Annotated in this window: 50 protein-coding genes (1 of these 50 running past the window's edge); 19 read left to right on the top strand and 31 right to left on the bottom strand. The window is 50.1% G+C overall.

The window, feature by feature from the left end; translation table 11 throughout:
- Both mlaE and NOG12_RS07465 read right to left on the bottom strand, forming a co-directional pair.
- Positions 1–524 carry the 5' portion of a lipid asymmetry maintenance ABC transporter permease subunit MlaE gene (gene mlaE, locus NOG12_RS07470; RefSeq protein ID WP_110075980.1) on the bottom strand. 253 nt of this gene lie to the left of the window's left edge, so only the first 524 of its 777 coding nucleotides appear in the window; it begins with the start codon at positions 522–524; its stop codon lies beyond the left edge, outside the window.
- On the bottom strand, positions 514–1353 hold the full coding sequence (locus NOG12_RS07465) for an ATP-binding cassette domain-containing protein (RefSeq protein ID WP_153826449.1): 840 nt from the start codon (positions 1351–1353) through the stop codon (positions 514–516). Before NOG12_RS07465 ends, mlaE begins: the two co-directional genes overlap by 11 nt.
- Positions 1354–1558: 205 nt before the next feature.
- On the opposite strand from NOG12_RS07465, the gene NOG12_RS07460 reads away from it, so the two are divergent.
- Genes NOG12_RS07460 through mgtE form a run of 11 tightly spaced genes read left to right on the top strand, consistent with a single transcriptional unit; the run spans position 1559 to position 9675 of the window.
- The gene (locus NOG12_RS07460) at positions 1559–2554 is read left to right on the top strand and encodes a KpsF/GutQ family sugar-phosphate isomerase (protein WP_110075982.1); all 996 of its coding nucleotides are present in this window, start codon (positions 1559–1561) and stop codon (positions 2552–2554) included.
- Positions 2554–3129, top strand: a complete 576-nt coding sequence (gene kdsC / locus NOG12_RS07455) for a 3-deoxy-manno-octulosonate-8-phosphatase KdsC (protein WP_418055311.1) — start codon at positions 2554–2556, stop codon at positions 3127–3129. Before NOG12_RS07460 ends, kdsC begins: the two co-directional genes overlap by 1 nt.
- On the top strand, positions 3126–3701 hold the full coding sequence (gene lptC / locus NOG12_RS07450; protein ID WP_153826450.1) for an LPS export ABC transporter periplasmic protein LptC: 576 nt from the start codon (positions 3126–3128) through the stop codon (positions 3699–3701). The genes kdsC and lptC overlap by 4 nt, the downstream gene beginning before the upstream one ends.
- Positions 3658–4200 (top strand): lipopolysaccharide transport periplasmic protein LptA, encoded by a 543-nt coding sequence (gene lptA / locus NOG12_RS07445; protein WP_153826451.1) that lies wholly within the window; start codon positions 3658–3660, stop codon positions 4198–4200. The genes lptC and lptA overlap by 44 nt, the downstream gene beginning before the upstream one ends.
- A complete protein-coding gene (lptB, locus tag NOG12_RS07440) occupies positions 4197–4922 on the top strand; it encodes an LPS export ABC transporter ATP-binding protein (protein WP_153826452.1) in 726 nt (241 codons plus the stop codon). The genes lptA and lptB overlap by 4 nt, the downstream gene beginning before the upstream one ends.
- An 8-nt stretch (positions 4923–4930) precedes the next feature.
- Positions 4931–6310, top strand: a complete 1380-nt coding sequence (locus NOG12_RS07435; RefSeq protein WP_313932904.1) for an RNA polymerase factor sigma-54 — start codon at positions 4931–4933, stop codon at positions 6308–6310.
- Positions 6311–6337: 27 nt separating this feature from the next.
- A complete protein-coding gene (gene hpf / locus NOG12_RS07430) occupies positions 6338–6625 on the top strand; it encodes a ribosome hibernation promoting factor (protein WP_110075986.1) in 288 nt (95 codons plus the stop codon).
- Between the two features lie 3 nt (positions 6626–6628).
- The gene (ptsN, locus tag NOG12_RS07425; RefSeq protein WP_110075987.1) at positions 6629–7075 is read left to right on the top strand and encodes a PTS IIA-like nitrogen regulatory protein PtsN; all 447 of its coding nucleotides are present in this window, start codon (positions 6629–6631) and stop codon (positions 7073–7075) included.
- Between the two features lie 29 nt (positions 7076–7104).
- Entirely contained in the window at positions 7105–7971 is an 867-nt protein-coding gene (gene rapZ / locus NOG12_RS07420) for an RNase adapter RapZ (RefSeq protein ID WP_110076029.1), read from the top strand.
- A gap of 26 nt (positions 7972–7997) precedes the next feature.
- Entirely contained in the window at positions 7998–8276 is a 279-nt protein-coding gene (locus NOG12_RS07415) for an HPr family phosphocarrier protein (protein WP_153826455.1), read from the top strand.
- A 37-nt stretch (positions 8277–8313) separates the two neighbouring features.
- On the top strand, positions 8314–9675 hold the full coding sequence (gene mgtE / locus NOG12_RS07410; RefSeq protein WP_110075989.1) for a magnesium transporter: 1362 nt from the start codon (positions 8314–8316) through the stop codon (positions 9673–9675).
- Positions 9676–9681: 6 nt separating this feature from the next.
- On the opposite strand, the gene pmbA is transcribed toward mgtE, so the two are convergent.
- A complete protein-coding gene (pmbA, locus tag NOG12_RS07405; protein ID WP_418055309.1) occupies positions 9682–11028 on the bottom strand; it encodes a metalloprotease PmbA in 1347 nt (448 codons plus the stop codon).
- A gap of 129 nt (positions 11029–11157) precedes the next feature.
- Here pmbA and yjgA point away from each other — a divergent pair, with 129 nt between their 5' ends.
- Positions 11158–11676 carry a ribosome biogenesis factor YjgA gene (gene yjgA / locus NOG12_RS07400; protein ID WP_153826457.1) on the top strand — a complete coding sequence of 173 codons (519 nt, stop codon included), beginning with the start codon at positions 11158–11160 and terminating at the stop codon, positions 11674–11676.
- Here yjgA and tldD read toward each other — a convergent pair.
- The 9 genes from tldD to NOG12_RS07355 form a co-directional block, all read right to left on the bottom strand.
- Positions 11673–13139: a metalloprotease TldD gene (tldD, locus tag NOG12_RS07395; RefSeq protein WP_153826458.1), complete on the bottom strand. Its 1467-nt coding sequence runs from the start codon at positions 13137–13139 to the stop codon at positions 11673–11675. The genes yjgA and tldD overlap by 4 nt on opposite strands.
- Positions 13126–13980, bottom strand: a complete 855-nt coding sequence (locus NOG12_RS07390) for a carbon-nitrogen hydrolase family protein (protein ID WP_110076030.1) — start codon at positions 13978–13980, stop codon at positions 13126–13128. The genes tldD and NOG12_RS07390 overlap by 14 nt, the downstream gene beginning before the upstream one ends.
- Entirely contained in the window at positions 13883–17938 is a 4056-nt protein-coding gene (locus NOG12_RS07385; protein ID WP_313932865.1) for a YhdP family protein, read from the bottom strand. The genes NOG12_RS07390 and NOG12_RS07385 overlap by 98 nt, the downstream gene beginning before the upstream one ends.
- A gap of 4 nt (positions 17939–17942) precedes the next feature.
- A complete protein-coding gene (gene rng, locus NOG12_RS07380; RefSeq protein ID WP_313932864.1) occupies positions 17943–19409 on the bottom strand; it encodes a ribonuclease G in 1467 nt (488 codons plus the stop codon).
- Positions 19410–19420: 11 nt separating this feature from the next.
- The gene (locus NOG12_RS07375) at positions 19421–20146 is read right to left on the bottom strand and encodes a Maf family protein (protein WP_313932863.1); all 726 of its coding nucleotides are present in this window, start codon (positions 20144–20146) and stop codon (positions 19421–19423) included.
- Positions 20133–20615 carry a rod shape-determining protein MreD gene (gene mreD, locus NOG12_RS07370; RefSeq protein ID WP_313932862.1) on the bottom strand — a complete coding sequence of 161 codons (483 nt, stop codon included), beginning with the start codon at positions 20613–20615 and terminating at the stop codon, positions 20133–20135. Before mreD ends, NOG12_RS07375 begins: the two co-directional genes overlap by 14 nt.
- On the bottom strand, positions 20605–21486 hold the full coding sequence (gene mreC, locus NOG12_RS07365; protein WP_313932861.1) for a rod shape-determining protein MreC: 882 nt from the start codon (positions 21484–21486) through the stop codon (positions 20605–20607). Before mreC ends, mreD begins: the two co-directional genes overlap by 11 nt.
- A gap of 8 nt (positions 21487–21494) precedes the next feature.
- On the bottom strand, positions 21495–22538 hold the full coding sequence (locus NOG12_RS07360) for a rod shape-determining protein (protein ID WP_110075997.1): 1044 nt from the start codon (positions 22536–22538) through the stop codon (positions 21495–21497).
- A 128-nt stretch (positions 22539–22666) separates the two neighbouring features.
- Positions 22667–23170, bottom strand: a complete 504-nt coding sequence (locus NOG12_RS07355) for a type IV pilin protein (protein ID WP_313932860.1) — start codon at positions 23168–23170, stop codon at positions 22667–22669.
- 167 nt (positions 23171–23337) lie between these two features.
- On the opposite strand from NOG12_RS07355, the gene NOG12_RS07350 reads away from it, so the two are divergent.
- Genes NOG12_RS07350 through NOG12_RS07335 form a run of 4 tightly spaced genes read left to right on the top strand, consistent with a single transcriptional unit; the run spans position 23338 to position 29389 of the window.
- On the top strand, positions 23338–23895 hold the full coding sequence (locus NOG12_RS07350) for a type IV pilus modification PilV family protein (RefSeq protein ID WP_313932859.1): 558 nt from the start codon (positions 23338–23340) through the stop codon (positions 23893–23895).
- Positions 23895–24773 carry a PilW family protein gene (locus NOG12_RS07345; RefSeq protein ID WP_313932858.1) on the top strand — a complete coding sequence of 293 codons (879 nt, stop codon included), beginning with the start codon at positions 23895–23897 and terminating at the stop codon, positions 24771–24773. Before NOG12_RS07350 ends, NOG12_RS07345 begins: the two co-directional genes overlap by 1 nt.
- Positions 24763–25242, top strand: a complete 480-nt coding sequence (locus NOG12_RS07340; RefSeq protein WP_313932857.1) for a hypothetical protein — start codon at positions 24763–24765, stop codon at positions 25240–25242. Before NOG12_RS07345 ends, NOG12_RS07340 begins: the two co-directional genes overlap by 11 nt.
- Positions 25229–29389, top strand: a complete 4161-nt coding sequence (locus NOG12_RS07335; protein WP_313932856.1) for a DUF6701 domain-containing protein — start codon at positions 25229–25231, stop codon at positions 29387–29389. The genes NOG12_RS07340 and NOG12_RS07335 overlap by 14 nt, the downstream gene beginning before the upstream one ends.
- A gap of 56 nt (positions 29390–29445) precedes the next feature.
- On the opposite strand, the gene NOG12_RS07330 is transcribed toward NOG12_RS07335, so the two are convergent.
- The 15 genes from NOG12_RS07330 to NOG12_RS07260 all read right to left on the bottom strand — a co-directional run bounded on the left by NOG12_RS07330 (position 29446) and on the right by NOG12_RS07260 (position 46538).
- Positions 29446–31362: a Calx-beta domain-containing protein gene (locus NOG12_RS07330; protein ID WP_313932855.1), complete on the bottom strand. Its 1917-nt coding sequence runs from the start codon at positions 31360–31362 to the stop codon at positions 29446–29448.
- A gap of 199 nt (positions 31363–31561) precedes the next feature.
- The gene (locus NOG12_RS07325; protein ID WP_313932854.1) at positions 31562–32107 is read right to left on the bottom strand and encodes a type II secretion system protein; all 546 of its coding nucleotides are present in this window, start codon (positions 32105–32107) and stop codon (positions 31562–31564) included.
- 59 nt (positions 32108–32166) lie between these two features.
- The gene (locus NOG12_RS07320) at positions 32167–32769 is read right to left on the bottom strand and encodes a type II secretion system protein (protein WP_110076005.1); all 603 of its coding nucleotides are present in this window, start codon (positions 32767–32769) and stop codon (positions 32167–32169) included.
- A 106-nt stretch (positions 32770–32875) separates the two neighbouring features.
- Entirely contained in the window at positions 32876–34108 is a 1233-nt protein-coding gene (locus NOG12_RS07315; RefSeq protein ID WP_313932853.1) for a type II secretion system F family protein, read from the bottom strand.
- A complete protein-coding gene (locus tag NOG12_RS07310) occupies positions 34095–35882 on the bottom strand; it encodes a GspE/PulE family protein (protein ID WP_313932852.1) in 1788 nt (595 codons plus the stop codon). Before NOG12_RS07310 ends, NOG12_RS07315 begins: the two co-directional genes overlap by 14 nt.
- Position 35883: 1 nt before the next feature.
- Positions 35884–37047 carry a tetratricopeptide repeat protein gene (locus NOG12_RS07305; RefSeq protein WP_313932851.1) on the bottom strand — a complete coding sequence of 388 codons (1164 nt, stop codon included), beginning with the start codon at positions 37045–37047 and terminating at the stop codon, positions 35884–35886.
- Entirely contained in the window at positions 37044–37961 is a 918-nt protein-coding gene (locus NOG12_RS07300) for an ExeA family protein (protein WP_313932850.1), read from the bottom strand. The genes NOG12_RS07305 and NOG12_RS07300 overlap by 4 nt, the downstream gene beginning before the upstream one ends.
- Positions 37962–37982: 21 nt before the next feature.
- Positions 37983–39665, bottom strand: coding sequence for a pilus (MSHA type) biogenesis protein MshL (gene mshL / locus NOG12_RS07295; protein ID WP_313932849.1), 1683 nt, complete (start codon positions 39663–39665; stop codon positions 37983–37985).
- Positions 39662–40030: a hypothetical protein gene (locus tag NOG12_RS07290; RefSeq protein WP_313932848.1), complete on the bottom strand. Its 369-nt coding sequence runs from the start codon at positions 40028–40030 to the stop codon at positions 39662–39664. The genes mshL and NOG12_RS07290 overlap by 4 nt, the downstream gene beginning before the upstream one ends.
- Positions 40017–40673 carry a hypothetical protein gene (locus NOG12_RS07285; RefSeq protein ID WP_153826476.1) on the bottom strand — a complete coding sequence of 219 codons (657 nt, stop codon included), beginning with the start codon at positions 40671–40673 and terminating at the stop codon, positions 40017–40019. Before NOG12_RS07285 ends, NOG12_RS07290 begins: the two co-directional genes overlap by 14 nt.
- Positions 40670–41377, bottom strand: a complete 708-nt coding sequence (locus NOG12_RS07280) for a hypothetical protein (protein ID WP_313932847.1) — start codon at positions 41375–41377, stop codon at positions 40670–40672. Before NOG12_RS07280 ends, NOG12_RS07285 begins: the two co-directional genes overlap by 4 nt.
- The gene (locus tag NOG12_RS07275; protein WP_110076014.1) at positions 41374–42279 is read right to left on the bottom strand and encodes a type IV pilus biogenesis protein PilM; all 906 of its coding nucleotides are present in this window, start codon (positions 42277–42279) and stop codon (positions 41374–41376) included. Before NOG12_RS07275 ends, NOG12_RS07280 begins: the two co-directional genes overlap by 4 nt.
- A gap of 159 nt (positions 42280–42438) precedes the next feature.
- On the bottom strand, positions 42439–43491 hold the full coding sequence (gene pyrC, locus NOG12_RS07270) for a dihydroorotase (protein ID WP_313932846.1): 1053 nt from the start codon (positions 43489–43491) through the stop codon (positions 42439–42441).
- A 23-nt stretch (positions 43492–43514) separates the two neighbouring features.
- A complete protein-coding gene (locus tag NOG12_RS07265; RefSeq protein ID WP_313932845.1) occupies positions 43515–45833 on the bottom strand; it encodes a sensor domain-containing diguanylate cyclase in 2319 nt (772 codons plus the stop codon).
- Positions 45834–45959: 126 nt separating this feature from the next.
- Complete coding sequence (locus NOG12_RS07260; protein ID WP_110076016.1) at positions 45960–46538, bottom strand: thymidine kinase; 579 nt, start codon at positions 46536–46538, stop codon at positions 45960–45962.
- 145 nt (positions 46539–46683) lie between these two features.
- On the opposite strand from NOG12_RS07260, the gene NOG12_RS07255 reads away from it, so the two are divergent.
- Positions 46684–47913: an adenosine deaminase family protein gene (locus NOG12_RS07255; protein WP_313932844.1), complete on the top strand. Its 1230-nt coding sequence runs from the start codon at positions 46684–46686 to the stop codon at positions 47911–47913.
- Between the two features lie 72 nt (positions 47914–47985).
- Here the strand turns inward: NOG12_RS07255 and NOG12_RS07250 are convergent, their stop codons facing one another.
- From NOG12_RS07250 to NOG12_RS07235, 4 genes are all read right to left on the bottom strand, one after another.
- A complete protein-coding gene (locus NOG12_RS07250) occupies positions 47986–50418 on the bottom strand; it encodes a putative bifunctional diguanylate cyclase/phosphodiesterase (RefSeq protein ID WP_313932843.1) in 2433 nt (810 codons plus the stop codon).
- Positions 50415–51344 carry an ABC transporter substrate-binding protein gene (locus NOG12_RS07245; protein ID WP_313932842.1) on the bottom strand — a complete coding sequence of 310 codons (930 nt, stop codon included), beginning with the start codon at positions 51342–51344 and terminating at the stop codon, positions 50415–50417. Before NOG12_RS07245 ends, NOG12_RS07250 begins: the two co-directional genes overlap by 4 nt.
- Positions 51345–51576: 232 nt before the next feature.
- The gene (gene ssb, locus NOG12_RS07240) at positions 51577–52125 is read right to left on the bottom strand and encodes a single-stranded DNA-binding protein (RefSeq protein WP_110077071.1); all 549 of its coding nucleotides are present in this window, start codon (positions 52123–52125) and stop codon (positions 51577–51579) included.
- A 20-nt stretch (positions 52126–52145) separates the two neighbouring features.
- The gene (locus tag NOG12_RS07235) at positions 52146–53531 is read right to left on the bottom strand and encodes an MFS transporter (RefSeq protein WP_110077072.1); all 1386 of its coding nucleotides are present in this window, start codon (positions 53529–53531) and stop codon (positions 52146–52148) included.
- 108 nt (positions 53532–53639) lie between these two features.
- On the opposite strand from NOG12_RS07235, the gene uvrA reads away from it, so the two are divergent.
- Together uvrA and glsA are read left to right on the top strand one after the other, a co-directional pair.
- Positions 53640–56483 carry an excinuclease ABC subunit UvrA gene (gene uvrA / locus NOG12_RS07230; RefSeq protein WP_313932841.1) on the top strand — a complete coding sequence of 948 codons (2844 nt, stop codon included), beginning with the start codon at positions 53640–53642 and terminating at the stop codon, positions 56481–56483.
- 21 nt (positions 56484–56504) lie between these two features.
- Positions 56505–57461 carry a glutaminase A gene (gene glsA / locus NOG12_RS07225; protein WP_313932840.1) on the top strand — a complete coding sequence of 319 codons (957 nt, stop codon included), beginning with the start codon at positions 56505–56507 and terminating at the stop codon, positions 57459–57461.
- The last annotated feature ends 210 nt before the right edge of the window (positions 57462–57671 follow it).

The following is a 57671-nucleotide window of genomic DNA, read 5'->3' as shown; positions in this document are numbered from 1 at the left end:
CGCACGCCAACCAAGTAGCCGCCATAAATACCCACGGCAGAAAACACCGCAGCTAGAATTGGCATACTGTATAAGCCGGCCCAAAAACGTGGGGCAATCACGCGGCGCAGCGGATCTACGGCCATCATTTCTAAACTGGATAATTGCTCAGTGGCTTTCATTAAGCCAATTTCTGCGGTTAGTGCCGAGCCAGCCCGCCCTGCAAACAGCAAAGCAGTGACTACCGGCCCTAATTCACGCAACAAGGATAGCGCTACCATGGGCCCCAACGACTGTTCGGCGCCAAAATCCACCAAAATGGTATAGCCTTGCAAGCCCAGCACCATGCCGATAAAGAGTCCGCTGACCACAATAATAATCAGCGACATCACTCCAACCGAGTACATTTGCTGCATCAGCAACGGCCAAGATTTGCGTAACTGCGGTTTGCCAACCAAGGCTCGGGTGAGCATGATTAACGCCGCCCCTGCGCCAGCAATACTATTGAGGGTAGCTTGGCCGAGGGCAGCAACTTTATTTAGCATCGCCAGCTCCTAATAATTCGTCGGCCAAGGTCGGTGCACGGTAATGGAAAGGCACCGGACCATCAGCTTCGCCGTGTAAAAATTGATGCACCAAGGCATTATCTGAATTTAATAATTGTTCTGGCGTACCGTGCCCAACCACTTGTTTGTCGGCAATGATGTACACGTAATCGGCAATCGTAAGAACTTCTTCAACATCGTGGGTGACGATGATGCTCGTCAACCCGAGCGACTCGTTCAACTCTTTGATCAGCTTGATTATCACGCCCATCGAAATAGGATCTTGGCCGGCAAAGGGCTCATCATACATGATCAGCTCTGGGTCTAACGCTATTGAACGCGCCAAGGCAGCCCGCCGCGACATACCGCCAGACAACTCCGCTGGCATCAAATGCCGAGCGCCACGCAAACCTACCGCCTCTAATTTTAGCAGCACAATGGTTTCAATCAGTTCCTCTGACAGCCGGCTATGTTCACGTAGCGGAAAGGCAATGTTGTCGTACACTGTCATGTCGCTGAACAAGGCACCGCTTTGAAACAACATGCTCATGCGTTTGCGTAATTGATACAATTCGCTGCGCTTGAGGCTAGGAATGTTTTGCCCGGCAAAGCGAATCTGCCCCTGTTGCGGGCGTAGTTGGCCACCAATTAGGCGCAACAAGGTTGTTTTGCCAATGCCGCTAGGACCCATCACCGCAGTAATCTTACCGCGCGGGATGGCCATCGACAGGCCTTCGTATAAATTGTGAGTACTGTGATTGTAGTGAAAATAGATGTCATCTATCTCAACCAAGTGCTCGGGATTACCCTCGAGAGTAGTGGTTAGCATGCGAAGATAGTCTCCTTTACGTGACCGCCTAGTTTACCCGATTTCGTCAAGAATCCCCACCAAAAAGCTGTAAAATTTGTGACAAATCGTTATCAGTGGTCACATTACGTCTGCAAAGAAGAAAACGATCGGGTATTATTGCGTTATTACATTGTCATCATTAACTTGTCATCTACTTTGGCTGCACTAGCATATGAGGCCCAACATGACCGAACACAACCCGACCACGACCAGCAAACAGACGTTTGCCGCGCTTGGCCAACGAGTCATTGATATCGAAACCGACGCGGTGCGTGGATTAAGCCGTTTTCTTGATGAGAATTTTGCTACTGCTTGCGAGTTACTGTTGGCATGCCAAGGCCGGGCGATTGTGATTGGTATGGGTAAATCGGGCCACATTGGCGGTAAAATTGCCGCAACCTTAGCCTCCACCGGTACTCCCGCCTTTTTTGTGCACCCTGGCGAAGCTAGCCACGGTGACCTCGGCATGATTACCGAGCAGGATGTGGTGATCGCCATTTCTAACTCCGGTGAAACAGCTGAAGTGCTTAGCATTGCGCCATTAATTAAACGGCGCGGCGTCAAGCTCATTTCCATGACAGGTAATCCACGCTCAACCCTAGCCGAGCTCTCTGACGTGCATGTGTGCATCGCAGTTGAACAAGAGGCCTGCCCGTTAGGTTTGGCGCCAACCTCCTCCACTACTGCCACCTTAGTGATGGGCGATGCGTTGGCGGTAGCGCTGCTGCATGCGCGCGGCTTTACTGCCGATGATTTTGCCATGTCGCATCCTGGTGGCAGCTTGGGCCGACGGTTGTTACTGCACATCCATGATGTGATGCACGCGGGTGAGCGCACCCCGCTGGTCAATCAGCATGTAACTATCAGCGCCGCCTTGTTAGAAATGTCACGCAAAGGTCTGGGCATGACAGGTATCACTGACGACCAAGGCCGCTTAGTGGGTATTTTTACCGATGGTGATTTGCGCCGTATTTTAGATCAGCGGATTGATTTGCATACCACCGCGATTGCCCAAGTGATGACGCCAAACCCCATTACCATAAAGCCCGATGTGCTTGCTGCACAGGGATTAAAATTAATGGAAGACCGAAAAATCAACGGGCTATTTGTGGTGGATGAGCAGGGCTTTGCCCAAGGCGCCTTGAACATGCACGATCTGTTAAAAGCAGGAGTCCTCTAATGAGTTTTGGTCACGCAACCCCAGCCATGATTAGTACTTGGTACGGTGATATCGAAAGCCTGCTGATGGATAAATTCGCCCAAATCAAACTGGTCATTTTTGATGTGGATGGCGTGTTTTCAGACGGCCGTATCTATTTAGGCAACCAAGGTGAAGAGCTTAAAGCTTTTCATACCCGCGATGGGTTTGGGGTGAAAGCACTTCTTAACGCCGGCATCAAGGTGGCGGTTATCACCGGACGCCGTTCAGCACTGGTGGAAAACCGCATGCGCGCGCTAGGCGTCAGCGATATTTATCAGGGCCAAGAAGATAAGCTCAGCGCCTACCAGCAGTTGGCGGAGAAATATCAGTTAACGGATCAGGCCATCGCCTGCATGGGTGATGACATACCTGACCTCGCGATGCTGCAGCAGTGTGCAGTGGCCGTAGCGCCTCACGATGCCCATCCCTTTGTGCAGCAACACGCGGTTTATGTGACCTCGCAGCGCGGCGGCTTTGGTGCCGTACGTGAGCTGAGTGATCTGATTTTACTTAGCCAAGGACAATTGCAACTGCACGGTGGAGTCAGTTTATGACCCGTAATCTTGTGGTGATTATCGCCATTATCTTTGCCACCCTAGCGCTGTTGGTGTGGCGTCCTTTTGGAGATCAAGACCTCACCGATGAACCTGCTGGCTATCGCGAGATCAAGCCTGATTTTACCGCCCAGGGCCTGATTGTGCGGGTTTACAGTGAGGATGGTACCTTAGCGCATCGGATTGCTGCAGAAAAAATGACCCATTACAGCCCGATCGGCTTGACCGAGTTAGATCAGCCGACCTACATTGTGCACACTCGTGATGGTGGTCCGGTGTGGCAGGTGGCAGCCGAGGCTGGCTCTTTTTATGGCGACAAAAGCTTGGTGTTAGAACGTAATATTTTAATGCGTAGCTTAACCGCCGAAGATTTTTTAGAACGGGTTGAAACCAGCTACCTAACCATTGATACTTTGGCCGAAACCATGACGACTGAGCAAGCGGTGGTGATGTACGGTCGTGATTTTACTATTCGAGGCGAAGGCATGCATGCTAACTTACGCGCTCAAACTCTGGAACTAACGAAACATGTTGAAACCATTTATACCGGCCGCCACACTAATTCTCAGTAGTCTTGTGCTAACTGCTGCATTATTCTCTAACGCAGCACTTAGCCAAGGCAAAGATGACTTTAATCAGCCCATTCGCATCAATGCTGAGCGCGATTGGGTTGATATTGCTAATAAAATTGTGGTGTTTGAACGTAGCGTCATCATCGAGCAAGGTAGTTTAAAAATCACCGCTGACAAGTTATCAGTAGAGCGTGAAGGTGAGGCCGAAGATGCTGTGTTTATCGCTGAAGGGGCGCCGGCGGTTTATACCCAACAATTGGAAGACGGTAGTGTTATCACCGCCAAGGCCAACCAAATCATTTATGACCAAGCGCAACAGTTACTGACGTTGCGGGGGAATGTTGAAGTTGCGCAAGGAAACAGCGTCAGTCGTGGTGGAGAGATGGTTTATAACTTTGCTACACAGCAAATGACCACGCGTGGTGACAAAGATACCGACCGCGTAACCACCATCTACATGCCGAAACAACAAGACGATAAAAACAACGAGCAACCATGAGCCGATTAGTAGCTGAACATTTAGCCAAATCTTATAAAAAACGCCAAGTTGTTAAAGACGTTAGTTTGACTGTTGAAGCAGGCCAAGTGATTGGCTTGCTGGGCCCTAATGGCGCCGGTAAAACCACGACTTTCTATATGATTGTTGGCTTAGTGAATAACGACAAAGGCCTGATTAAATTAGACGACCGTGATATCTCGTTATTACCTATGCATGAACGCGCTCGCCTTGGGATTGGCTATTTACCCCAAGAATCCTCCATCTTTCGTAAGCTGACGGTGCGCGATAATATTTTGGCGATACTCGAAACCCGCAAAGAACTATCTGCGGCCCAGCGTGAAGATAAACTTGATAGCTTGCTGGAAGAGTTTCACATCAGCCATATCGCCAACAGTCTGGGTATGAGTCTGTCTGGGGGTGAACGACGCCGGGTTGAAATTGCACGGGCGCTGGCGGCTGAGCCTAAGTTTATCCTGTTGGATGAACCCTTTGCTGGGGTTGACCCGATTTCCGTGCTGGACATCAAGAAGATTATCGAACACCTACGCAAGCGTGGCATCGGGGTACTCATTACCGACCACAACGTGCGCGAAACCCTAAGCGTCTGTGAACATGCTTATATTGTTAGCCATGGCGAGCTTATCGCGCAAGGCGATGCCCAAACCATTCTTAATAATCAGCATGTGAAAGACGTGTATTTGGGCGACCAGTTTACGCTGTAGCTATCATGATGAAACAAGGCCTGCAGTTCAAATTTAGTCAACAGCTGAGCATGACCCCACAGCTGCAACAGGCCATCAAACTGTTGCAACTTTCTAGCTTAGAACTACAGCAAGAAGTGCAACAAGCGCTGGATGAGAACCCCTTGCTTGAGGTGGCCGACCAAAGCGCTGAAGGCGAAACCGATTTAGCTGCTGCCGAGGAGAGCTGGGAACCAAGCTATTCGGCTTCTTTAGGCAGTTCTGGCACAGCTTACGATGGTGAAGATACCCTCTATCAAGGCAGTACCAGTGAAAGTTTACAAGAGCACTTGTTATGGCAAATGCGACTATCACATTTTTCTCCCCTTGATGAAGCCATTGCCATGCTGTTGATAGATAGTATTGACGAGCGCGGCTACTTAACGGCTGAATTAGAAGAGCTGTTGCCAGCGATTCGACAACAACACCCCGAGCTCATCCAAGTTGAGCTAGCCGAAGTAGCTGTGGTGCTGAAACGGATTCAACATTTTGATCCGATTGGGGTTGGTGCTCGCAATGTCCGCGAATGTTTATTAATTCAGCTACGGCATCTTCCTAAAGATACTCCCTACCTGAACTTAGCTCTGCAAGCCGTTGACAAGCATTTGCAGTTGCTCGCCCAGCGCGATTATCGCAATCTGGTGCGGCGGTTGCGTATTCAAGAAGCCGATTTATGCCAAGTACTAGCGCTGATTCAGCAGCTACAACCGCACCCAGGGGACGGTTTTGGCGCAGGTGATGACGACTATGTGATTCCTGATGTGCTGGTGCGCAAAAAAAATAATCGCTGGACCGTTGAGCTAAATTCGCAAAGTTTGCCTAAACTAAAGGTGAACGAAGATTATGCGGCGCTGCTGCAAAGTGGTTCGCAATCTGAAGAACAACAGTATATTCGGCAGCATACGCAAGCTGCGAAGTGGTTTATTAAAAGCATTGAAAGCCGTAACGATACCTTACTGAAAGTAGCTGCAACCATAGTGCAACGTCAGCAAGGTTTCTTTGAATATGGCCCTGAGGCGATGAAACCTATGGTTCTTGCTGACGTTGCTAACGCAGTAGAGATGCATGAATCAACTATTTCAAGAATAACCACACAAAAGTATATGCATACACCTAAAGGTGTGTTTGAATTGAAGTACTTCTTCTCTAGCCAATTGGCAACGGATAATGGAGAAGATGCTTCTTCTACCGCGATTAGAGCGGTATTGAAAAAGCTAGTTGCTGCGGAGAACCCCAAGAAGCCTCTCAGTGATAGTAAATTAACTGAACTCATGGCCGAACAGGGTATCCAAGTAGCTAGACGGACAATTGCGAAGTATCGTGAGGCCATGAATATTCCGCCCTCGAGCCAACGCAAACGTCTTATCTGAATCTTGGACAAACAGAAGGAAGATGTTATGCAAATTAATCTGACCGGTCATCATATCGAAATTACTGACGCTCTGCGTGACTATGTCGATACCAAGTTTTCTAAGCTGGAACGTCATTTTGACCACATAAATAACGTCCATGTCATTTTAAATGTTGAAAAGTTAACGCAAAAAGCGGAAGCTACGCTGCATTTGAATGGCGGCGAAATTTTCGCTGATTCAGAGCACACCGATATGTATGCGGCTATTGACGGGCTGATTGATAAACTCGATCGGCAGGTTATTAAACATAAAGAAAAGATGAAACGCCACTAAATCATGGATTTATCCACTCTGTTAAGCCCCGACTGCGCTCGCTGCGCAGTCGCGGGAACAAGCAAAAAGAAAGTGCTTGAAATCATCGGCCAACTGGCCGCTTCGCGTCTCTCGGGCACCACCGGTTTTGACGTCTTCGAAAGTCTTCTCAATCGCGAACGATTAGGTAGTACCGGCATCGGGCTGGGGGTTGCTATTCCCCATGGTCGCTTAGCCTCGGCAACTAAGCCGGTGGCTATTTTGCTGACCCTAGAAGAGCCCATCGATTTTGATGCGATTGATAACCAGCCGGTGGATATTGTATTCGCGTTACTGGTGCCAGAAGACTCGCATGAACAGCATTTACAAACCTTAGCAGCCGTGGCCCAGCGTCTGAACGACAAAACCTGCACCCGCGCTTTACGCGATGCCAGCTCAGACCAAGAACTTTATGAACTGTTTGTAAAATGACCGATAGCAGCCTTAACCCCGCAGATAAAATGCAATTGATCATAGTTACCGGCCGCTCCGGCTCCGGTAAAACGATTGCGCTGCGCGTGTTAGAAGATCTTGGTTACTATTGTGTCGACAACCTCCCGATCACCTTGCTTCCTACGTTAGTGCATGCGGTCATTGAGCAGTACAATAAAGTGGCGGTGAGTGTTGATGTACGTAATATGCCGATTGAAGCCAGTGAGTTAACCGACTCATTGGAGTTTCTGCCTGACCAAATTAAACCTGAAATTCTCTACATTGATTCATCTGAGGCCGTGTTGCTGCGCCGCTTTGCGGAAACCCGCCGCTTACATCCCCTGTCTAAGAATGAGCTGCCGCTAAGTGATGCTCTCCAAGCTGAATTAGCTTTGCTTGAGCCGTTGGCGGAACGAGCAACTTGGCGCATTGATAGTAGCGATTTAAGCGTGCATCAGCTGAGCGAACAAGTGGCCGAGCGCGCCCTGGGTAAGTCAGCGTCACGATTGATTGTGGTTTTCCAATCTTTTGGTTACAAGTATGGTTTACCTAGTGATCTGGACTACGCATTTGATGCCCGAATCCTGCCTAATCCGCATTGGGAGCCCTCGTTAAAGGCCTTGCTCGGTACAGATCCAGCCGTCCAACACTTTTTTCAGCAACAGCCGTTAATGACCAAGTTTATTCATCAGGTAGAAAACTTCTTAGCCACTTGGTTACCCTACTTTCAACGCAGCAACCGTAGCTATCTCACCATTGGCATCGGTTGTACCGGTGGCCAACATCGCTCGGTCTACATTGCCGAGCAGCTAGCTGAACGCTTTCAGGGCCAACCTTTCAAGGTGCAAGTGAAACACCGCGAGGCCCCTCGTCACCGTCCTATCAGCCCGCTTTAGCTTTTAATAGCTAGGAGTTACCCTTTATGCCGACTTGTGTGCGCAAATCAGTCACTATCCGTAACAAACTCGGCTTACACGCACGCGCCGCCACCAAGCTAGCTAAACTCACGCAACAATTTGCCGCCAAGGTGTACATTGTGCAAGAGCAGCAGCAAGTAGATGCCTCCAGTGTGATGTGTTTATTGTTGTTAGCCAGTGGGCAAGGACGGCAAATTGATATCTTAGCTGAAGGTGATGATGCCGAGGCCGCTGTCGCTGCCGTTGCCGAGTTAATCGAATCGCGCTTTGATGAAGAGCAATGATGCGGTAAACTTCTGACATTCACAGGAGTTTTGCAGCATGCTAGTAGAAATCGCCGATAAAGAATTTGCCGAACAGCGCTTACAAGAGGTCACTGAATCTCTTACGCGTGGCATGTACGTGCAAGCTCGGCGCCAGTTGCACAACCTGCCCGCTTGGGATGTTGCCCTGTTACTTGAATCCTCGCCACCTAAAGCGCGGGCCATCATTTGGCAATTGGTTGACGCCGACGAGCACGGCGACATCCTTGAAGAATTATCTGAAGAAGTGCAAAAATCCATCATTCGGCAGATGGCGCCAGAGAAATTGGCCGCCGCCACCGAAGGCATGGATACCGATGACCTCGCCTACGTATTACGTGGCCTACCCGAACAGGTCTATCAAGAAGTATTAAAATCGATGGACGAGCAAGATCGCCATCGTGCCGAGCAAGCTCTGTCATACGCCGAAGAAACCGCCGGTAGTATGATGAATACGGATACCATCACCTTACGCCCAGACGTTACCATTGATGTGGTATTACGTTATTTGCGGTTGAAAGGCGAGCTACCTGAGGCTACCGATAAACTGTACGTGGTAAGCCGCGAAGACAAATTTATTGGTGAAATCGGCATTACCCGCTTACTTACCGTTGATCCTAGCCGTTTAGTGAGCGATGTCATGGACCAAGAGGTACAAGGCATTCCGGCAGATATGGACGAAACTGAAGTAGCCAAACTGTTTGAGCGGCAAGATTGGATCTCGGCCCCGGTCATTGACGAAGACAATCGCTTACTCGGTCGTATTACTATCGATGACGTGGTCGACATCATCCGTGAAGATGCCCAGCACTCGATGTTGAGCATGGCTGGTTTAGATGATGACGAGGATACCTTTGCTCCGGTTTGGACCAGTGCTAAGCGCCGCTCGGTATGGTTAGGTGTCAACCTGATCACAGCGCTGCTGGCGGCCATGGTCAGTTCCTTGTTTGAAGATATTTTAGCGCAAATGGCCATCCTCGCTATCCTTAACACCATTGTGCCAAGTATGGGCGGGATTGCCGGTTCACAAACCCTGACCTTGGTCATTCGAGGGATGGCGCTGGGTCATATAGGTGCCAGTAACCAACGTTGGTTGATTGGTAAGGAACTTGCGATTGGCGCTCTTAACGGGGTGATTTGGGCGTTACTGATTGCGGCCGTGGTGGCGATCTGGAAGCAAGACCTTCTGATTGGCGCCATCATCGCCTTTGCGATGATGGCTAACTTACTCGCGGCTGGCTTGGCCGGGGTGACTGTGCCCTTGATCTTGAAGAAGTTTGATATCGACCCTGCACTAGCCGGCGGGGTGATTCTTACCACCGTCACCGACGTGGTCGGTATTTTTGCTTTCTTAGGCACAGCGACGCTACTACTGAGCTAACGCCGGCTACATGCCGGCGATGCGCATCTGTTCTAGCAACACAGAACCGGTACGAACACCATGGCGAAGGTCAATATCATTGCCGATAGCCACAATGTTAGCCAACATGTCTTTTAGGTTGCCGGCAATGGTAATTTCTTCTACGGGGTACTGAATTTCGCCATGTTCGACCCAGAACCCTGCCGCACCGCGAGAATAGTCACCATTGACAATATTGACCCCTTGGCCCATTAACTCGGTAACCAACAGCCCAGTGCCCATCTGCTTACATAAAGCTGCTAAATCTTGCTCACCATGCTGCACTTGCCAGGTGTGGATACCACCGGCGTGTCCGGTAGGCTGCATGCCTAATTTGCGCGCTGAATAGCTAGTCAGTAAGTAAGTTTCCAAGACGCCGTTGGCAACAATATCGCGCTCCACCGTTGCTAACCCTTCATGGTCAAACGGGCTACTAGCTAACGCGCCGCGTAAATGCGGTTGTTCGGTTATGGTTAACCAGTTAGGCAATACTTGTTTACCTAAATGGTCGGCTAAGAAGCTCGATTTGCGATACAAGCTACCGCCACTAATAGCTGCAACGAAGTGGCCAAACAACGAGTTCGCAACATCAGCTCGGAAGATGACTGGCACCTTCGCGGTTGCTATTTTGCGACCGTCTAAGCGCGCGATAGTAGCGTTCACCGCATCTTCTGCCACTTGTTCTGGAGTCCACAAGCCGTCACGATGGCGTGCCACACTGTAGGCGTAATCGCGCTGCATCTGCTCGCCGCTTTGGGCAATTAAACTGCAGCTTAAGCTATGCCGTGATTGTAGGTAACCGGCTAAAAAGCCGTGGCTATTGCCATAAACACGATAGCCGACGTGGCTGCTGTAACCTGCACCGTCAGAGTTAACAATCCGTTTATCCAGTTGTAAGGCATGCTGCTCGCAGCGTAATGCCTGCTCTAAGGCAAATTCAGCACTTTGGTCGGCGGGGTGGCACAAGTCTAAATCAGGGATAGCGGTTGCCATCAGTTCAGCTGGAGCTAAGCCCGCGTAGGGGTCGGGCGAGGTAAACTGGGCGATGCTATTGGCTTTTTCTACCGCCGCACGAATGGCTGCGGCAGTTAAATCGGTAGTAGATGCTGAACCCTTTTGCTGGCCCCGAAACAAGGTAATACCTAGGGCGCCGTCTTGATTAAATTCTACCGTCTCAACTTCGCCAAGGCGGGTGCCGACATTAATTCCGCGGCTACGGCTTAACGCGCATTCGACCGCACTGGCGCCAAGCTCTTTAGCATATGCCAGTGCCTGCGCTACCGACTGCTCAACTTCTTGCATCTCATTACTTAATTGTTTTACATCTGGGATCAAACTAACTCTCCTCTTGCCCTTCGGCGCATCGCTCCGCAGCGGTTTAGCATGCGGGCGCTTAATTTTCTGGTACACTATCGGTTATTCACTTGAACATAAACACCTACGGTCATGCACAAGGACCCTTTCATGAATCATGATGGTAATTCAAACCACGCTGATGACGATTTTTTAATTAGTAAATCGCAGCTCAAGCGTGATGCCGAAGCCCAACAAGAGCTCGGCTTAAAACTGGTTAATTTGTCTGACGGTAAACTTGCCAAGATCCCCCTTGATGAGGATCTTTTTGATGCCATTAAATTAGCCCAACGCATTCGTAATACACGCGAAGGTTACCGCCGCCAGCTACAACTGATTGGCAAAATGATGCGCAATCGTGATACGGCTGCGATTGAACGCGGCCTGGCTGAACTCGAGCAATCACACGACGAACAAAACGCGTTATTTCATCAATTAGAAAAATACCGCGACCACATTTTAGCTGACGGCGATGCCGCTATTCAGCAGTTTTTAGCCGCTTATCCGCACGCTGATCGGCAGAAATTACGGCAATTTTATCGCCAAGCTAGCAAACAGCAGCAACAAGGCAAAGCCCCTGCTGCCGCGCGCGAGCTGTTCAAATATTTACGTGAGGTGGCCACCGTTTAATCGGTGCCACCCACAGTTAACGCATCCAGTTTCAAGGTAGGCTGACCTACTCCAACGGGCACGCTTTGTCCGTCTTTGCCACACACCCCAACGCCATTATCTAAGGCTAGGTCGTTACCTACCATAGACACCATGCGCATGGCCTCTGGGCCATTACCGATAAGGGTTGCGCCCTTAATAGGTGCGGTAATTTTGCCATCCTCAATCAAATAGGCTTCTGACGCTGAGAACACAAATTTACCTGAGGTGATATCTACTTGGCCGCCAGCAAACTGCGGTGCATAAATCCCTTTTTTGACACTGGCAATGATATCAGCCGGGTCGCTTTCACCACCGAGCATGTAGGTATTGGTCATGCGCGGCATAGGTAAATGAGCATAGCTTTCACGGCGTCCGTTACCGGTTGGCGCAACACCCATCAAGCGGGCGTTCATTTTGTCTTGCATATACCCCTGCAAGCGGCCTTTTTCAATCAACACATTGTAGCCTGCTGGCGTACCTTCATCATCGATAGCTAACGAGCCACGGCGGTGATCTATGGTACCGTCATCGACAATAGTGCACAGCTCAGAGGCGACTAATTCGCCCATCTTGCCGGCGTAAGCCGAGGCGCCTTTACGATTAAAGTCACCTTCGAGGCCATGGCCGACCGCTTCGTGCAGCAACACGCCTGGCCAGCCGGCGCCTAAAACCACCGGGAAGGTTCCTGCCGGCGCAGGACGCGCTTCTAGATTCACCAGTGCTTGGCGCACCGCCTCGTCGGCAAAGGTCTGCCAGCGCGGCTTAGCGCCCGCCAGCGTCTCACTAAAATAGTCATAACCAACCCGCGCTCCACCGCCCGCACTGCCGCGTTCACGGCGGCCATCATGTTCCACCAGCACGGTACAGTTAACCCGACAAAGCGGCCGAATATCCGCTGCGAATGTGCCATCGGTGGCGGCAATCAAGACTTCATCGTAACTCCCGCTGATGCTGGCAATCACTTCTACGACGCGGCTATCTAGGCTACGCGCATAAACATCCAGCTCACGTAACAGCTCAATTTTCGCAGTTTCGTTTAGGGTTTCCAGCGGGTTTAATGGTGCGTAGCGTTGCACATAAGGGCTGGCAGTTAGCACTTTTAGTTGCCCTTGTTCGCCCGCGGCGCTAATCCCACGAGCGGCACTGCTAGCTTGCTGTAAGGCCAGTGGCGAAATATCATCGGCGTAGGCAAATCCGGTTTTGTCACCCTGCACGGCCCGCACACCAAGACCTGTTTCAATATGAAAACTGCCTTCTTTGACAATGCCATCTTCAAGCACCCAAGATTCGTTCACACTGCTTTGCAGGTAAATATCGGCAAAATCAATGGTGCCGGTATACAAGCGTTGCAGAGCTTGCTGCAACTGTTCGCTATCCAGCTGATGCTGAGTTAATAAATTATCGTAAACCCGTGAAAATTCAGGTTGGTTAGGTAACTGCATGAAGACCCTTCTTGGTTTCAGAAAAATGCGTCGCAACCGGAATGTCGCGCCGAATTTTAGTAAGTTCATTAATATCCACCAGCGCGCTGGCATAGCTTACGCTAGTGGCGTCAGATTCTGCTAAGATGCGGCCCCAGCCATCACAAACCAAGGCGTGACCGTATGTTTCACGGCCATTAGCGTGTACCCCAGCTTGGGCTGCCGCAACTAAAAAACATTGTTGCTCGATGGCGCGGGCCCGCGTTAGCACGTGCCAATGGGCTGCGCCTGTCACTTGGGTGAAGGCCGATGGCAGCAACAAGATGTCGGCACCTTGCTCTCGTAGCGCCCGAAAGAGTTCAGGAAAGCGCACATCGTAACACACCGCCAAGCCTAATACGCCAAACTCGGTGGTCACTGTTACCACCTCGCTGCCCGCCTGAGTCCATGCGGATTCGCGGTAGCTGCGGGTGTTATCGGCGACATCGACATCAAACAAATGCATTTTGTTGTAGCGAGCCACACACTCCCCTTGGGGATTAAAGACTAAGCTAGCGGCGCTAAATTTAGCAGCCTTGGCATCATCTACAATAGGTACGGTACCGGCCACTAACCAGATCTGATGTTGGCGTGCCAAATCAGCTAATTGCTGCTGCAACGGTGCTTGGTCAGTTGCAGGCTTGGCAGCTTGATTATCAGAGAGCAGCGGTAGCTCGGCTAACTCGCGCTGGGCTTTGTCGCCGGCGCCGAAACATAAGCAGGCCTCAGGCAGCACCACCAGTTGCGGCCGATGGCTGGGCAGTTGAGCTAGTAGCTGCTGAATTTGTTGCAGGTTTTGTTGTGGCTGTGGCTGACTGTTCAGTTGCAGCGCCGTCAGTTGTACCCGTCGCGGCGCTGGGCTGGCTTGGTTGTTGGCTTGGTTGTTCGCCTGATTGTTCATTAAGCACCTCCTGCGGAATTGGGGCATCGCGGCTGCTCCGCGCAACCTCAGTGATCTCAGGTTGATCGATGGTACCGCTGATTTTATATTCTAAGCGACTAATCACCTTAGCATCGTGCAGCATACGGTCAATCACCAAGGCGGCTAAACCCGAGGGTGGGTTAATCATCCATGCCAAAATCACCGGCAAACTTGAGGTTACTTTAGGCACAAACTGCAGATTATAGTCGAGTTGGCTGTTCACCAAGTTACTGCTACCGCGCACTTCCATATCACCGGCGGCGCCTTCTAGGCGGGTATTATCCGTATTGACCACACCTTGATTAATGCTAAAGTCGCCGGCAAAGCTGGTGTAAAACAGGCCGTTGGCAAACACATCACGAAAATCAAAACGCAGCTTACGCAAAATACTGTCTAAACTAAGTAGCGAGAAGAGCCGCGCGCCGCGATCACTGACTTCGTTAAGATAGCCTTGACTTAATTGCCAGTTCACTTCGCCATTAAGGGTATCGCTGTTGTATTGATAGGGAGCACCTTGCCAGCCTAAGTCAAAAATAAAAGTAGCTCCGCTATCTTTGACCATGCTAGTAATTTCGTATTCCTGTAAAAACCGACCAAAATCATCAGAATCGAGGCGCCCGGTAAAACGGGTTTCAGCTGGTTTATCAGCTGCTGCCAAGCGCCAAAAGCCACTCACCGCGAGCGTATGGTTATTTTGGTCAGAGCGAAACTCCTGTACCGTTAGCTGTTCTGGTTGGGCATCAATCGCAATCGCTACTCGACCTAAATCATAAGGCCCATAACGACAGCGCTCACAGCTGAACTTAATATTGGGAACACTGTTAAAGTTCGCAGGTGCTGATAATTGAGCTAGGCGCTGATCTAAGTCTGCAGCGACTGCGTTAGCGACCACCTCGTCGCTATCAGTATCACTCTCTGTTTTAGCGGCTGGTGCGAGGGCTGCAGGCAAAGCGAGTTCCAAGTAATCGGCATCAATCTGTAACAAGGATTGCGGGCCGCTTTGGACCAGACCAAGATCAGCCGAAGTTTGATCAGCGGTCAGTCGGCCGCGCCATTCGCCATTTTCCGGCCAAGCGACAAAAGCAACCTCGGTAAACTGATGTTCCAACAAGGTTAAATCAGGCGTTACCAACTGAATTAAATCAGGTTTAAGCACACTCACTAGCTCACTGTCACCGGTGCCCGCAGGGAGCTTCTCAGCTAACGCTGTCCAAGCTGCTAACCAACTATCCACCTTAATCGCAGGGGCATTAACATCAATAGTGAAGGTTGGATTAACGCGCACCACGTTAGGGTTAGGGGCCTGACTAAAGTCTTTGCCAAGGCGCATGTAACCGTTGCGCAACTCTGAGCCATCGCCATTCAGCTGTACTTCAGCTAACCAACTGTCATCCAACTCGGCATTAATCAATAGACTTTCGCTACTGCCGGATACCTGCAACTGTAAATCGCTGGCCTGTCCGCTAGGCTTCTTAAGCGGTGCAGGTAAATCAAGTTGTACTTGGCTTAAGTCTGCGCTTTGATTCCAACTGAATGAATAACCGCCGTCTTTAGGTAAACTCAAGTTAAAATCAGCCTGCCAAGCACTGGTACCCATGGCCAGTGGCGCGAACTTATCTAAAGCCCAGTCTCCTTGCGCCTTAACCTGGACAAAATAATCGTCGCTGCGAGACTGACCGCGTAAATCAATTTGATTTGGAAAGCCCTGCCAGGTCAAGCTCAGATCCTCAGCACTGATCTCGTCATTACGATAAGACACAGTGCCATTCACCTGTTCAAACTGTTGTTGCAGGCTAGCTACATACAACTGATTATCGGTTAGAGTGGCAGCTCCCTCGGCAATCACCTGCTGGCCTTCACCAAAAGGAATGGTGAGCTGTAGCGTGCCCTGCATGGCTCCCGTTAGTTGCAACTGGGTAAAGGTAGCCCCTAGAGAATCTGCCAGTGGGCTATCTTCAAACACCGGCTGTAAGTACTTACTATCGCCTTGAATGCTAGCACTTATATCGAGCTGTAAAGGCTTGCCAATAATGTTGGCTATCACCGTATCTACTCGTGGTAACTGAATATCGCCTAGCAAACCTTGTTCAGCGACTATGTGCATGCGCTCATTATGGAATTCCACCACCGCTTCAGCATCATAGACCGGACGCCAATCAGGCTGAAATTGATAGATTAAATCGCTCACTCGGGCGCGAGCCTGAAACACCCCACGCTGATTGATGTAAGGGAAGTCCGCAATAGTGCCACGCCACACCATCGCCAAATCTTGCGCTTGAGCGGCTTGAATGGCGACACTTAAGTAGTCGTGTAGATCATCCCCCATCACCAGCGGCAAATGATTCCGCAGGGTTTCCGCGCTAATGGGGGTGGTATCCAAACTTTCGGCATGGGCATTCACCATCACCGAGTCGGCGGTAGGATGAATCAGTGCCGCCACCGCCAACTGCATGCCTGGCAAGCCCAAATAGCTGTTGGGATAGACCTCAACTTGCCAGTCTGCTTGGCCCCAATCAACGCGGCCATGCATATCGAGAGCGGTTATCGGCCAGGGCCGGTCTGGATGCAAAGCAGCACTTTGAATGACCATGTCTTGCCCGTGTAAATGCCAACTTACTTGTTGGCCGGTGCCATGTAATTCCAATTCAGCATTCTGTAGGCCAGGAATACCTGCAGCTTCTTGCCATGCCAACTGTTGGCCGCGTACATACCAACGCGCCGCTTGGTTAATGTCATGGTCGAAAACGATATCAAGTTCACCGCCAACCTCACGACGACTCATCTCATCGCTCAGTTCAACGCCGCGCGACCCTAACAGGTTGGCCAATTGCAGGAGCGGCGCAAGGGGCATGTTACTGGCGCTTAAACGAGTTCGCGCTGGGGTCTGTTGCCAACTGAAGGTAGGGAGCAGCCACTGCCGTTGATTGTGAGTAATGGTCATAGGGGTACTATTCACTAACCAACCATCAGCTTCTGGTTGTAGTTGCAACTGCCCGCTCGGGATCCGCAAATGATGTTGCTGTTCGCCTACCCGCCACGCCAATTGGTGTTCGCCTAATTCTAATAGACCTTGGGTAAAGCTATTCTGGGCGAAGTTAAGCCACATGGTGAAATTAAACTCAGCTTGCTGAATTTGGGTATCGACAATCTGCTGTTGTAACCAAGGGGTAATGTCTACCTGGTTCGCCGCCACATAAAACTGCCCGGATAACGCCTGTGGATCGTTGCCATGTACATCAATGATTAAATCTAAACTCTGCTCGGATACTCCAGTAAAACTAAGTTCGCCCACCCCCTGGTGGCGCGCGCCGCGGTTCATCCAGCTTAACCGCTGTACTTGAATCGAGCGCTTCACCCCGACTAAGTTCACCAATTCAATCACGCTATCAGACACTTCGACATGATCAAGTTGGGTCAGTAAAAAGCTAAGTAGGGTATCCGGAACATCCAAACTAGCAGCGTTATCTTGTTGGGTATCACGCAGGTCATATTGCAACCGCAGGCCGCTAAAGTTCACCTGCTCAAATTGCAGCGACGCCGAGGTAACACTTTGCCAAAAATTAAATTGCACGCGAGCTTCGTCAACACTCACTTGTGAGTTGAGGTTGGTGGCGGTTTGTAGGCGCACATCATGCAACACCAACTCAGGCCCTGCGCTACTCCAATCGGCACTTAAAGTGCCCACATCTGCTTGCACTTGATACTGGGCAGCTAAGAGTTGCTCAACTTGTTTGGTCACGTCAGGAATTTGCGGTAACAGATAGCGCAAGCCAGTTAGCAGCATCGCAAAAAGCACCAGCGCCGAAGCTAGTGAATAAAGCAGGGTCCGAAATAACCAGCGTGCGGTAAATCTCAACATGGGGCTACATCATCACCACGTCAAACTGCTCTTGGTTGTACATAGGCTCGGTTAAAACCTTAACCTGTTTGCCAATAAACACCTCAAGTTCAGCCAAAGCATGGCTCTCTTCGTTCAGCAGCATGTCGGACACTGCTGCCGAGGCATACACCACGAAATGATCGGCCGCATACGCACGGTTCACCCGCACAATTTCTCGCATCACTTCATAACAGACGGTTTCAACCGTCTTCATTGAGCCACGTCCACTACACACTGGGCATTCGGTGCAGAGCACGTGCTCCAAGCTTTCGCGGGTGCGCTTGCGTGTCATCTCCACCAAGCCTAAGGTGGTGAAGCCGTTAATCGAAGTTTTGGCGCGATCTTTAGCAAGAGCTTGCTCAAGGCTGTGCAATACCCGTCGTCTATGATCTGCGTTTTGCATATCGATAAAATCAATAATGATGATACCGCCTAAGTTACGCAGCCGCAGTTGCCGAGCGATTGCCTGAGTCGCCTCGATGTTGGTATTAAAAATGGTTTCTTCGAGATTGCGATGCCCAACAAAACCACCGGTATTGATATCTATGGTGGTCATAGCTTCCGTTTGGTCAATAATGATAGAGCCACCGCTCTTCAGCTCAACTTTACGCTCGAGTGCGCGTTGCACTTCATTTTCAACATCAAACAAGTCAAAAATAGGACGCTCGCCGCTGTAGTACTCAAGGGCATTGCTGAGCTCAGGAATAAACTCTTGGACAAACTCGCGCAGTACATCGTAAGTAATGCGTGAATCAACCCGAATACGTTCAATTTCATCGCCAACAAAATCACGTAAAATACGGCAAGATAAATTCAAATCTTCGTACACTATACCAATTTTCCGCATGCCTTTGCGGCGCTTTTGAATGGTGTCCCAGAGCCGCCGCAAAAATTTCGCGTCGCGCTGTAAATCGTCATTGGCTGCGCCCTCGGCGGCGGTACGTACAATAAAGCCACCGTCTTCATCGCAATAAGGCTGGGCGGCGGCTTTTAAACGGTTCCGTTCGGCTTCATCTTCAATCCGCTGTGAAATACCAACATGCGGCGATTGTGGCATCAACACCATGTAGCGTGAAGGAATAGTGATGTCGGTGGTTAAGCGCGCGCCTTTCGTACCAAGTGGGTCTTTGACCACTTGCACCAGAATTTGCTGCCCTGGGCGCACTAATTGAGCGATATCTGCGGTGGTGACATTGTTCCGCGATAGCTCTTCTTGATCAATGTGGGTCACGATATCGGACGCATGCAAGAACGCCGCTTTATCTAAGCCAATATCAATGAAAGCGGCCTGCATCCCTGGCAGTACTCGCGATACTTTACCCACATAAATATTACCCACTAAACCACGCTTGGCTTGGCGCTCAATGTGGATTTCTTGCAAAATACCGTTTTCGATCAGCGCCACGCGAGTTTCGGTGGGGGTGACGTTCATTAAAATTTCTGCACTCATGCGTGTTACTCCTACTGCTGACCGCCTGCTTGCTGCGTCTCAACACGCGTTAATAATTCTGCTGTTTCATATAACGGCAGCCCCACCACGGCAAAATAGCTGCCTTGCAAGTGGGTGACGAAGCGCCCTGCTAAGCCTTGAATACCATAACCACCGGCTTTATCTTGCGGTTCACCGCTGGCCCAATAAGCTGCGATCTCACCCTCACTTAAGGGTTTAAAACTCACCTCGGTGGCGACCATGGTAGCCATAGTCACGTCCGTTGTCGGCTCTAGTGGTGCACTCTGAGTCACCGCTACGGCAGTTAAAACCGTATGAGTGGTGTCACTTAGCAACTGCATCATGCGTTGAAAATCGGCAAAATCACGCGGCTTTTCTAACACCTGTTCGTGCGCTTGTGCATAACCAACTACAACCACAGTATCAGAACCTAGCACCAAGCTGTTGGTCGTGGTGTTCGCCGTTGCCTTGGTGCGCCACAAGGTTGCACCGGCTTCGGCTTTACTGATGGCGAGACGCTGTACATAGGCCGCTGCAGATTCACTTGGCGTGCGCTGTTCGGGAACCTGTGGTAACACCACCTGAAACGGCCTCCCCAACAGCTGCAATAACTCAGCGCGCCGCGGCGACCCCGACGCCAACACCAACGGCCTCGCGGCGGGCGTATTAGATACCAAGTTACTGGATACCAGGTTATTGGATACCAAGTTACTGAATACCACGTTATTGGATACCATAGTGCCGCCGATATTTGCGTAGAATCAGATACACCCATGGCCAAGCTATGGCCGACGAAATCACCGGATATAAATAAGACACATGAAACACCGCATCGTTCAGCCAATGCTCTAACTGATACACCAACACCCGCTTGATAAAAATAAGCACCGCAACCACCAAGGCCTGTTGCGTTAGCGAGTAATTTCGAAAGCGCTGAAAATGACGAATCGGCGCATAGGCCATGACCAATAAGGCGCTAGCATAGATTCCAAAGATAGACCCCATCAGGATATCCGTCATCAGCCCGAGAATCAGAACGGTTCCCATCCCTACGCGGTGGGGCAGTGCCATCAACCAATAAATGATCACCAAACTTAACCAATCTGGGCGCCAAGCCTCTAAAAACAGCGGCATCGGCATCACCATCAGTACTAGCCCGATAATATAAGTAATAAACAGCGGTAATAATCCGGCTTTAATCCACATGATCGTTTCCTGCCGTCTCTTCTTCGGTATCGTAAACCGGTTGCTCGGTAGCATCCGCTGGCCATAACAAGAGCAAGGTGCGCACCCTATCAAGTTGGGCATAAGGACGTGCTAACACGCGGGCATATTGTAAGCGCTCGTTGCGGTCGATGGAGATGATCTCAGCTACCGGATAACCTTCCGGATAGATGCCACCCAACCCCGATGACACCAATTTATCGCCTACCTCTAAATCCGTGCTGTGGGGGATAAACTGCAATTCTAACTGCTGCAAATCACCGGTGCCTTTAGCTAAGACGCGGATATCATTACGCTCGGCCCGTAACGAAATAGCATGGCTTTGGTCGGCGATCAGTAGCACCCGCGCCGTACCACGGCCAACGCTCATCACTTGCCCCACCACGCCGCGATTATCCAATACCGGCTGGCCTTCGTAGACGCCATTGGCAAGGCCTTTGTTGATCACCAACTGATGCGAAAATGGGTCCGTTGCTACTGCAACCACTTCAGCAGCCATACGACGACTAGCTTCACGTACATCCGAACCTAGCAATTGGCGTAACCGATCGTTCTCGTTTTCTAGAAAGTTCAGTCGCTGCACTGCCATCTGCAGTTCTTCCAGCTCTTGCTTTAACAGTTTATTTTCATTGCGTAGCATGGTGCGTGTGGTGGCGAGATAGACAATTCTGTCCATCACCTGCTCAGGCAGTACGGCGAGGTATTGAACCGGGGCAATCAAGGTGCTCATAAACGAACGCACCGGCTGCATCGTATTGAGCCGGTGGTCTAAGAACATCAAAGTGAGAGCGCAGCTGAGTGCAAGCACCAGCCGCGTGAGTAGTGTTGGGCCTCGTTCAAATAGCGACTTCATGCGGCCGCTTACTCATAACTGAACAGGTCACCGCCGTGCATATCGATCATCTCTAACGCTTTACCACCACCGCGCGCCACACAAGTTAATGGATCGTCCGCGACAATCACCGGAATCCCGGTTTCTTCCATTAACAGGCGATCAAGGTCACGCAGTAACGCGCCACCGCCGGTAAGCACCATGCCGCGCTCAGAAATATCTGACGCTAGCTCTGGTGGCGATTGCTCTAACGCAACCATCACGGCACTAACAATACCCATCAAAGGCTCTTGTAAGGCTTCAAGAATTTCGTTGCTATTCAGCGTAAATGAGCGAGGTACACCTTCCGCCAGATTACGGCCACGAACTTCTATTTCACGCACTTCGTCACCAGGAAATGCCGAACCAATTTCGTGTTTGATCCGCTCAGCCGTTGCTTCGCCAATCAAAGAGCCGAAGTTACGGCGAATATAATTAACGATGGCTTCGTCAAATTTGTCACCGCCAATGCGTACCGACGACGAATACACCACACCATTTAAAGAGATAATAGCGACTTCAGTGGTACCGCCACCAATATCAACCACCATCGAACCAGTTGGCTCCGAGACCGGTAAGCCAGCGCCAATCGCCGCCGCCATAGGTTCATCAATTAAATGCACTTCACGGGCGCCAGCACCTAACGCTGATTCGCGAATCGCTCGGCGCTCTACTTGAGTGGAGCCACAAGGCACACACACCAATACCCGCGGGCTAGGACGGAAATAATGGCTATCGTGTACTTTTTTAATGAAGTGCTGCAGCATCTTTTCAGTAACAAAAAAGTCAGCGATAACGCCGTCTTTCATTGGCCGAATGGCTTTAATGTTACCAGGAGTACGGCCCAACATTTGTTTTGCTGCAGTACCTACTGCCGCCACACTCTTGGGTCCACCCGAGCGCTCTTGGCGAATCGCTACAACCGAAGGCTCATTCAGTACGATGCCTTCGTCTTTAACGTAAATTAATGTGTTTGCTGTTCCCAAATCGATCGACAGATCGTTTGAGAAAATTCCGCGTAACTTCTTAAACATGAGGGGATGTTCCCTTACTCGTAAATGGGGTGGACTGTAAACTGTGTAACTTTACCAAGCTGCCATGCTGCGGGCAAGCGCCATTGCATGGCTTTTAACCTAGCTTTACTTGCGCTATCAGCCCTTAATTAAGTCGTACATTGCCCTTGGCGAATATAGCCTTGACTCTGAATACAAATATAACGGGAGTTAACCCCTTGAATCTCTAACTCTATTGGTACATTGCCACACCATTCCGGGGTGCTGGCATGCGCTGTCGATACCGGACAGCCCAAACTGTTGAAGCGAATTCCATTGCTCGCATTAGGCACACTTGATACCACGGCTACTGAAAGCGCGCTAGGAATCGCCAAAATGCGCTCCGGTGCCACCAAGGAGCCGCAATCAACTGGGTTTACTGTTGTTGCAGAAAAGTTAACACCATAGCAATCTTGGATGGTATCCTGCATGGCTCGCTGCTGTTGCAAGCGCAACAGACTCATCAGTTGCCCTTGAAGGGTCACTTCTTCCACCCCGGCTTTACCAAAAATACGCGGCCCTGCGGTAGCTGCTAAAATCCCTACCAACACGATAACAATAATTAACTCAACCAGCGTCAAACCCCGTTGCCGCATAGGTCTTAAGCTTGTCATAGATGGTTCACCTTAGTGCTGCTCGTAGCTGACAAATAACGCGCCACGGATTTAACCTAATCTCTAGTATGTAGTGTAAACTAAAAAACCACAGTATGAAGAACAATATATAAACATCGGTATAAAAAACAGGTAATCTAGACCAATCGATACCAACGGGGACCTGCATGCGCACTTTTGGCGTTACTCCACGCACTAATAAAGGTTTTACATTAGTCGAGCTCATTATTGGGATCGTAGTGCTCAGCTTGTCCGTGGTGATGCTTGCGGTGCTGATTTTCCCGCAGGCGCAACGTAGCGCCGAACCCCTATTGCAAACTCGTGCAGCGGGGCTTGGCCAAGCGCTGTTGAACGAGATCATGAGTAAAAGCTTTGATGAAAACAGCGACCGCAGCAGTGGTATCGAACGCTGTAACGTTGAAGCCGCTGCTCCTCCTTGTACGCTACCGGCTAATCTCGGCGACGATGGTGAGGTACGAAGCGATTTCAACGATGTCGACGACTACCACGGTTTAACATCATCAAGCACCAATTTAACCGACGTCTTCGGGGCAGATATCGCTGCTCGCTACAACGGCTTTGATTACGAAATTCAGGTGTCCTATTACGACCCAAACTCGGGTGCCGAGCAGGCCAGTATCACCCGCTATAAACTGATAGCCATAACCATCACCACCAGTTTGGGGCAAAACTTTGAATTCAGCGCCGTGCGGGGAAATTTCTGATGAATAACTGGCGGCACACGTTAAACCCCCTGCCCCGCGCTAACCTCCAGCGTGGCTTTACCTTAATTGAACTGATCGTGGTTATCGTTATTTTAGGTATTCTTGGCGGTTACGTGTTCTCGTACGTTGGTTTTGGGGCGCAAATCTACGTCGATACTACCGCTCGTGAGCAGTTGATGTCGCAATCAAGATTTGCTGTAGAACGCCTCACCCGAGAAATTCGCAATGCCGTGCCACGCAGCGTCCGTGTAGCGGCAGATAATAGCTGCATCGAGTTTATGCCGATTCTTGCTAGCAGCCAATATCTGCAAGTACCCCGACAAGGGCCTAGCGCCAGCGACCCGCTGTTAGTTATCGAGCCGCGAGCGGATCAAGGCGTCAATTTGATCGGCCAATACCTGCTGATTTATGCATCGACACCCAATTTTATCTACAACCCGACGCAAACCGAGCGACGCAAGATTATTGACGCCATCGTCAGCACCGGCGATGATCATGTGGTTGAAATAGCTTACACCGATAGCATCAGTTATTTTACCGGTAGTAGCCCCGCACAGCGTTATTTTATCGCCGGCCAGCCCATCAGTTGGTGCTATCAACAAGCTACTGGCCAGCTCTGGCGCTATACCGGTTATGGACTCAATGCCAATGCGGCAACCCTAGCCCAACTACAACTTGCGCTTACTACCAGTGCCGAAGTGATGGCTGAGAATCTTACTAACGATTTAACCTTAACCACGCCCGAGCGGCCCTTTGTAGTGGACGACGCTACCTTGGTTCGAAATAGTTTAGTGCATCTAGATTTACGTTTTGCCCGCGCAGCTGACACCGAGCGCCTACAACTCTTGCAGGAGGTTCATGTTCCTAATGTGCCATAAACCTCTCCAGTACCACCGTAGTCGTGGCGCCGCCCTGCCGGTGGCGATTTTTATCATCGTGGTGATGGCCTTGCTCGGAGCGGCCATGGTCAGAGTTATTGGCGATGCGACCCAAGGCGTTGTCAGCGATGTGATTGGCGCTCGCGCCAATAACGCAGCTCGCTCCGGCGCTGAGATGTTCTTAGTGGCCTTGTTTGAAAACGAAGGCGTCGTAACCACTGGGCTCTGCGCTAACCGTAGTACCACCAGCTCGTTCGACCCCAGCGATAACGATAGCAGCCCTAACACTTACAACTTTGCTGAAGCGGGCTTACAAAGCTGTACTGCGACTGTCTATTGCGATGTCGCTGAAATCACCAGCCCCGTTGTCGTCAACCATTATCGAATCGTCGCCCAAGGCAGTTGTGATGCCGGCGACATGATTTATTCACGCGAAATCATGCTGGAGGCAAGCAATGCGTCACTTTAACAACCTTGCCCTACTGCTCATTGCGCTAGTCTTGTCGTTAGCGAGCGTGAGTGTTGCTGCAGAAACGTACAACTTAAAGCAAAGTGTGCCGCCAGGCTGCTCTCAGCAAGGGAATAACCCGGTATTTTGTAGCAATGGTTTGAATTTGAACTGGAACGATATTATCGATGCGAGCCAGGTGTTGGTGATTAATGTTACGGGCGATGTGAATTTGCAAAATGCCCAAATCAATGTGGGTAGCAATGCCGCCGTCACTATCAATGCTACGGGCAATATTACTACTGGCTCAGGTTTTGCCATGCAAGGCTCGCTTAATGCCGATGGCAATGTTAGTTTTGGGAGTGGAAACCAATTAGTCGGTAATGTCTCAGCCAGCCAAATTACGACTAATAGCGGCACCTTTGATGGCTCCATGGAGGCCAACCAAATAACGCTTGGTTACAATACAACAGTTACCGGGAACCTTATTGGCGGCACTGTTTCTACCAATGATCTTGTCACTATCGGGGGCTCAGTCTCCGGCACTCAATTAGCTATCGGTGGTGTCAACGTCATTAATGGTAACGTCATGGGCACCACCATTACCACCGCCCAAAATGTCACCGTCGGGGGTTCGATCTCCGGAACCACAGTCACTCTCGGTTCACAGAACTCAGTCACGGGCCCTGTTACTGGCAGTTTATCCGTGTCATTACTGCCATCAGGGAGCCAATACGGTAACAATATCATCTCTAACGGTCCGGTTTTTATTGGTAGCTGGAACCAAGTTAATGGCAACATCAGCGGTACTGATATCACAACTGATAGTCCCGTTAATTTGACCGGTAATATCACCGCCACGGGTATTTTTGATCTAGCCAGCGGCAGCCAAGTTACGGGTAATGTTAACGCGGGGAGCGTTCGCATTCGTGCATCGAACTCAGATGTCACAGGTGATGTTACTTCTGCCGGCAATATTCTCATCGACAGCGGCTCAGGGATCACCGGCAGTGCAGTGAGTGGCGACACCATCGAGTTAACTGACTCTGATGCATACATTACTGAAAATGCGACTGCTACCAATGAAATCATCATTGGTTGGGCTGGAAGTATCGGTGGCGATGCGACAGCCCCGACTATCCAAAACAACAGTGGTAATCCAGACTCCGTTGGTGGTGATGAGTTTTGCGACGACTCCAGTAGCACGGTTAATTCTAGCCACGCTTTCGCTTGTGCCGCAGCCCCACCCGATCCGGGTCCCGGCCCAGGCCCTAGCCCAGGTGACCAATGCGAATTATTTAATGACCTTGCCGATTACGGTATTGTTGGCTCTATTGGGTTTGATGCGGGCAACAATTCTGAAATTAACAATAATGATATCGTAGGTGAAGGTAATACGCCGACGCCTGTTGGCCAAGTTGATACGATAGATTTAGATTTTCCGCCATTAAACCCAGCAGTGTTTCCGACCTTTAGCAGCCCCGGCACCTTTCTAGAAAACGAAACTAACACGCCGCCGGGCACCTATGGCACCATCTTTACTGATAAAAATAACGGTCTTTCATCAACCTCCGGCGGTGGTACCTATTACATAGACACGATCAGTTTTTCAACGAACAATAATACGCTAGAACTTGGCCCTGGTGATTATTTCGTCAAAAACATGATCTTAGGAAACAACTCCAGCATCAATATTTCACCTGCTGGCTTGGTTCGCATCTATGTTTTGAACGGCATTACAGGCGGTAATGATATCTCCTTTAATACCAATGGCTCGGTGGGTAATTTAGTGGTCTATTTGTATGAAGGTGCTGACTTCACCGTAGGTAACTATTGTAATGGTGGCAATAACTGCCCAGAGTTTACCTTTAACGGCCTGATTTACAGCCCTTATGCCACCACAGACATCACCTTTGGCAACAATACTAACTTTCAGGGCGGTGCTTTAACGCCTGGTAAAGTCGAATTTGGTAACAATACCGTGATTACTTACACCCCTGAGGTACAAGCAGCGGTGGTTGATGCGGCGGGTTGTGCACCAGTTGATGCCGAGGTTCATCATTATCGGCTGCTGCATACCACTGAAACCGTTGCTTGCTATGCTGCTGCGGTGCAAGTTCAAGCTTGTGCGGATGCAACCTGTAGCGCAACCTTTGATGATCCGGTGGGCATCACGGTAACCGCCGCGCTAGCCAATAGCAGTTGGCAAGGCGGTGATATCAGTAGCAGCAGCGGCACCAGCGCTAATCTTAATTTTAGCAACGGTAGCGGCCTTGCCGGGTTACGAAACAGCAGCGGTGGTACGGCAGCCTTAACCCTCAGCAATGCGACGCCGACAGCGGTCGAGGCGACCGAATGTTATGACCTATCAGGCACCACAGCCACCTCTTGTGAAGTGACCTTCAATTTGGCAGGGTTAGTTATCGTAGGCGCTACCCCTGATGTGCCCTTGGCTACACAGATTGCCGGGGACGATTTCAATAGCGTCTTGCGTGCGGTGCGCACCAATACCACGACCGGTGCCTGTGAAGCCCGGTTAGAAGGGGCACAAACCGTGAATTTAGGCATGGAATGCTTAAATCCGGGGGCATGCCAAGCAGGTCAATCCTACACCATCAATGGCACCGCCATCGGTCTCAATAACGCCGGCAACGTGACTAATTATGCACCTATTAATGTCACTTTTGACGCCAACGGTAATGCTCCCTTGGTGGCTAATAATTATTCCGATGTGGGCTTGCTTCGGTTACACGCTGAACTCACCTTACCGGAAGCGCCAAGCCCAACGGAGCCGGGTCTGAATGACCCTACTACCACTTTAACCGGGATTAGTATTAACGATTTTGTGGTGAAGCCTCATACCCTAGTAGCGGCGGCTCTTACCGATACAGGTACGCTGTTAAACGCCTCCGGTGCCGCTCCTCAGCCTTTGTTCAAACGCGCGGGCGAGCCTTTCAAGATGGTAGTGCAAGCGCAGAACAGTAACGGTGCGGTGACGCCCAACTTTGGTTTGGAGTCTCCTCAAACCACGGTGGCAGCTGGCTTTGCCTCGATGGCGTTTCCCAACCCAGCCGCACCAGGTAGCGATGCCAGTAAATTAATCAGCGGTACGTTTACTCTTGATACCAATAACGACGGCACTTTTATTAGCAGCAATAGCCGTTGGTTAGAAGCAGGTACCTTTAATGCCCAAGCCGCCGCCATAAACTATCTTGGCACCGGTGATGCCGTGGTACGCCCAGAGGTTGCGGTAGGACGGTTCGCCCCCGCCGAATACCTGATTGATGCCAGCGTATCCATAGCCGATAACGCTTGCTTGGCGGGTGGTTTCACCTACATGAGTGAACCCAGCATAAACGTGACTTACCACGTGCAAGCACTTAATACCTTAGGTAGCGTCACGGCTAACTACGATACTGCGCTATATCAACAGGCTAGTGCGGCCACCGCCGAGCTCAGCGTGCAAAGTGCTAATACTAGCCCTGCCGATAGCACCAGCGACGCCTTTGAGCAACGTCTTAATATCACCACCAACAACACTTGGAACAACGGCGTGTTAGAAGTTAATGACAGCGCTGTTGCTTTTTTACGGCATCCCACCGTTGGCTTAATCGATGGGCCCTTTGCTAGCTTGCGCTTAGGCTTACAGGTGGCAAACGAAGGCCTAGATGTCACACCGTGGGCCAGTAGCCAACCGCTCATAACAACTCAAGTGGGCGACGCAGCGGCTATTCCGGGTGTGTTAAACCTGCGCTACGGCCGTACTGTGTTGGATGATATCTTTGGCCCAGAAGGCGAAGATTTAGATATAGTTCTGCAAAATCAATATTTTAATGGTAGCCAGTTTGTCCTTAACAGCGACGATAGTTGCTTTGTCTATGACGCCGCCAACCTCTCCATTGTTGCCGACCCAGCCAATCTCAACGCAAGCCCCGGTGGCGCCAGCACTGGTACGCTGATTAACGGTGAGGTACCACCAGGAACTTGGTGGTGGCAAGACCCAGGTGCTGTGGGTGAGTTTATCTTTGAGTATGACACCCAGCCGTGGCTCGAATTTGATTGGAATAATGATGCTAGTCTCCCATTAGAAGACCCAACCGCAACAGCCGGCTTTGGTCAGTATCGCGGTAATGATAGGATCATCTTTTGGCTAGAACGCCGTAACTAATCAGCTTAAACAAAAGGCGCCATCAAGGCGCCTTTTTAAGTGCTTTATCCGCATAACTAAGGAGCTTCAATAATCACCGTAATGGTACGCTCTTCGGTGCTGCTACCTAGCTGCATATTGTTGGCTTTGGTAACAACCAAGGTAAATTGGCGTTCTTCAGCGTAACTCGACCCCACCAAGGTAAAGTCGACGATGATCTCATCATCATGCTTAGCAAAGCTGTATTCCGGGAGAATACCGGTAAAGTCTCGATTCTCAATCGCACTGCCTTGGTTAACCGCAAGCTCAATCGACCCCGCTAAAATTGCCGCGCGATCAAAAGGTAACACCAGCTGTACGTCAAATGATGTGCCATCGTCGGGGCGTTGGAAGGTGATGGTTGCTGGTGTTTCTAGCACCGGCAACGCCAGACCACTCGCCCGAATTGAAATACTCATGGAGCGACTCTCGGGAAGTTGAATGCCCTCTGCATCATAGAATTCTAAGGTAAATTCCTTACCTTCGGCACCTAAGCCATCAAACAAAATCTCAATATCGAGGTACAGGTTTTCGTCGCCCTCGGCAAAGGTCACAGCTTGGTCGCTAATCCCAGTATAGTTATGGCCAGCTAACGCAGTACCATCCACACTGCGTACCCGTACGCTACCAGCAGTGGGCGCAGGCATCGACAGTGGTAGCATTAAGCTATAGGTGACCGGACTGGCATTGCTAAAGGGCTCTGGCACTTCTACCACGGACAGTAGCTGCAATTCTGCGGTGGCCGGGGTTGACACCGACACCGGCTGAATCGTTAATTCCAGATCACGGGTATTAGGTAGGGTCACGTTTGTTGCTGAGCTAATCTGCAGATAAAATGACAAAGGTTCCGTCATGCCCAAGGGCGTCCGCATCACAGTGACCGGCACCAACACTTCGGTATCGCCGGCGACAAAGTCAATCTGCTCAGAGAACGCTTGAAAATGCTCACCCGCTAACGCTGTGGCTGATTGCGTGGCTAATCGGAACGAACCTGCTTGGCTCGCAGGCGCAGAAAACGGCAAGAGTAAGTTGAACGTTGCGCTGCCGCTGGTGGGTTCATAGAGGTCAGTGACGCTCGGCCATAAGATGCTCGGCACCCCTCCCGCTGTTTCACCGTTTACATTGATAACAGTAACTGGCACTGTACGCGTGGTTGGCAGCTGTACATTGGTTGCCGTTTCTGCAAGTAACGAAAACTCGAGATCTTCAGTTTGGTTGGCATCGGCCATTAATGTTATCGAGAACACTACTTCGCGCGCTCCCGCAGCCACCGGCAAGATACGATCGAACGCCTCGAAGTTGACGCCTGCTTCAGCGCTACCCTCGACGGTTCTTAGCTTAATCTCACCAGCCACCGGCGACGGCTCGCTTAAGGTGAATACGATCGGATATTCAATGCTGCCACGACCCACTCGCGGTGCCCGTAAACTCAGGTTCTGCGGTAAGCTCAGACTGGCTTGATTCACCGGATCCACCACCTCAGTGGTGGAATAGATGGTGACAGTTTGCGTGGTGCTGCTGCCTAATAGCGCATTAACTGCACCCGTAAGCTGGATCTGAAAGCTGACATCTTCGGTATCACCGTTACCATCGAGAATATCGACGCTGAATTGAGCTGAAGTAGCGCCCTCGGCAAAGGTGACAGCATCATTGAAGGTACTGTAATGAGTACCCGCACGGGCCGTATCGCTGGTGGTTGCGACACTAATACTACCGGCTGCTGGTGCCGGATTAGAAAACTGAATACGCACCTGTAACGCCGTGGTTTGCCCGGCTGCGGGTTGACTCACCTCACTGCTAGCCAGCAAAGACAGGGTTGGATAAGGATTGGCGCTACCACCAGGCTGTTGGTCGGGATGCTCACTACCACAGCCGCTCACCAAGGCAACCATCGCCAGAACAGCAAAGAGCGGCTTTAAAAAGGCACTACCACTGAATTGTTTCGTCCACTGCATACTCATGATCCTTTTGCCATCATATAAATAACAACTTTTTGACTATACATGAATTGCTTACAGCTGGGTACAACAAAAGCTTAGCTATTAGGGTTGAACTTAGCATTATTCATTGTGAGCAACTGCCCACTCGCTAAACGCCAGCCAATAAAAAAGCCAACAAGCAACGCTTGTTGGCTTTTCGCTAGCTTGTTAGTGATTAACAGCCAGAGGTTACTGAGAAGATAGTTGGAGCTGCAGCAGCTACAACAGGAGGACCAGCATCAGCTACAACTGCAGCGCGATAAACAACGTAGCACAAAGGAGCTGCTGTAGCATCGACACCAAAACCTGTGGGAAAGATAAGCAAATCATTTTCTTCAACACCAGCAGCATCGGCTTCAGTGTCAACAGAAGCACCGGCTACTACAACACTAAAATCAGACATATCTAACGCAGCAGTAATTCCAGCTGGGTCTGTTGCTGGGTCTGTTGCTGCCGCGTATTGAGTGTCGGCAGTGAGAGTAACACTGGTACCATATTGGTCGACAACTACAGAAGTCGTACCTGCAGGCGCTAATAAGGCTTTTGCATAAACCAAAGCAGATGCAGCTTTTACGCTACCTTCCATACCTTTCACGGTAGACGCGCGAGCATCTGACGAGAAATTAAAAAACTGCGGAGCTGCTGTTACTGCCAAAATACCTAATACCACGATTACGATGATCAGTTCGATCAAGGTAAAACCTTTTTGTTGTGTTTTCATAAATCACTTCCTTTTAAAAAAAGCGGGACTATCCCCAAAAGTTAAACGTAAATGTAAAATTAGTTGTTACTAAAGATACTCACCCCACCCGTGCGAGGGTTGTATACAAACGCATTACCGACGCTTAGGTAATCAGTTCCGGTAGGAGCTGACGCTAAGTTTTTAATGGTATTTGCTAAATAATACACGCAAATATCATTTACTCCGTTACTTTCTCGTACTACATAGTAACGGTTTTCACCCAACAGGGTAAAACTGGTGGTGGCAGTAGGCGCACCTTGTAAAATTGCTTGCATGATGGTGCGGCAATCTTCGCTTGTTATGTTCAGGTCATGGGCGTCTAAATTGTTGTCGCCACTTACTGGATAACCGGTACTTCCGTCCACGTTTACGGTAATGCCATCCATAATGATTTCTACGCCAGCCCCATCAATATTACCTTTGGGGCGGCCGCGCAGTTCCCATTCCGCACGTACTAGGCCCACAGCGCTGGCAAAGCCACCGGCAACACCTTCAACTGCGGCGTCTTCGGCATCTGCGGTCACGCTGGTGAAGCGTGGTAAGGCAGAGGCGGCTAGTAACCCTAAAATGACGACCACGATAATCAATTCAATCAAGGTAAAGCCATTTTGTTTCAGCGCTAATGCTGGTTTGTTAGCCATCTTCTTATCCTTATAGTCCCTATGCTTACTATTATCAATTGTGCGAGAAATAATCGCAAATATTATAAGTTAAAGTCTTTTGTTTTAAATTTGTTAAATCGCTGCCCTAGCGGTTTTTATAGGCGTTCATCATGTCCCACATCGGGGTAAAAATACCTAGCGCCATAACAGAAATCATCACAGCCACCACAATCAGCATAATAGGCTCGATTTTGGCGGTTAAGCTTTTTAAATCATAATCTACTTCGCGCTCGTAGTAGTCGGCTACTTCGTGCAGCATCTCATCAACGCGACCGGTTTCTTCACCTACTTGAATCATCTGCAATACCAGCGGAGTGAACAGCTCACTGCTACGAGAAACTCGCGAGAGACTTTCACCGCGCTCAATATTACGGCGCATGTCATTGATTTTCTTGCCCATCCAGCGGTTATCCACGGCATCCGCGACTAAGCTTAAGCCCTGGGTGAGAGGGACGCCGGCCTTGAGCATCACCGCAAAACTTCGCGAAAAGCGCGACAACAAGGAGCGGAAGATAATGTCACCCACTAAGGGGATCTTCACTTTAAAATAATCCCACTTCATCTCACCTGACGGGGTTTTCACGTACCGGGTTGCCGCAATCGTGGTTACCGCTATGCCTAACAGCAAGGCTGGCCACCAATTCACAAAAAAGTTGGAGGTGCCGATGAGGATGCGCGTCGACAAGGGTAACTCCACATCAAAACGTGAAAACATATTCGCAAAAGTCGGAATGACGAATATGTTCAAAACAAACATTGCGATCACCAAGGTGATAATAATAAAAGTTGGATAACGCAAAGCGGTTTTAACTTGCTTACGGGTTTCTTGTTCCTTTTGCAGGTACTCAGAGAGCTGCATAAAGGCTTCTTCAAGTTGCCCGGTATTTTCACCCACGTGCACGATGGCAACCAATAAGCGAGGAAACACCTTGGGGTGCGCTGCCATAGCCGAGCTCAGCTGGCGACCGCGCTCTAACTGATCCACCACTTCGTGTAAGACGGCACCGAGGCGCCGACTACTGGTATTCTCGGCGAGCCCTTGAATGGCTCGCAGTAAGGGAATACCGGCCTTGGTTAACGCGTACATCTGGCGGGTAAAAACAATCAGATCATCTGTACTAATCTTACGTTGAAACAATGAATTAGAAGATTTTTTGTCGGCTTTGTCGGCGTTCGCTGCAGCCCCTATTTTGAGCTGAATGGGCGTAATACCTCGGCGCAGCAAAGCCTCGGCCGCAGTGTTCTCTGAGCTAGCCTCAAGCACGCCCTGTACCAGTTGACCTTGGCCATCACGGCCACGATAACTATAGCTCGCCATGGTCTGAGCCTATCTCGGGTTCAACTTGGTCGCTGACAGCTGCGGTACTAACCCGTAATTCTTTTTCTTCTACAGTTTCGGCTAAGAAAAGTACTTCGTCGATGCTGGTAATGCCTTGCATGGCGTAATCTAACGCGACGTTGGCCAGGGGTTTGAAGCCGGGTGATGCTTTCGCCGCATGGGCAAATTCACGCATATCACCGTCACGCAGTGCGTCTATCATAGCTTCGTTAATTTCTAATAATTCAAAAACACCAATTCGGCCTTTGTAGCCGGTATGGTTACAGTTACGACAACCTTTGCCTTTAACAAAACCACTGCCATCAGCAGCAATGTCTGGGTTCATGATGCGTAAAATAGCCAGTTGGTGCGGCTCTACCGTAGCGCTAGTTTTGCAGCTTTCACATACACGTCGGATCAAGCGCTGCGCCAGCACTCCACGTAAGGCGGCGCCAACTAAGTAAGGCTTAGCACCCATGTCAATCAAGCGCAATGCACTGGTAATAGAGTCGTTGGTGTGCAAGGTGGTAAGTACTAAGTGACCGGTGATGGCGCCACGTAAACCAATTTCTACGGTTTCGTGGTCACGCATCTCACCCACCATGATGATATCAGGGTCTTGCCGTAAGGTGGTTCGCAGCACGTTCGAAAAGCTTAAACCAATCTTGGCGTTTACTTGCACCTGAGAAATCCGCGGCAAGCGATATTCCACCGGATCTTCTACGGTGATAATTTTTTTCTCGGCTTGGTTCAGTTCGCTTAAGGCACCGTACAGCGTGGTGGTTTTACCAGAACCGGTCGGCCCGGTCACCACGAACATCCCATACGGCCGATGCACTAGGCGGCGTACGCGCGCCAAAATATCTTCGGGCATCCCAGTCTGCTCTAGATTCAACAATCCGGCTGATTGGTCGAGCAAACGCATCACGCAAGATTCGCCATACTGCACCGGCATGGTCGAGACCCGCACGTCGATGCTATGGTCGCGTACTTTGATGTTAAACCGGCCATCTTGGGGCAAGCGTTTTTCTGAGATATCTAGGCCCGACATCAGCTTTAGCCGCAATAGCAAGGCATTGGCGATATTGGTTTCGGTCAAAACGTTCTCTTGCAGCGCACCATCCACCCGCATCCGAATCCGCAAGGCTCGGTGGTCTGGTTCGATGTGAATATCCGACGCTCGAACTTGCACCGCATCAGCAAAAATCGATTGCAGTAACTTAGCAACGGTGGCGTCGTCGTCATCGGCATCGAGCGACAAAGCACCTAAATCGAAATCGCCGCCGTCTTGAGTTTCGGTCTGCAATTCTTTAGCGAATTGAGCGATATCCTTAGTACGTCGATAGAGGTTGTCGAAGGCGCCCAATAACTCGCTATCTGGCACTACCGCTAAGCGCATTTCACGCGGCTGCAAGAACTGAGAGATAGCATCCACTGCGGCGAGGTCAGCGGGGTCACTCATGGCGACCAAGGCCGAGCTTTCGTCGGCTTCAACTACCAAGGCGCGATGACGTCTGGCCTGCACTTCAGGCACCAAGTTCACCACGTTCTCGGGAATTCTCTTATCGCTTAAATCAAGCAAGGGGATATTCAGCTGACGCGCCAAAAACTCCAGCAAATCGTGCTCAGAGATAAAGCCCAAATCAATCAGGGTAACCCCTAACTTACGCCCATTTTGCTTTTGATCGGCCAGCGCCTGCTGCAATTGGCTTTCAGTTATAATGCCATCTTGGACGAGTAAATCGCCAAGCCGCATTTTTAAACGAGGGCGCATGCTAATTGGTCTCCGGCTCGATAGGGGTTAACGCGTACAAACGATCATTGATATATTGCCGCGCTTCGTTGCTTAAATCACGATACTGCAGGGCCTGTTGATAGGCTCGCACTGCGGCAGCTGGATTATCTGAATCTTCATGGGCCACGGCTGCGGCTAACCACCAACGACTTTGTAAAAAATGCCCGGCAAGTACCGTGTAGTCAGCTGCGGCCTCGGCATAATAGCCCAATTGATTGGCGGCGGCGGCACGTAACTCGAGCAGCTCTAAGGCTTCGTCGGTTTCCTCATTAATGTTAATTAAGGCGCTGTACGCTTGGTCTACGCGCCCCATGCGATCCAAAATACGGGCGTACAACAACTGCCACTCGCTTTGTTGCGGCTGTCTATCTAGGCCCTGCTGCAAAATGGTCAGAGCGCGCGTTGCAAACCCGCGGCCGTACCAATAAGCGGCCAATTCACTGCGTACTTCAACATGCATGGGTTGCACTATCAGCGCCTTTTCCAGCAGCTCTTGAGCCAGATCGCGGTCACCTTTGGCCATGGCCTCACGGGCGCGGCGTAAGTTAGTCTCGGCCAGTTGCGCTGGGGTGAGCTCCACTCGCTCTACTTTCATCGACGAGGTTGAGGTTGGGGTCGGCCCCACCTTCGGAGCCGGGTCCGGAGCTGGGTCTGCAAGTTCCTCTTGCGGCTCTGCTTGGCTTGCTGCTGCGATGATGGCAGCAGGTTCGGGCTGCGCTACTGCAGGCTGTTGCAGCTCGGCTACATTCACCACCAATTGATTACGACCCTCGGTAGCATCGTCGCTGGTTTCGCTGACCGCGTTAGCCGCTTCCGGTGTCGCTTCCTGCGCCACTGCCGGTTCGGGCTGCGCAGGTTCAGCTTGCAAAGCTTGCATCACATAGCTACCGGGATCAGTGTTGGGGCTTTCAGCTTGCTGCGCGACGGGGTCCGGAGCGGGGTCCAGAGCTGGGTCTGCAAGTCCTTCATGCCACCATTGCCAGACCAACACGGCAAGGACCAAGATGGCGCCGATGCTGGCGATGAGGGCCACGCGGCGCTTGCTGCCATGGCTTGGTGCTACGGCTGCGGGTGTGTAAGCTTGGTTGTTTTGCTGTTGCTCGCGTTTATCAAGATCGCGCAGCATGCGGTTTATCACGCTCATGCTAAATACTCCGCTAACCAGCCTTGGTAATAACCAAAAGCTAGAATTGCCGCTACTACGGCAGATAAGCCCAACAACCACCAACCCCAGTTGGCGTTGGGTAAATAGGCATCCTCGGTGTCATCTACTGCCATCCGCACATGCTTGGGAGTAATGCTATACACCCCTTCGCCGTAGCTAAGCAGCAACACCTTATGACATAACACATTGGCCAAGCGAGGTATGCCGCGACTGGCTTGGTGCAACATGGCAACCACTTTGGCGCTCATCATCGGCGGCCCTTTGTAGCCGCCAATATGCAAGCGGTGCGAAATATAACGCGCCAACTCTTGCACGCTCATCGCCTGTAAATGATAACTAAAAGAGATGCGCTGGCGTAACTGTCGATGTTCGCGAGCAGCTAAGCGCTCATCCAATTCGGGCTGGCCGAACAAGACGATATGCAGCAGCTTACGCGACTCGGTTTCTAGGTTTGAAATCAGCCGCAAGGCTTCTAAACTGTCGCTCGGAAGCGCTTGCGCTTCATCCAGCACGATCACCACGGTTTTGCCCTGCTGGTTGATGTCTAACAGCCGCTGCTGAATGGCTTGGGTAACTCGTTGCTGACTGTGCTCGCCGTGCAGGTCTATTTGTAGCTCTTGGGCAATTTGGGCACGCAATTCTTCCGGGCTCAAATAAGGATTAGGAATGTATGCAGTGACATAGTTTTCGGGTAGCTCATTAAGTAGCTTGCGACACAGCAAGGTTTTACCCGTGCCAACCTCGCCCACGACTTTGATAAAACCTTCACCGGTTTGCAGTGCCGTCAATAACACCTCCAGCGCTGACCGATGACCCTCAAGATCACAGTAAAAGCTGGTGTTCGGTGTTAATGTAAAAGGCAGTTCACGCAAGCCGTAGTGGTTTTGGTACATTAGCTCTTCCCGTTGCTGATGTTACTCATTGCCATACCATTTTTTCAGAATGTCGCTAGAGCGTTGCAGCTCTTCTTGCCAGCTCTCCGCACCAATAACCGTGGGGCGAATTAAAATCACCAGCTCTTTCTTCTGCTCTACGCGGCGGGTATTTTTAAACAAATTACCCAACACCGGAATGTCTCCCAAGAAAGGTGCTTTCGATTCTGAATCTGTGTACGAGGTTTGCATCAAACCGCCTAACACCACGATCTCACCATTACGGGCTTTGACAATGGTATCGCTTTCCCGAATGTTGCTTTGTGCTAGCGGGAGAACAAAGGTGTCGTCGTTCAGCTTCACGACTTTTTCTTGTTCTTGGGTTTGCACCACACTTGGATGCACATGCAGAATCACTTCACCGTTCTCACTAATTTGCGGAGTAATATCCAGCGAAATACCTGAGAAAAACGGTGTTAGCTCAATGTTCGGCGTAGAGGTGGTAGCAGTACCTGTGACCGTGGTGGTGGAGACATCTGTGACAAAGTACTCGTCTTCACCAATCTTAATCACGGCTTTTTGGTTATTAGCCGCACTAACCCGCGGGTTCGAGAGTACTTGCACGTTTCCTTGGCTTTGCAACAAATTAAGTGCGCCAGAAAAGTCACCGATGTTTAGGGTCATACCAAACACACCACCGAGGCCTCCAGCGGTGACATCACCGCCACTTAGACTCACCGACCCCGTTACTTGGTCAACGCCAAAGAAGTCACTGACGCCACTGCCAGCTTCAAATAAATCATTCCAGTTGATGCCTTGTTGGTAGTCATCATTTAAGGCCACTTCAACAATCCGGGCTTCAAGAATCACTTGGCGTTGTAAACGGCTTTGGGCGCGCTCCAAAAACTCGCGGGCAGCGCGTAATTCACCTGGCAACGCAGTGATAGTCACTAAGCCTGCTTGCGGTGCGACGACGACCCGACGACCATCACCGGTACCAACGATGCCTTCAATAATAGCTTTTAAGTCTTTCCACCAATCGGTTTCCGACGAGCTACTAATAGACGAGCCATTGGTTTGCATGCCACCTAAGTTTGAGCCGGCTTGGTTCGAAATTCCACCCTGATTACCCAGCAAGTTATTGTTGGTGTTACCGCCAAAGCTGTTGCTACCAGAGCGGCTATTACTGTTGCGGTCGCTATCTTTAACCCCGCCCGAGCTGACGCTGGTTTGTGATACACCCATACGGCGCAAGGCTAAGTAGTCTAACGAAATGGTTTCGCTGCGTAAGCCCGCTGGAAACACTTGAATCATGCGGTTGTTACGACGCACATCGTAGCCATAAATATCCCCAACCACGTCGAGCGCTTCAGTGAGGGTGACATCCTTTAAATTAATCGTAATCATCCCGTCTACATCTGGATGCACGGCAAAGTTATAAGGAGAATCCACCGCTAAACCGGCAAAAAATTCAGCCGCAGGCATGTCGTTGGCGGCAATAGAAAAACGCGGTTCAGCTAACAGCTGAGCACTGGCTGCTCGCAACTGATCTTGCTGACCACGCAGGCTGGCCCGCACGGACTCGGGTAACGGCGGACGTTCGCTGGCCTTGCCTTTGGCGTTAGGGTCTAACGCTTGTTGAAATTCTTCCGGTGGCTGTTCTGGTTGATGCGCACAAGCTGCCAATAATGCGCTTAGCGCCGCAACCAATAAAACTCGCTTCATGGTTGACTCTCCGAGTTAGCCGCTTGTTCTTGCCCAGATTGCAATTTAACGTTGCTAAATAAGGCTAACCGTACGGTTTTGTTGGTTTTAGAATCCATTAAGGTCACTTGATTCATATCAATGGCCCGAACAATGTATTGATTTATCGTATCGCCAACAGAAACACGCTGCCCGCCAATCAGTGCGGTGCGTCGTGTACCTCTCCATTGAATCGCTTGTAATTTAAGTTCTGCCGCTAACGCTGGCCCCGCAGTATTGGTGTTACTACGCACCACCGGTGGCGCCGTTGGGTCGCTCAGCTCTTGTGCAGAAACGGGTGCTGCTAGCAGCACTGCAACTATCAATAACCTACTAGCTGGCCACATAGTCACGCTCCAGACTCAAGGTATAAATTTCTATGGTCACTTCTGCTTGCGGCGCTTGCTTCACTCGGTAATCGAGTTTTTGCCAATAAAAGTTCCAATCCAACTGCTCAAGCCGGTTGAGATAGTTCCGCACGGCAAAAAAGTCGCCGGTAACAGAGAGCTGCAAGCGGTGCTTGTAAATGGCTGTCGTGTCATCTTGCGCATCTTGATACACCCGTTCTGGCGGCAAGGCTTGGGCTGACTGTACTTTGATGCCACTGGCTGAATCTAACAGGGCGCGCAACAGTGCTTTGTTGTCGGAGGCACTGATGTAGTTGGCCTCGGCATTCAACTGGGCTTCTAAGCGATCTAGACGCTCTTGCAGTTGTCCGCGACGACTTTTTAATTCTGCTTTCGGATCACCAGCTAAGCGTGCTTTTACCGCTGCGAGTTCTTGCTCAAAGATACTAATTTGCTGCTGTTGTTGGCGCTGAGTTTGGCGTTCGGTAGCTAATTGCTCTTGAGTGGGCAACAACACCAGCCACACCCCAAGGTAAACCACCACCGCCACGGCCAGCGCAAACCAAAACTTACGGCGCCCTTGTGGGAGCAATAAAAACTGCTGCTGCCATTGTTGCCACTGTTGCGTTAGTTGTTGCATCATGGGCGAGCCCCGCTACCGTTATTAGTGGCGCCAGAGCTGTTAGAGCCAGAGCTGTTAGAGCCAGAGCTACTAGAGTTTGTGCTAGTGCCTAGCTGACTGGGCTGTTGCAACAGCAAACTACCGTGACTGTCACTGCCCACAGTAAACTGTAACGCGCCATTTTGTTCATCGCGCAACTCAAACACCCCAAAATTACGGTTCTTCAGGGTCGGATAATTAGAAAAGCTGGCTAACCAACGCGGTAAGGCACTAGCCGCAGTGGTATGGCCTTGCAAGGTCATGTCCTGATAGGCCAACACAATTCGTTGCAACCAGATGTTGTCGTTGTCTACGCGAGCTAAATCTGTCATCACATTAGCGAAGCTAGGCTGACCGGTTTGGGTTACTGAACGCATATGCTGTAACAAGCGCTGCCGTTGCGCCAGGCGTAACTCAAGCTGGTCAATTTCGGCCAGTAGCTGTTTATCGTTGAGGGCCTGCTTGAGCAGCTCTTGTTGCTGGTTAACTTGCTGCTGTACGGCGGTGTTTTGTGCGCTCAGCTTAGCTGTCGTTGCTTGCTGATTGGCCAGATACCACTTGCTCAACCCTGCGCCAATCATCACTACAACCAATAAGGTACCCACCACTAAGCTAACAAGCTTTAAAGTAAGCGGATCACGGTTAGGTTGTAGCTCAGCGACATACAAGTTAGCTATGCGTTTCATGCTGCTTGCTCCTTGGCTGGATACAGCAACTCACGCGCCAGCATCACCCCACCTAACACTGGGAAATCAGCAAAATCGGCGGTAGCCAGTTCTTGCGCCCACAACGGATACTCGGCCCACTGCACCTCAAACCCTAAATCGTCAGCTACTTGTTGTTGCAGTGCGGCGCGATGCTTTGAGCCCACCGCTAACACCACTTGCTTGATCGGGCGCTGGCGTAGTTGCCGTTCAAAGTAATCAGCTGAGCGCTGTACCTCAATACTTAGCGGTGAACCACCACCTAAGCTGATCTCATCAGCGCTGAGTGCACTGATTTGCTCCAGCGCTCGCACTAAACGGTTTACCTGCAACTCGCCTTGTTGGTATACCTGCAATAAGGCGGGCTCGATATCATGCTGATAGACCACCACGCTGGGCTCTTGCAATTGGGTAAACAAGCGCGACACGGCCTGCTCTTCAGCCACAATACCGCAGATATTTTCGCTCAGCTCTTGGGCTGCTTTAAGCACGCCTTGCAGCATCGTTTTATCCGCTACAATTGCGTTGATTTTATCTTGTCCGGAGAGCTGTACTGGGCTGTCGTAATAATCGGCAATGATGTCGGCGGGTGCGAGCGATACCAGATCGCGCAAACTGTACTTCAACGCTTGGCTGATTTCAGCGGCCGGTAACTTGGGCCTATCGAGCTGCACACTTTGATACAGCGATGGGCCCAGCACCACCAACAAGGCTGGATTACCTTTGATGTACTTAGGATATTTGTGTGCCAGTTCTTGCATGGCATGGCCCCATTGCCCGTCCGCAACCTCTTGATGATCGGACACGATCAAGGCTGGTGTAGACTCATTAATTTCTGCAATAGCTAACGACACGCCTCCTTTGGCCAACGCAAAGGTTAGCACCAGGTCGTTCCTAGACTTAGCTCGCCACAAATTAAGCAATGCGAATATCCCTTACAAATTATGTATTTTATTATAGGTATATTATGACTTTATAACGGATATAAAACCATGACTTGGCGACAATTTCTACAATGTTAAATTGTTCATTGAAATGTTGCGTTATTGTTTAATGCGCCACTGCAGTGGCTCTCCTGCCCAATAAGGCACCATGGGCCCTACTGCAGTAGTGACTGTCGCTGGTACCGTCCACTGACTTTTTTCTAAGGTAACGGAGCTGGTAGCACGAGGCAACCCGTAAAAATCAGCACCAAACCCACTGGCAAAATCAGCTAACTTGTCGAGCGCATTCATTTGCTCAAAGAACTCAGCATACAACGGCAATGCGGCCGGTGCAGAATAACAACCGGCACAGCCACAGGCAGTTTCTTTACGCGACTGTGCATGAGGTGCCGAGTCTGTTCCTAAAAAGAAGCGCGGATGCCCCGATGCAGCAATACGCCGCAGTTCTAATTGATGGTCGCGACGCTTTAAGATAGGTAAACAATAGTTATGCGGACGCACCCCACCTACCAACAAATCATTGCGGTTCATCAACAGATGTTGCGGAGTTATGGTTGCCGCTACGTTTGCGCCGGCTTTTTCCACGAACTCTACGGCATCAGCGGTGGTGATATGTTCTAGCACTAACTTTAACTGCGGATGACGAGCCAATAAAGGCCTTAAATAACGGTCAATAAACACCTTTTCACGGTCAAAGATATCAATCTCAGCACTAGTCACTTCGCCATGCACCAACAAGGGCACGCCGTGACTCGCCATAGCCGCAAACACCTCGTCGAGAGCCTCGATGTCAGTTACCCCGGCCGCGGAATTAGTGGTGGCCCCTGACGGGTAGAGCTTGAAGCCAATAATCGCCGGCTCTGCAGCCGCTGCAACTATGGTTTCAACACTGGTGGCTTGGGTTAAATACAGGGTCATTAGGGGTTCAAAACTACTGCCGGCTGGCACCTGCGCCAAAATGCGATCGCGATATTCCAAGGCTTGAGCAACTGTCGTCACCGGCGGCACCAAATTAGGCATCACCACAGCTCGGCCAAACACCGCAGCGGTGGCAGGGACTGTGGTCGCGAGTAAATCACCATCGCGTAAGTGCAGGTGCCAATCGTCTGGTGTTGGAATTGTTAGGTGGTTCGCCACCGCTGCAGAACTCATATCAACCTCGCTTGTTACAACTATCAAGAAGCAGCAATAGCACGATTTCGACCTTGCTCCTTCGCTAAATACAGTGCTTCGTCAGCACGGGCTACCCATTTGTCGACATCAGGATCAGCGCTTACGAGTTGCGCGACACCGGCGCTAATGGTTACCGGAATGCGCTTATCATCCCAATTAAAATGGTGCTCGGCAATAGCTTTACGGACTCTTTCAATGCCTTGCATGGCTTGCGCCAGTTCTGCATGGGCAAATAAAATGCCAAATTCTTCTCCGCCTAACCTAGCTAGCAAATCTGTATCTCTTAATTGCTGTTTGGCTAGACGACAAAACTCTCGTAAGACCTCATCGCCGGCGGCATGGCCAAAGCTATCGTTGACCTTTTTGAAAAAGTCCAAATCGATAATGGCGACACTCATGGGTAAATCGTAGCGTTCACTTTCGTCTTTGCGCTGCTGGGCCGCTTCTAAGAACACTCGCCGGTTAGCCACGCCAGTCAGCTCATCGCGGGTCGCCATGCGGCGCAGTTCTTCTACCACAAAACGGCGTTCTTGATCGATACGCCGAATATGCATTAGCGTACCAAGCGTATCTAGCATAGGTTGTAACCACGCCAGATCTTCGCGAAAGTAGCCGCGAGCTGAATGCGCCAAAATAAGTAAGCCCACCACTTCGCGCTTAAAATAAAGCGGTAACATGATGGCGTTATCTAATTGGGGCAACTCGATGGGAGTAAACTTTAGTTCATCTTGTGCGACAGGATAAGGACAAAGTTCTGGATCACCACGCAACAACACTTCGCTGACCACGCTCCCTGACACTACGACTTCGAGCCCTTGTCGGATCAGCGCTTGGGTGGCTTGCTGGGAGCCATTTAGCCGATTCACATAGCCATGCACCCGAAGCATATTGCGGTGCCGACTTTGCTCCGGCAACTCACCAATAAACCCCAGTTTGCTTTGGCTTAAGCTCATCAGTTCTGGCAGCGCAATATCGCAAACCTCACTGAAATGTTCGACAAATAGAAACTCATGCTGAACTTGGCTAACTAAACTAAGGATGGCTTCTTGCTGATGCTGTTTGAGCTCATTTTCAACTTGTTCAGTCACATCGTGATGAATCCCTACCATGCGCGTCACGCGCCCGCTGGCATTGCGCTCTACCGCCTTACCCACAGTGTGCAACCAAATGTAGTGACCATCGGCATGCTGTAATCTTATCCGTGCTTCAAAACGTTCGCTATGGCCTTGCAGGTGCTCAATGAGTTGGCTTTTTGCCGTTGCGATATCAGCAGGATGAATAAGCTCGGCCCAGCCGTTGTTTTGCGCAAAAGAACTATCACGATTGAGAATTTTATCCCAAGTATGATTGACACTCACCGTACCTTCGGCCAAGTTCCAATCCCAGGTGGATAAATCGCCCGCAGCTAAAGCTAACTCAAAGCTCTGGTTCGCATTCAGCAAATCCAATTCTAGCTGTTTACGGCTGGTATTTTCATAGAGGTAACCTCGCACCCGCATCACTTTGCCATGGCGATCTAAATCGGCGCGGGCAAAGTGTTTTACCCAGCGCATGTGCTGCGATGGTGGCACCACGCGGTATTCAATTTCTAAGCTAGGCTGGATACCATCAAGCACCAATTGCATTTGGTCGAGCAGTTGCTGCTGGTCGTCGGGGTGCACAATAGATTCATAATTAATCTCAAGGTCTAACAAATAATCAGCGCTGTAGCCTAAAATCCGCTCGACGTTTTCTGCCGCGTAAACCAAATGCACATCGGGCTCGAGCTGCCAGACCACGGCTGCAACCGGGCCTTGGGCGAGCACTTCACGTTCGGCGGCAAAGTTTTCTAGTTCATAATGCTGCACAATATCGTGCACCACCCATGCCGCCAAACCTTCTAACCATTGCTGCTGTTGCGGCGACAACTGGCGCGGCCGCGAATCGATCAGGCACAGGGTGCCGATATTGAGATCGTCATTCAGGGTTAACGGTACCCCGGCATAGAACCTGATACCATCGTTGGCAGCAACTAAGGGATTATCGTGAAAACGCTCATCTTGGCTCGCATCTTCAACAATCATTGTGGTCTGCTGGGTAATGGCGTGACCACAAAAGGAGATATCTCTGGGAGTTTCTGGTAAATCAAACCCTTGCACAGATTTAAACCACTGGCGATGTTCATCCACTAAGGTAATGATGGCGGTATCAACGCCAAATAATTGCTGCGCAAAGGCGGTAATACTGTCGTATAGAGGGTCTGCCTCGCTATCGAGCAAGTTAAGTTCGTGCAAAAGCTGTAAGCGGGCCTCTTCATTAGCCGGCAGTGGTGGTTTGATCATTCAAGCTCCTAGGCTATCGAATCAGAATAGAACAGCTTTAATCCTAATTAGGTGTCATATTAGCAGATATCTGAGATTTAGAACGTAACAACAGACTAATTTTACAACGTAATTCTTATTTTCCGCTTACTTGTTTAGCTTTTCTTTCCAATGTTTACGACAACAAGAGATATAACGATCGTTGCCTCCAATAGCAATTTGATCGCCTTTGGTCACCGCATTGCCATGCTCATCAATACGCAAGTTCATAGTTGCCTTGCGTCCACAAAAACAAATGGTCTTCATTTCTGCCAATTTATCGGCAACCGCCAATAGCACGGCGCTGCCAGGAAACGCCTGGCCAAACGCATCGCTGCGAATACCGTAGCACATCACTGGAATATCCACGCGGTCAACGACATCGGTTAATTGCCACACTTGCGCCTCAGTTAAAAATTGTGCTTCGTCTATCAACACACAATCGATGGCTTGCTTTGCGTGGCGAGCCTCAATCAAGGCGGCCAAATCGGTGCTGTTAGAAAAGCCCAAGGCACTGCGCTCTATACCTAAGCGCGAGGCAATGGTGCCAGCGCCAGCTCGATCATCAATAGACGGCGTAAGCAAGAGCACGCGTTGATCGCGTTCTTCGTAATTGTAAGCCACCTGCAATAACGAGGTACTTTTACCTGCGTTCATGGCCGAGTACGTAAAATATAGTGATGCCATTGGTTTTTTAACGAAAGTTTTGAATGAAAAAGATTCTGGCAATAGTAGAGTGGAACCGCGGGGGGCTCAAGTAAAAATTCGTAGCAGAGGGCGGACGAGCTTAGTGGTAGTTGCTATAATCCGCCCAACTAACAGGAGAATAATCATGAGCAGCGCCTATACCCCCGAGTTTTTAAAAGCCATGCCAAAAGCCGATCTTCACCTTCACCTTGATGGCAGCCTCCGCCCACAAGGCTTGATTGAGATGGCCCAGCGTAGCGGAATTGAGCTACCTTCTTATACGGTAGCAGGGCTTTATGACTTGGTTTTTAAAGAGTCTTATCAGAATCTTGGCGAATACCTCAATGGGTTTCAGTATACCTGTGCGGTGCTGCGCGATATGGAAAACCTAGAGCAAGCTGCCTACGAATTAGCGCAAGATAATATTGCCGAAGGTGTGGTTTATATTGAAGTACGCTTTGCCCCGCAACTCATGATGGACCCAGCTCGGGGGATTGATTTTGACCGAGTGATGCACACCACCAATGCCGGCTTAAAACGCGCCAAAGACGAATACAACGCGCAACCTGAAGTGGTGAGTGGTGCTAAGCCCCCGTTTGATTACGGTATTATTAACTGCGCCATGCGGATGTTCGGCAAGAAAGGGTTTTCGCCTTATTACACCCAATTGTTCGCCATGTTGCGTGACCATGAACCCAAGCAAGTGATTAAGACCGCAGCCATGGAAATGATCCGTGCCAGCGTGCGGCTGCGTGACGAAGAAGGTTTACCCATTGTTGGCTTAGATATCGCTGGGCAAGAAATGGGCTATCCTGCGCACGATTTTAAAGAGGTGTACGAGTATGCTCATCAAAACTTCCTCTTAAAAACCGTGCATGCGGGCGAGGCTTATGGTGCGGAAAGTATTTTTGAAGCCATTACCCAGTGCTATGCGGACCGTCTTGGCCATGGCTATTCGCTGTTCTCACCAGAAATGATTCAAGATGCTGCGATTACTGATAAAGAAGACTATGCCAAGCGACTAGCTTCATACATTGCGGATCGCCGCATTGCCATCGAGGTCTGTATTACCAGTAACTTGCAAACCAACCCAGATATTGCTGATGTGCATAACCACAATTTTATCCACATGTTCAACAATCGCTTAGCTACGGTGATTTGTACCGATAACCGCCTGGTATCGCGCACCACAGTTACCCGCGAGTATGAGTTAGCCCTGAGCGCCGTAGATGTTCCGCTCAAGCGACTTAAAGATATGGTGGCTTATGGGTTTAAAAAGAACTTTTATGCCGGTGACTATGTGTCGAAACGTGCCTACGCGAAGCAGGTACTTGAATACTTTGACAAGGTAGCGGCTCAACACGGCTACAAATAGGGTTGATTAGCAGCGCAAGCCACCTTGGCCATGATTGGGTAAGGTGGCTTTTGCAATTATCGGCTAACGCCCCTACTGCTGACTCTGGTTAGCTAAATATTCTGAAGCCGGAATAGGTTTCGCAAAATAATACCCTTGGCACACCACCTGAGCCGAACAGGCACTCAAAAACTCTACCTGTTGCTTGGTTTCTACCCCTTCGGCAACCACCCGTAAATTCAAGTTGTTGCCCATTGCAATCACGGTTTCTACCAGTTGTTCTTTTTCTTCCTCGCCTATGCCTTGCACAAAGCTTTGGTCTATTTTGAGCTCATGCAAAGGTAGCTGGCTTAAGTAAGATAGCGAGGAGTAGCCGGTACCAAAGTCATCAATAGAAAACTGCACACCAGATTTCTGCAGCGCCTTCATTTTAGCCACTACATCATCAACGTCATCCACTAATAAATTCTCGGTTACTTCAAGAATTAAACGCGAGGCATCTACTCCGGCCTTCACCACTTCACGTTCAATCTGATACACAAAATCATACTTTCGGAACTGGCGTGGACTGATATTGATAGCCAGGGTTTGTTGACCGGGTAGGTGCTTTAACACTTGCAACGCCGCACGTAAAATCCAGCGTCCTAGATCAACAATCAAGTCGCTCATTTCAGCAATTGGAATAAACACTCCTGGCGATACGATACCTTTGGTAGGGTGATTCCAGCGCACCAACACTTCTACGCCGACCACCTCGCCATTGGACAATTGCTGACTTTGCAAGTACAGCTCTAATTGGTTATTGGCAATAGCTTCTCGCAGTTCACGTTCCACCTCAAAGCGCTGCTCTAGGGCATAACTGTAGGCTGGGTTATACACAGCAATCTGATTACCACCGGCGTCTTTAGCATTGTGTACCGCCGTTTCTGCATGACGCAAAATAGCTTCGGGATTATCGCCGTATTCGGGATACACCACGATACCGGCGCTAGCGGTAATGGAAATACGTTCACCTTCAATTAACATCGGCTCGGCTAATTCAGCCAGCAAATCTTTCACCATGAATTCAACTCGATTAACAGTTGCATCTCGGTCAGCGCTACGGGTTGGGAATAATACCGCAAATAAATCACCACCCAAGCAACCAACTCGCGCCTCAGGCTCGGCTTTCATAACATTGCCTATGCGCTCGGCTACCGCCAACAAAATCAAATCACCGAACTCAAAGCCGCGAACATCGTTAATACGTTGCAAGCCATCAAGATCAAGCAAAGCTACAGCACCACGAGTAGAGTAATCACGTTCATCTAAAAACTGCTGCAAAATTTCTTGGCATTGGGTGCGATTAGGTAAACCTGTCAGCACATCGTAATAAGCTAGGTACTGAACTTGAGCCTCGGCCGCACGGCGTTCGGTAATGTTTTGCTTGGTAGCAATGTAATGGGTGATGTCACCACTAGGGCTACGCAAAGGCGCAATAGTTGCCCACTCACGGTACGGCTCACCGTTTTTCTTGAGGTTATAAAGCTCACCCTGCCAGCTGCGCCCGGCAACTAATGCGGTCCACATAGCATCGTAGCTGGAGCGTGGCGTCTCGCCCGAAGCTAACATTTTCGGATTACGCCCTTGCACATCCGCTAGGCTGTAACCGGTGATATCCGTGAACGCCTTGTTAACGTATTCAATTTCACCGGCAAGATTAGTGATCACAATGCTGTCATGACTTTGCTCTACCGCAGAGCTAAAGCGCAATAGTTGTTTTTCGTACTGCTCGCGTTGTAGGGCCGCATCACGCAGGCTGTCACCCAAGAGGCCAAGTTCATTGTCACTGTGAATATCAAAGTTCTGCAATGACTCGCGCCGCGCAAGCTTATCAACTCCCACCATCAACCGCTTCACGGGACGAACGATTTTACGTTGTAAAATCACCCATAAAATTATTCCAACAAGGATCAGCAAGGCTAAAAACAGCACCAGCTCATTGAAAATAACGTTAGTAAAAGTGTACCAATTACGAGCGTGCTCGTATTCAACGATGAACACATTATGCAGTTGCTGATTACCCACGACCTTGCCACTCACCACCGGCACCATGGCGATAAAGTGATTATGTTCTGGATGATATTGCATGATGGTAACGCCAGACCTTGCAACCTCTGCTATTTGCTGACGATCTAAATGTTGCACGAAGGTTTTCAGATGAGGACTGATGGCGTTGGCGGAGTAATAGCTTGCAAGCTCGCCCGTTGGGCTAAGAATAGCTGTATTAGTAACTCGTGGATGCACCTGAAACTCGCTCAATACCTCGCCTACGGAATCGTATCTACCAAAGCCAAAGATCCGATTAAGCGAGCCTTGCGCTACCACGAGCATACTTCTTAGCTCTAACTGCGCATTGTACAGAGCAATCTGGTTTTGCCCCCGCACCACAAAATAGCCCAGCAAGCCCACAATCAAAAAGGCGATGACGGTAATAGGCAGGGTCACTTGGATATTCAAGCGCCGATGAAAAGGCAGCAAACTCATAGCACGCCCTCACAGATCGGTAGCGGTGTGATCACCTGATGAATCCCTGAAGCCACTAATTGTTCACTGACTTGTTGCTGCACTCGGGCGTAGTCCTGTTGTAAGAAGGTTCTACTGGCGGCGCTGTTGTACAAACTTAAACTAGCTAAGCTTTGCCGTAGTTCTTCGGCATTAATCCCCGATAACGTCTGCAAAGCTTGATAATACGGATGCTGTGGATCCAATGCTGCCGTTAAAGCCTTATCCCAAACCGGACCGGTTAAGCGCTTAAGAGCAGCTTGATGCTGTTGCCAGCTCTCTTGTTTGACGACCAAAGTATCGATAATTTCACCAGGTATCTCGCGACTACTAAAAATCTGCTCAGCACCCATCGAAGCTAATTTTTGGCTAAAAGGAGCGTAGGTGACAAAAATATCCGTTGCTCCTGCGGCATAAGCAATAGCGTGTTGATTGGGTAAAATGATTTCACGTCTTACTTGGCGTTCAGGAATATCATGCAAGCGCATCCAGCGTGCTAATAGATAGCGTGCCAGCGCACTATCTTCCATCCCCACCACCCAAGGTTGCTGACGATCATTGATATCAAACCCCGGTGGGGCATAAATTGCATCGGCGCCATGGGAGCTGTTAATCACCTGTGCGATACAAAGTTTAAGGTCGGTGCGTGTCTGTAGGCTTAAGGCATTATCTAGGCTTAAAAGAGCTGCTTGTGCGGCGCCGTTAGCAACCATGCGTACCACGCTAACGTCCGACGTAAGCATAGTGATATGAATATTAGCGGGAATAGCTTCTGGATGAAGAATCTGTTCAACATAATAAGGTTGATAGCCTAGCCAGGTGTTCCCCACCACGGACAGGGTCTGTGGTGGCGGCTTGCAGCCCACCAACACCATCATCACCCCAATTAAGCATACGAGCTTCTTCAACGCCTTACCTCAAGCCTGAATATGATCATTGTCATAGCCGGAATTTTACGTAAACTTTTGATTCTTGGCTATAGGTTACACCTCTAAGATGAAATAAAACCTTAATTAGAGCAAGGTTTTATTTCATCCCCTGCGGCAATCTGTCGCAATTGAGTCTCATTGGTTATAAAAGATACGAAAAAGGAGGCTGATTAGCCTCCTTGTGAACAGAATAGTTTAAGACTGTGGATGATCAAAACGGAATATCGTCATCGTAATCACCGCCATTGAAAGGTTCTGGGCTTGGTGATTGTTGTCCTGACGATGGGTTTGATTGCTGGAAGCTCTGGTTCTGATTATTCGCCGGAGCATTAAAGTTTTGACCTTGGCCACCTTGGTTCTGCGGCTGGTTTTGATTCTGGTTGCTCGGACGGTTATTGCTGTAGCCGCCTTGATCGCCACCACGGCTATCAAGCATTTGTAGATCGTTAATAACGATCTCGGTGGTGTAGCGCTCTACCCCATCTTGGCCTTGCCATTTGCGGGTTTGTAGACGCCCTTCAACATAGACTTTCGAGCCTTTCTTCAGATACTCACCAGCAATTTCTGCTAGACGCCGATAAGCGACGCAGCGATGCCATTCGGTTTGCTCGCGTGGCTCGCCTGTTTGCTTGTCTTTCCAGGTTTCGCTGGTGGCAATACTGATGTTGGCAATCGCCGTGTTGGTTTGGGTATAGCGCACTTCTGGGTCTTGCCCTAAGTTGCCAATTAAAATCACTTTATTGATGCCGCGACTGGCCATGCCTTGTGCTCCTTGATTTGCTAATTTTGGTAGGGCGTCAGTAGCGCCGCTAATTCTGCTTCATTGTAATGGGTTTTATGAACTTTTAAATACACCGTTTGCTCAGCGCTAACAATACGTACTTCTTCAACCCCAGTGGCTTGCGCTAACTGCTCGGCTAATTGCTGTGCTTGCACTGCGTTCAGCTGACGAATAGGTAAGCTGACGTTCTGCTGTTGCGGAGGGGGCTGCATTCCGAAGCTACTGGCGAACCAGAATACTAACAGTACTGCGGTAAAAATCCCAATCCCGAACAGGCCCCATTGTTGATAAACATAACCACCGGCAGCACCGCCAATAAAGGCTCCTAAAAACTGCGCAGTAGAGTAGATACCACTGGCGCTGCCCTTGCTACCCGCGGGGGCAAAACGGGTTAGCGAAGAAGGCAATGATGCTTCTAAAAAGTTAAAGCCGGTAAAAAATAGCACAACGGCTACAACTAAATACGTCCAATGCGGTGGTACCCAGACGATTACAGCTACAGCTAACAGCAGCAGCACAATAGCGACTCGGAAATAAACGGGTTGTTTACGTTTGCGCTCAGCGATGATCAGCATCGGAATCATCAACGCAAACGAGGCCAATAAGGTGGGCAAATACAGCCACGCGTGTTGCTCGGTAGCTAAACCACCAGCCACGAACTGTAGCGGAACCACCACAAAAAACGCGGTTAACACACAATGTAAAACAAACACGCCAAAGTTTAACCGAGCCAGTTGCGGATGCTTGAACAGGCTTCCTAACTCGCTGCCAACCGGAATAAGATCACCTTTTGCGGTTTTCTGGGTCACTGACGGCACAGCTATTAATAGCACCACAATTCCAAACAGCGCAGATACGGCGGTGAACACAAACAACCCTTGTAAGCCGATGTATTCGCCAAGTAAGGGGCCGAGCACCAGCGCCAGGGCAAAAGACAAACCAATAAACATGCCGATAGTGGCCATTACTTTCGGGCGCTGTGAGTCGCGGGTAATATCAGCTGCTAATGCTAAAATGGCTGCAGCAATAGCTCCGGTGCCCTGCAACGCACGGCCTATCACCACACCAGTCAGGGTATCGGCCATCGCCGCCACCACACTACCTAGCGCAAACAACAGCAAACCACCAACAATCACTGGGCGGCGACCGATACGATCGGACAACATCCCCATCGGAATTTGTAACAAAGCCTGAGTAAGGCCATAGGCGCCTATCGCTAAACCTATCAGCAAGGGCGTATAGTCGGGATACTGCTGACCATAAATAGCGATCACCGGCATGATCAAAAACAGCCCTAACATCCGTAATCCAAAGACGGTAGCTAAAGCCCCAGAGGCGCGGCGTTCGGTGGGGGTCAATCGATTGTCACTGTGCTGATGTGCCATGCTTATCTCATTGCTGCAGGAAAAAATCGCTCGCCATTGTACCAGAAGGTGGTGCATGTGCGATAATGCTCGTTTCATTTATAACCGCTACGGAGTGGTAGATTCACCATGGATAAAATTGAGATCCGCGGAGCCCGCACCCACAACTTAAAAAACATCAACGTTACCATACCTCGCGACAAGCTGGTGGTAATCACCGGGTTGTCTGGGTCGGGTAAGTCTTCGTTAGCATTCGATACCCTCTATGCCGAGGGCCAGCGACGCTATGTCGAGTCGTTGTCGGCCTACGCTCGACAGTTTTTGTCGCTGATGGAAAAGCCCGATGTGGATAGCATCGAAGGCCTTAGCCCTGCTATTTCGATTGAGCAGAAATCGACGTCGCACAACCCACGCTCAACGGTGGGCACTATCACCGAAATTTACGACTACCTGCGACTGATGTACGCACGAGTTGGCGAGCCGCGTTGTCCGACTCATGATGTGCCGTTAGCTGCACAAACTATCTCGCAAATGGTGGACCAAGTATTAGCGCTACCTGAAGGCGAGAAACTGATGATTTTGGCGCCTATTATTCAAGATCGTAAAGGTGAGCACACCAAGGTGTTGGATAATTTAGCGGCGCAAGGCTTTATTCGCGCACGTATTGATGGCGAGTTATGTGATTTGAGCGACCCGCCGAAATTAGAGCTACAAAAAAAGCACACCATTGAAGTGGTTGTCGATCGCATTAAAGTACGCGAAGGCTTAGAGCTGCGTTTAGCTGAGTCGTTTGAGACGGCGCTTGAACTCAGTGGCGGTACCGCCATTGTGGCGCCGATGGACGCTGATTCTAAGCTAGACAGCATGATTTTTTCAGCAAACTTTGCCTGCCCACACTGTGGCTATAGCATGCAGGAACTCGAGCCGCGGCTATTCTCGTTTAATAACCCAGCCGGCGCTTGTAGTGTTTGCGATGGCTTAGGCATCGAACAGTTTTTCGACCCCAAAAAAGTGGTTGGCAACCCGGAATTAAGCCTCAGTGGTGGTGCCATTCGCGGCTGGGACAAGCGCAACTTCTATTACTATCAGATGCTCCAGTCGTTGGCTCGACACTATAAGTTCGATTTGAACAAACCGTTCAATAGCCTCAGCGAAGCGCATCAACAAGCGGTGTTGTTTGGTAGCGGTAAAACCGAGATTGAATTTACTTACATGAATGACCGCGGTGATCGAGTTGCTCGCACTCACCCGTTTGAGGGCATCATTCCCAACATGCAGCGCCGCTATCGCGAAACCGATTCGACGGCGGTGCGCGAAGATTTATCTAAGTACCTGGCCTCACAGCCATGTAAAAGCTGTCACGGCACCCGGCTACGCTTAGAAGCTCGGCATGTGTATGTGAATAACACCACGCTACCAGAAGTGGTTGAACGCTCAATTGGCGGCGCTCTAGAATTTTTCGAGGGACTACAATTAGAAGGACAAAAGGCCCAAATCGCTGAAAAAATCCTTAAAGAAATTAACGACCGCTTAGGCTTTTTGGTGAACGTGGGGCTTAATTACTTGAGCCTATCGCGCAGTGCTGAAACTTTATCTGGCGGCGAAGCCCAGCGCATTCGCCTTGCCTCACAAATTGGTGCCGGCTTGGTTGGGGTGATGTATGTCCTCGATGAGCCATCGATTGGTCTCCACCAACGTGACAACGAGCGGCTACTGCGTACCCTGACCCATTTACGTGATTTGGGTAATACGGTCATTGTGGTTGAGCACGACGAAGACGCCATTCGTGCTGCAGATCACGTGATTGATATTGGCCCTGGTGCTGGCGTGCATGGCGGCCAAGTGATTGCTCAGGGGCATTACGAAGAGATTGTCGCCAACGAGAATTCATTAACTGGCGACTACCTGTCTGGGCGTAAAGCGATTGAAGTACCAGCACAACGGCATCAGCCCGGTGAACATTGGTTAGAGCTCAAAGGTGCCACCGGTAACAACTTGAAAAACGTTGACGTGCAACTGCCCCTAGGTCTGATGACTTGCGTTACTGGAGTTTCTGGCTCAGGTAAATCAACGCTAATCAATGACACCTTGTTTAGAATTGCTCACCGCGACTTGAATAAGGCCACAGCAAATGAACCTGCGCCTTATGCCAGCATTGATGGGATGCAGTATTTAGATAAAGTGGTGGATATTGATCAAAGTCCGATTGGCCGTACACCACGTTCTAATCCAGCAACCTACACCGGTATTTTTACACCCATTCGGGAATTGTTTGCCGGTGTTGAAGAGTCACGTTCGCGCGGCTATAAAGTGGGTCGCTTTAGTTTTAACGTGCGTGGCGGCCGCTGCGAAGCTTGCCAAGGCGACGGCGTGATTAAGGTAGAAATGCATTTCTTACCTGATGTTTATGTACCGTGCGATATCTGCAAAGGCAAACGCTACAATCGCGAAACGCTTGAGATTAAGTACAAAGGTAAGAGTATTCACGAAGTTCTCGACATGACCGTAGAAGATGCGCGTGACTTCTTTGCTCCGATCCCGGCCATAGCCCGCAAGCTTCAAACTTTAGTTGATGTAGGCTTGTCATACATTCGCTTGGGGCAATCAGCAACCACGCTCTCGGGTGGTGAAGCGCAACGGGTAAAATTAGCCCGGGAATTATCCAAACGCGATACCGGCAAAACCTTGTATATTTTGGATGAGCCAACCACCGGCTTGCACTTCCACGATATTCAGCAACTGTTGACAGTACTGCACCGCTTGCGAGATCATGGCAATACCATTGTTATTATTGAGCATAACCTGGACGTGATTAAAACAGCCGACTGGATTATCGACTTAGGGCCCGAGGGTGGCTCAGGCGGCGGTGAGATATTAACCGCTGGTAGCCCCGAGGAGATTGTTAAATGTGAGCGCTCACATACTGCGCGCTTCTTAAAACCACTGATATCGAGCAATGCCAATAAGGCTTAATAGGAATCATTAGTTCAACCCATGACACACGATGTAATCAGTGGCGGGCAACCAATACATGCCCCTGACAACCTCAAACCACTGCTAGAGGATATTCTGCAGCAGGCCATGTCTGTGAATGACGGTAAAGTCGCCGATTACATTCCTGCCTTGGCAGAGGTTAAAGCTGATTACTGCGCGCTGACGGTTGCCACGCTTGATGGCAACGTCACCTCGGTCGGCGATACCAATAAACCGTTTTCCATTCAGTCTATTTCTAAAATTTATGGGCTGATGTTGGCGATGGAACGTCTTGGCGACCCATTATGGGAACGCGTGCAGATGGAGCCCTCAGGTCAGCCTTTTAATTCAATTGTTCAGCTTGAATGGGAAAAAGGCATTCCGCGCAACCCCATGATCAACGCGGGCGCGATTTTAGTCAGCGATGTGTTAGTTAGCCATTACTCAGCCAGTAAATCGGCATTACTGAGCATGGTTCGGGGTTTGTGCGGCAGTGAAGCGGTGTGCGTCGATTCTCGCGTTCATGAGTCCGAACGTGAACATGGCGCTCGCAACGCTGCACTTGCATACTTGATGAAAAGTTTTAGCAATATCGAGTCAGAGGTTGAAGAAGTACTCGACCATTACTTCTGGCAATGCGCACTCACTATGAATACCGAACAACTCGCCAGCAGCTTGGCGTTCTTAGCCAACCGCGGTCAATGCCCACGCAGCGGCAAGCAAATCACCTCACATCGTGATGCGCAGCGTATTAATGCACTAATGAGTACCAGTGGCATGTATGATCAGTCGGGGCAATTTGCCTTTACTGTGGGCTTGCCGGCAAAAAGTGGCGTGGGTGGCGGAATTATCGCCATTGTTCCAGACTACGGTGTCATTAGTGCTTGGAGCCCACCGCTAAACAGCTTCGGAAACTCTGCGCGCGGCATGTTTATGGTTCGCGAATTGGCAAACCGCCTTGGTCTTAGCGTTTACTAAAGCCGATGCTTGGACAATATTTGCTCTAAGTGCTGGGTGTTCTCGGTGGTGAAATACGGTGGGTATTCGTAAGCGGCTATGCGGACTTCTTTCGTTGCGCTATTAGCGCTAGCAAGGGCGATATTAGCTATTGGATATTAGAAAGGCGTTATTCGTTATTCGTTATTCGTCCATTCACTTCGTTCACTGTTCGTACGTTCACTTTTCGAA

The organism is Pseudidiomarina fusca (assembly GCF_032227045.1).
GTDB lineage: Bacteria > Pseudomonadota > Gammaproteobacteria > Enterobacterales > Alteromonadaceae > Pseudidiomarina > Pseudidiomarina fusca.
This window is presented reverse-complemented; position numbering and strand designations above follow the sequence as displayed.

What these genes read in the sequence shown, in the direction of transcription:
- NOG12_RS07465 (WP_153826449.1), bottom strand. Translation starts at nt 1,353, where the DNA reads ATGCTAACCACTACTCTCGAGGGTAATCCCGAGCACTTGGTTGAGATA.
- NOG12_RS07460 (WP_110075982.1), top strand. Translation starts at nt 1,559, where the DNA reads ATGACCGAACACAACCCGACCACGACCAGCAAACAGACGTTTGCCGCG.
- kdsC (WP_418055311.1), top strand. Translation starts at nt 2,554, where the DNA reads ATGAGTTTTGGTCACGCAACCCCAGCCATGATTAGTACTTGGTACGGT.
- lptC (WP_153826450.1), top strand. Translation starts at nt 3,126, where the DNA reads ATGACCCGTAATCTTGTGGTGATTATCGCCATTATCTTTGCCACCCTA.
- lptA (WP_153826451.1), top strand. Translation starts at nt 3,658, where the DNA reads ATGTTGAAACCATTTATACCGGCCGCCACACTAATTCTCAGTAGTCTT.
- lptB (WP_153826452.1), top strand. Translation starts at nt 4,197, where the DNA reads ATGAGCCGATTAGTAGCTGAACATTTAGCCAAATCTTATAAAAAACGC.
- NOG12_RS07435 (WP_313932904.1), top strand. Translation starts at nt 4,931, where the DNA reads ATGAAACAAGGCCTGCAGTTCAAATTTAGTCAACAGCTGAGCATGACC.
- hpf (WP_110075986.1), top strand. Translation starts at nt 6,338, where the DNA reads ATGCAAATTAATCTGACCGGTCATCATATCGAAATTACTGACGCTCTG.
- ptsN (WP_110075987.1), top strand. Translation starts at nt 6,629, where the DNA reads ATGGATTTATCCACTCTGTTAAGCCCCGACTGCGCTCGCTGCGCAGTC.
- rapZ (WP_110076029.1), top strand. Translation starts at nt 7,105, where the DNA reads ATGCAATTGATCATAGTTACCGGCCGCTCCGGCTCCGGTAAAACGATT.
- NOG12_RS07415 (WP_153826455.1), top strand. Translation starts at nt 7,998, where the DNA reads ATGCCGACTTGTGTGCGCAAATCAGTCACTATCCGTAACAAACTCGGC.
- mgtE (WP_110075989.1), top strand. Translation starts at nt 8,314, where the DNA reads ATGCTAGTAGAAATCGCCGATAAAGAATTTGCCGAACAGCGCTTACAA.
- yjgA (WP_153826457.1), top strand. Translation starts at nt 11,158, where the DNA reads ATGAATCATGATGGTAATTCAAACCACGCTGATGACGATTTTTTAATT.
- tldD (WP_153826458.1), bottom strand. Translation starts at nt 13,139, where the DNA reads ATGCAGTTACCTAACCAACCTGAATTTTCACGGGTTTACGATAATTTA.
- NOG12_RS07385 (WP_313932865.1), bottom strand. Translation starts at nt 17,938, where the DNA reads ATGTTGAGATTTACCGCACGCTGGTTATTTCGGACCCTGCTTTATTCA.
- rng (WP_313932864.1), bottom strand. Translation starts at nt 19,409, where the DNA reads ATGAGTGCAGAAATTTTAATGAACGTCACCCCCACCGAAACTCGCGTG.
- NOG12_RS07375 (WP_313932863.1), bottom strand. Translation starts at nt 20,146, where the DNA reads ATGGTATCCAATAACGTGGTATTCAGTAACTTGGTATCCAATAACCTG.
- mreD (WP_313932862.1), bottom strand. Translation starts at nt 20,615, where the DNA reads ATGTGGATTAAAGCCGGATTATTACCGCTGTTTATTACTTATATTATC.
- mreC (WP_313932861.1), bottom strand. Translation starts at nt 21,486, where the DNA reads ATGAAGTCGCTATTTGAACGAGGCCCAACACTACTCACGCGGCTGGTG.
- NOG12_RS07360 (WP_110075997.1), bottom strand. Translation starts at nt 22,538, where the DNA reads ATGTTTAAGAAGTTACGCGGAATTTTCTCAAACGATCTGTCGATCGAT.
- NOG12_RS07355 (WP_313932860.1), bottom strand. Translation starts at nt 23,170, where the DNA reads ATGACAAGCTTAAGACCTATGCGGCAACGGGGTTTGACGCTGGTTGAG.
- NOG12_RS07350 (WP_313932859.1), top strand. Translation starts at nt 23,338, where the DNA reads ATGCGCACTTTTGGCGTTACTCCACGCACTAATAAAGGTTTTACATTA.
- NOG12_RS07345 (WP_313932858.1), top strand. Translation starts at nt 23,895, where the DNA reads ATGAATAACTGGCGGCACACGTTAAACCCCCTGCCCCGCGCTAACCTC.
- NOG12_RS07340 (WP_313932857.1), top strand. Translation starts at nt 24,763, where the DNA reads ATGTGCCATAAACCTCTCCAGTACCACCGTAGTCGTGGCGCCGCCCTG.
- NOG12_RS07335 (WP_313932856.1), top strand. Translation starts at nt 25,229, where the DNA reads ATGCGTCACTTTAACAACCTTGCCCTACTGCTCATTGCGCTAGTCTTG.
- NOG12_RS07330 (WP_313932855.1), bottom strand. Translation starts at nt 31,362, where the DNA reads ATGCAGTGGACGAAACAATTCAGTGGTAGTGCCTTTTTAAAGCCGCTC.
- NOG12_RS07325 (WP_313932854.1), bottom strand. Translation starts at nt 32,107, where the DNA reads ATGAAAACACAACAAAAAGGTTTTACCTTGATCGAACTGATCATCGTA.
- NOG12_RS07320 (WP_110076005.1), bottom strand. Translation starts at nt 32,769, where the DNA reads ATGGCTAACAAACCAGCATTAGCGCTGAAACAAAATGGCTTTACCTTG.
- NOG12_RS07315 (WP_313932853.1), bottom strand. Translation starts at nt 34,108, where the DNA reads ATGGCGAGCTATAGTTATCGTGGCCGTGATGGCCAAGGTCAACTGGTA.
- NOG12_RS07310 (WP_313932852.1), bottom strand. Translation starts at nt 35,882, where the DNA reads ATGCGCCCTCGTTTAAAAATGCGGCTTGGCGATTTACTCGTCCAAGAT.
- NOG12_RS07305 (WP_313932851.1), bottom strand. Translation starts at nt 37,047, where the DNA reads ATGAGCGTGATAAACCGCATGCTGCGCGATCTTGATAAACGCGAGCAA.
- NOG12_RS07300 (WP_313932850.1), bottom strand. Translation starts at nt 37,961, where the DNA reads ATGTACCAAAACCACTACGGCTTGCGTGAACTGCCTTTTACATTAACA.
- mshL (WP_313932849.1), bottom strand. Translation starts at nt 39,665, where the DNA reads ATGAAGCGAGTTTTATTGGTTGCGGCGCTAAGCGCATTATTGGCAGCT.
- NOG12_RS07290 (WP_313932848.1), bottom strand. Translation starts at nt 40,030, where the DNA reads ATGTGGCCAGCTAGTAGGTTATTGATAGTTGCAGTGCTGCTAGCAGCA.
- NOG12_RS07285 (WP_153826476.1), bottom strand. Translation starts at nt 40,673, where the DNA reads ATGATGCAACAACTAACGCAACAGTGGCAACAATGGCAGCAGCAGTTT.
- NOG12_RS07280 (WP_313932847.1), bottom strand. Translation starts at nt 41,377, where the DNA reads ATGAAACGCATAGCTAACTTGTATGTCGCTGAGCTACAACCTAACCGT.
- pyrC (WP_313932846.1), bottom strand. Translation starts at nt 43,491, where the DNA reads ATGAGTTCTGCAGCGGTGGCGAACCACCTAACAATTCCAACACCAGAC.
- NOG12_RS07265 (WP_313932845.1), bottom strand. Translation starts at nt 45,833, where the DNA reads ATGATCAAACCACCACTGCCGGCTAATGAAGAGGCCCGCTTACAGCTT.
- NOG12_RS07260 (WP_110076016.1), bottom strand. Translation starts at nt 46,538, where the DNA reads ATGGCATCACTATATTTTACGTACTCGGCCATGAACGCAGGTAAAAGT.
- NOG12_RS07255 (WP_313932844.1), top strand. Translation starts at nt 46,684, where the DNA reads ATGAGCAGCGCCTATACCCCCGAGTTTTTAAAAGCCATGCCAAAAGCC.
- NOG12_RS07250 (WP_313932843.1), bottom strand. Translation starts at nt 50,418, where the DNA reads ATGAGTTTGCTGCCTTTTCATCGGCGCTTGAATATCCAAGTGACCCTG.
- ssb (WP_110077071.1), bottom strand. Translation starts at nt 52,125, where the DNA reads ATGGCCAGTCGCGGCATCAATAAAGTGATTTTAATTGGCAACTTAGGG.
- NOG12_RS07235 (WP_110077072.1), bottom strand. Translation starts at nt 53,531, where the DNA reads ATGGCACATCAGCACAGTGACAATCGATTGACCCCCACCGAACGCCGC.
- uvrA (WP_313932841.1), top strand. Translation starts at nt 53,640, where the DNA reads ATGGATAAAATTGAGATCCGCGGAGCCCGCACCCACAACTTAAAAAAC.
- glsA (WP_313932840.1), top strand. Translation starts at nt 56,505, where the DNA reads ATGACACACGATGTAATCAGTGGCGGGCAACCAATACATGCCCCTGAC.